The organism is Bradyrhizobium sp. UFLA05-89 (assembly GCF_059803475.1).
Window position 1 is genome coordinate 1 of record NZ_JBANBA010000087.1, and the last position, 41,447, is coordinate 41,447.

Here is a 41,447-nt window from a genome sequence, read left to right on the forward strand (position 1 = left end):
TTGTTCATTTTTGGAGGACTTGGACCCCTATTGGACCACCGGGAAAATCTGGCAGATGCAGCGGCGGCGCGCACTAAATGTGGCAAGGTGCGGCGCAACGCCGATGCTCAATCCTCCTTGAAAGGCGCCGACCAGAGGGGGGCGTCGAAGGATGAGACGGCGGTCTGGCGGATGTGTTCGTGTGGACGTGGGGCGTCGGGCCCGCCGCAGAAGCAGCGTGCAATCCCTTCTGGACGCTGTGTCGGCACCGGAAGCGCGAGTGCACATCTGGTTCTTCCAAGTTGTTGTGCGGCAACTGGAGGTGGCCGGCGGCATTCACCGGGAACAACAACTAGCCCCTGGTAGGATTTGGCGAATTTCACCATCGATGCTGCGGGACCGACTGCACGGCGCTCAAGCAGCACTGTTGCCACCTGGGCGCGCCAATGGCGGTTAGTCCAGCGCGAAGTGCTGGCGCCGACCGCACCGCAAGCGCAACCATTGCAACCATTAATGGATGGCGGCGCATTTCCCGCCGGCTGAGGCGGTGAGGCCTAGGCCCGCTTCGGCACGCAGATAATTTAATAATCTTAATATTTGTTGTTGCCCTGCCAATAAAATGCACATTTAATTTGGTCGTTAAATTCCGCCGTTGTCGTGAGGCCGGGCCTATATCGGTCTTGGGAATCAAGGGTCACAGACAGTTGCCACCCCCCGCGATTCCTCTGCACGCACTGCAATCTGTTTCATAGGTGAGTTCCTTCCTAAAATGAGTGAAGTTGATTGCCGGTGCAGCTTTTGTGGAGGAATTTCAAATGGGTAGCGCTATCGACCATAACCCCGCCGCTGTTCTTCGCCAACTAACGGAAAGCCTACTGGCCCAACTTTGCGAACTGGAGAATCTTCGAGAGAAAGTAGCTATCGCTGAGGGACGATCTCGACCACGGGCGGACCAGAAGCATCGATCGGAATGTGCTGGCGGCAAGCACAATCGGAACCTCCATCGCGATTTAATGCGTATTAATGAGAGCGCCGCCATGGTTCGGGGGAATCATGTTTCAACAACATCTCGAGAACTTGTCCATCGATGAATTATGGATACTCCATCGGCAGATGGAGGTAATTCTGCACGACAAACTGCTGACCAGAAAGCAGCACCTTGAGAGGCAGCTGGAGCAGCTCCGCCAACAAAAAGACGAGCAGAGTCGACACTAGCTGGTGGACATCAGAACGGGCTGCTGCCGCCCCTTTTGGCACCCAGCCGCCTGAAGGCAGGCGCTCACAAAGGTAAGCATGGGCATATTCCATGCCCTTTCGGGGCAGGTCGCCCCCGCTCGCCCCAAGCCTCCGACCGCAGTCCTGTTGTGCGCGATGCTCGGCGCCGTTATGACGTGGGCACAGCCCGCCTGTCGCGCCCGTGGCCGCTGCGATCGAGCCGCTCGATTTCAGCAAGCGCTATCCGCCCGCGTGGTTCTTCGGCGGCCCCTTGCCCGGATCCATGGGGCGGGCGGGATCAAGCCGCCGCCGGGATGGAGCTGCGCTCGCCGCCACTGTCGTTGCTCTCGCGCTAGCCGCGTTCGACTGAGCTCGCCGGCGAACGGGATCGCGGCTTTCAATCTGTGACCGCTGATGCAATCACGCGCTTCGCTGCTCAACACGATGGCAAAACGTCCTTGCTCTTGAATGGCGATTAAATGGATCGTTCACCGACCATTCACCACTACGACGGCGGTCGCAGCCAGAGGCAGTCGAACACAAGAACCAATGCAAGTGAGCCGAGTTAACTACAGAGGATCGCGAGTGGAATTGTGTCAATGAAGCGGCACCGGTTCATACGAAAGGCTTCGCTGAAGGCCCGGCTCGACCTAGAAGCACGGCAGTTGAGCGATGAGGCAAAATCCATTCCACCAGGGCACAAGAGAGACAGTGTGCTTCGGAAGGGTCGACAGAACGAAACTACTAACATTGCCGGGTGGCTGATATCGCTGCACAACGAAAAGGGCACTCCGGCGGATCGAACCTGATCGGCCCCCGCGGTAAGGAGCGTGCGGACCTTTGGAAGAAAGCCCACGACGCCGCCCGGATCGACGGTTGGTTGCGTTCCTCCGAGCTGCGTCCGCCAGAATAAATATTGCGCATTCGTATGAACTGAATTTTGATGCACTACCCGGCGTTGCGGATTATGGACGACAGAGATCTGCAAGCCCACAGCGAACGAGCATTAGTCGTAGTCACCCTCAGTAATCAGCCGGGCGTAGGTCCGCTCTCGTGCATCTCGAGCCAGCCGCTGTCGATCGCGAGCTTGATGCCGGCACCGAACTCCGCACCGCTGGCCTTCAGCGCGTAGAGGAGCGGGGCGTTGATTTTCCATGATCTGGTAAGGCCTGGATCAGCCTAGGAGCGAAGGGCTGTCATGAAGTGTCATCGCAGGTCTTCCGAAGCAAGCAAACCGTAGTCAGCGTTGTGTCCATCCATTTGCCCAGCGAGGGGCATTGCCTCATCGTCCAGGCAGAACCGCGAGCTTCCGAGACGGATCGATGCGCCAGAACGGATATGCAGCCATTTCTTTTGCATGCTGCCCGAACATTTCGATCCGTCTGCTTGTAAATTCCATAATGACGGCGAAAAAATCAGTTGGCGACCTGATTGCTGTAAGTCTCAGGTAGAATTCAAAAGCAAGATGCCCATTGGCCTGGGCTATCTCAAGAAGCTTCGCTTGATAAGCCTGCATGTGGGCCGTCGCTAAAGCGAAGCTTTTCGCTGGATCGCTATCCCTCATCCTCTGACTGAGGTCGCCTGGTAACGCATCCACCCGGGTCTCAATGAGGGGAGCATCGCCTTTTGGATCCTCATGTAGCTTAGGAGCTGGCTCAATCGAGGCTGCCGCAACAGAGCGCAGAAAATCGTCTTTCGGGCTTCTGACAACGGCCTGCTTGTTCCGTTGGGCTCGCGCGGCCTTTTTGGGATGGCGGACGCGCTTTGACGCAGTTGCCAATTTGCGTTTGCTCATCTGACGCTCCAAGAAAATGGGGTGCGATCACAACGGTCATTTCTGAAAAGACAACGGGCTTTGCGATGTGGCGTTCCAAACCCTCGGATTGTCCGCATGAACTGAGCCCAATCGCACGTTCTGGAAGTCGACGATGATTTTAGGTAGCAACTCCAACCGGCGAACGTCTAGCTGGTGATCGGACGGACCCATGTCCAACGGCGGTCAGTCTGAGAACAGTCGGCCATCCGCTCGCTGTGCTCAAAGGTAGCGCTTTAAGTTGCGCCGACTGCGCAGGCGCTCATGCCTTTTCTTTCGGGAAGGACCTCCTCGAAGGGAGCTGGTCACGAGCGGTAAAGGAATCGATCGCAATAGGCGGCGGCGCGAGCGGTCTAGCTTGCTCTTATGTCTCGAGCGCGTCGGCTTGGGCGTGGTGGGCCGCCAGGCTGCGCCCGATTGCCTGACGCCCAATTCCCACAAAACAGCAAATTTGGCTCGGCAGAAAATAGATCAGCGACCACTCGTAAAATTCCCGGGTTCGATACCAACGCCGATCGCGCGGGAGGCGCAACCGCCAGCGGCTCGCGATACATTGGCGACAGTTAAGGCGGTAAACGACAAGGCCCGCCAGCGTGACCCGGCCGGCCTCGGCACTCCCGGCATCCTTAAGAGAAAGCTCAGCCAAATGTAAGGACGGCTTAAGGACTCCCGCCCACGGCCGGTACTAGCATCGCCATGGTGATCTTGTGAACACCGCCACCGCGCCAACATGTCTTTCATCACGTTTCATTTTCTGCGCTGTGGCGGTTCGCCGCGTCCGGCCCGCCTTAAACGCGTATCGGAGCTGACCGAAGATTTCGAGAAATGGAATCGTATCATGTTTTATCGATTATCGGGCGTCGCACTTGCGACTCTCATACTGGGCACCATCGACGTTGTCGCAGCGGACCTGCCGGTTTATGAAGTTGCGGGCCTCCCGATCACACCGCATCAATTGATGGTGCTGGGACCGGCCGGCGCGGAGCAGGACCTCTCGCCTTTCATACAGACGATGGCGGGAATGCCAGCGTCGCCGCATCAGATCGCGGTCCTCACGCCGCGTCCGGCGCAGATCGGGCAGCAAGCTTACAACAAGCGGTGAGCCGCGGTCCGGAATCTGGCGACCGCACTTCAAGGCACGCATGATGCCAATCCGGGCGAGAATCGTCGGGCCGCCTTGCTCGGCCACCAGGATCAGGGCATCCATCGTCGCTTGCGATTCCGGGGCATCATGCACGGCCTTGGGCAGCGCGGCGACGTTCTCGCCGGCGTCACGGCAGCGTTCAGGTTGCGTCAGTGCGACATCTCAGTTCAGAACGCGGCCGACGTCGATCCAGGCGAGCACTGCCATCAGGATGTTCGCGACAAACACCAGTAGCGCGAGGCCCGTTCCGGACGACAGCTTTCGGCGCAGCCAGAGAGTTTTTCGCCGTGTCAGTAGACGGCCCAGTGATAGATGCCGGCCGCTCTCTTATGAAGTACCAGGTAGGTCATAATGGAAGTGTGGCACGCGAACCTTCGTGTAGCGCGATGCGGGCCGCGCGCCGGGGTTGGCTGGCGGTCCGGCACACGCCCCCGCCGAAGATGTGCCGAGCCTAGCCATGCCAGCGCGCTGGTCGATCCGACCGGCTGGAACCAATCGTGGCGACAATGTGGATGCGCCGCTAGAGCTTGGATGCAACACTGTCGACGGAAATAGAAACCCGCCCGGCGGCTGGCTGCCCATGCCCGCCGGTTGGGGCGATGATTGAACGAAGCGCAAGCCGCCATCGTGTGCAGCCTTTGATCACCCCGTTCTTTGATTCGGCGACCAACTGGCGATTTCAACCAGCTTGCGGGCCGCGGCTTCAGGGTTGGCGAAGGGGCGTTCGGCCGTGAGCTTCATAAACCAGCCCTAGCGCGAGTCGCGCTTGGGAAGATGCTCATCATGATCGACCCACTGCTGCCTCAGGATCGCACTATACTTGTTGCAAGCTTTGCAGATGACACCTCGGCACAGTGTTCCGCTCCCGATCCGTGGATGTTCGCCATTTGGAACGCTTGCTACCCCAACGCCTAAATCCAACCGCGCGACCTTTCAGATTTGCGCTCGCGTGGCAGTCGGAGCTGCTCTAGCCCTTGCTCTATTAGTCGCAGGTCCTCTTCAACGTGCTTCAAAGCCGGACGCGGATTGATGCCGGGCGGCGTGGCTTGTAGGCCTCCGAGCAACTGGCGCCGAAGTTCACGCATGTCCTCCAATGCTCGGCGGTTCTTCAAACGTACATAAGCGGAAACGATCAATTCAATGGTGTTCGATGGCATGGGTGCTCCGAAAATACGTTCCTGAAAAAGGCGCTGTCGGGCGGGAAATACAGATCCCGGCAGCGCGGTATTTTCTAACTGGGCAAATCCCAGTTGATTTTGACTATGCAATGGTCATGCCACAGGTTTGTGACAAGCCCGTCCTCGCGGGCAAAGAAGAGGCCCCAGCTCAGGGGGACAAGCTGGGGCCATTCGTCACGCGGGTACCTGACGGGGACCAGGTACTGCGCCTACAACCTGCTTCCGAAGTTCTTCGTTCCTTGTAAGCTTCAAGAATCGCCATCCGCGCTGCGCTTTTAGTCTATCCAGAAGTGGACGGAGCAAGGTCTCCGACCGTCTATGCGTGATCCGCGGTCCACCCTATTCAAGCTACCTCCAACGGCCCCGGCAAAACTGCAGGCAATATCCGTCAGGACCTTTCCGACTTCGCGCGGGCGTTCAGCCTAGTCTCGGCCATTCAAGAGCTGCACATATGTCCCGCTTTCGGGCGGACAGGTCTACGCATGCCGCGATCAAAGAGGCGCCGACGCCGGTTTGCAAAATATCGCGGCCCGCCGGTTTCACGCTGGGCACAACTGGCGGCCTCAGTCTCCGCGCTGGACCAGCCAGTCAGAGCAGTCTGCATATCAATGGAAGCAGGACCGCTGTCAGCACCCCATTCAGACCCATGCCAAGTCCAGAAAACGCACCAGCGACCTCATTGATCTGGAGAGCGCGCGCGGTTCCGATTCCGTGTGAGGCAATGCCCATCGTCAAACCCACCACGCGCGGGTCATCGATCCGTGCAAGGCGCGCAATGATCGGCCCAAGGACGGCACCTGTGATGCCCGTCATGATGACCAACACGACCGTAAGCGTCTGAAGGCCGCCGATCTGCTCGGAAATGCCGACAGCGATCCCCGCCGTCACCGACTTAGGTGCGATCGAGAGGATCGTCTGCGAGCTCGCTCCGAGCATCCACGCGAGTCCGACAGCGCTCATCACGCCAACGGGCAATCCGACCACGAGGCCTACCGCAATTAGACGCGCGGACGCACGAATAACAGCCCTCTGCCGAAATAGAGGTACTGCGAGTAGAACGACTGCAGGCGCCAGCATAAATTGTATCACGTCAGCGCCGTGCAAATACGTTTCGTAAGGAATATGTGTTGCTTCAAGGCCGAGTGAAATAAGAATAATCGCGAGTAGTGTCGGATTTAGCAAAGGATGATTGCCACCGAGGCGCGATATGCGACTGGCCGCGAGAAAGGCAAAGACCGTCGCGGCGGTTTCCAGGATGGGTCTGTCCGCCAGGCCAGTCCAGGTCATACTGGTGAGATGGCTAAGGCTGGACATCACGAGTTGCTCCCTCAAGCCGGTCGGATTCGTGCTTTTGAGCTTTCGTTGCTGTGACGCCAAGCCGGCTCACAACGACCATGGTGATGGAAAGAGTTATCGCTGTGCCACCAATCACGGCCGCCAAGATCGGAAGCACCTCGGTCTTGAGGACACCAAGATAGGCGATTACGCCGACGCCAGCCGGTACAAAAAGCATGCCCAGAAATTGAAGCAGCCGATCCGCAAGGACACCCAGATCGTCTCGGCATAGAGCAAGATCAGGCCCGTGACGGGCGCGGGAAGGGGCAGCAAACCCGACCTTGCGGCTATTTCACCGATGCAAAGCCAACCGAGGACTCGCGCAATCTGCTCAAGCATAGCGACAGCCTCCAAAGGGCACGCGGCATAAGCGTTGCCTGGTTTCGCCGGGGCGTCCTGTATCTAGCTGAACGCCGCGACAGCGTTCGGTGGCAATCGCCACCTATCATGGCAATGCGTTGGCCTTTGCCAACTCTGTTTCGGAGAATCCGGGCCCCGCGGATGCGAGGTAGATCACAGCGAGCGCGACGAGCGCGAAAGCCGCATACGAATATGTGATCCAGTGATTTTGAATAGCGAGGTGCGGTCGAATGATCGCGTGTTCTGCAATGTTCATGGCAACACTCCCCATGCTGCGTTTGAAAATGCGAGACGATCTTGCGACAGAAACTCCAACGATGGTGTGAAGCCGCTCACACCGATCGTAGAAAAGAATTTTGACGTCTGATTCTTAGCCAGAGCGGGCCTTCACCCAATCTGGACGTCTTGGACTATTCCGACTTGCTGCCCGACGTTCGGGTCGATTACTTTTACGGAGACTGCGCGCCAGCCAGATCGCATAAATCGAATCCGTCTGTCGAGGTAGCTCGGCGCAAGGCGCTTGCTAGACAGATCGGTGAAGGCTTGTGACCATTGTTGGCGATTTCGCTCGGTCTCTTTGTCGGCGGGCCTCGCGACGATCTTCTAGATATTGCTGTAGCCACCGACCAAGATCGGAGGAGCGCCGAAGTTGAGCGTTGTACAAGATCTCGTCGAGATCACGGAATTGAATGATTTTATTTTCCTGCATTGCCTTACTCCGAAGAGTTAAAATCGTTTCAGGATTGCTTTAAGACGTGGGCCACTTGCTTTTTTGGATGCGACGGCTCAGGTGGGTTGCCCCGACGGCAATTGCTGTCGCGATGGCGGTGAAGAAGGTGGAGGCGACCAGAGATCGTTGGATGCGAGCCATGGCCTAATGCGAAAGCTCGTACTTCCGGATCTCCTGCAACCGCGTCAGGCAATAATCTCGATATAGATCTTCAATGAGTGCCCACATGACCGAAATCCCCGTTGGTCAGTGTCATGAGGTTAGCTCGGGTGTTTCCGGATTGCTTCGCCGGTTCTGGAAAATGGTTGCTGTTCGGTGTTGGCGTCTGGGATACCAGTCAGCCGGAGAGGCTTAGCGTGGGGCAATGCAGCTCTGGCAAGAGGCTCGACGCCTGATCTGCGGAGATCATTAGGAAGCTGCGCCCGGAAGCTGAATTAAGGTCGAGACGGACGCGGGCTGCGGTCTCGCTTCAGAGCTCACGCCCCATCGCGCCATGGCTGGGCTGGGCCGATACTTTCTGCTCAAGCTAAGTCGCGGGCGCAACGTCAGCCAGATCTTAAACTGTCCACCGGACAGATCGTGGTGTGATTAGACATTACAAATGCGAAATCGGAAAAAGTGGCAGTTGGTTGAACCTTCGCCTAGTACAATCAGACTAATTGGTACCGGGAGTTTTGCATCATCCCCACCCCGGGGCTGGAACGCCGCCGTCCGCGGTACATTTAAGCGGGCGGCGTTTTTGCTTCGGTCTGTAAAGGAGGACCGGCCCCGGCGCTTGGAGGCTGGCAGAAGCGCCCGGGCCGTCCACATGCACGGCCGCCGCCACTCGCGCCGAAATCACTATGTAGGCAGGAACGAGAAGCCTTAATCTGCTTCTGCGGATCTAAGCAACACCGCATGCAGGCGAGCAAGACACGCTTTGTTCTTTTACAACCGGCAAAGCACATTCAGGGTGTGTCCGCTGAGAACCAAAGAAGATCGATCGGCGCTTGTTAGTTTGTCTTCAAAAGCTTGACGTAGGTTCCGCTCTCGTGCAGCCGAGCTCGACTGCCATCTGCCCGCACGGAATTCCCCGCCGGTGGCCTTGAGCGCGTAGAGGAACGGCGCGTTGATCTTCTCGATATGGATGCGGCCATGCACTAAGCGTCGCCGCGGTCTCGGAGACCATGGTTGCCTGTGGCCGTCCCTCTTTTAGGGGAACCACCAAAAGTTCCGCCCGCGCTTCGGGCGCTCCCGGGCTGGTAGTTTGTCATCGCAGTCGGGAATGAGTGGAGGCGCGTTGCCTTCCAGTTCGGCAATCCGGTTGACCAATTTTCGCAGACGCGTCGGTAACGGTGAGGTGTTGCGAGCGAGGCTATGCTGAAGCCGCTCACCAATCTCCTCGCAGATCGCCCGACAATGGTCGAGTTCTAAAGCTTCGGTCAGGTGAGGGTCTTGGAGCGGAAGGGGCTTCGCCATGGCTGCCACCGTTGGCTTTATGAGCAAGCTTCATTGTTTTTCCTGCCGTCGCCGTCGTAACGCGGAAGGTACTTGCCGCGATCCGGCGGAACCCGAAACTTTTTTATCATAGGCGAATTTATCGAAGGGGCTGCCCGAGGCGGAGGCATGCCATGGCTACCATATCGGTGCGTGACGCGTTTCTTACGGTCGCCATCATGTCCGTCACTTTCCTAATCGAAATCGGCTTCTTCGCCTTGATCGGGGTGTTCTGAACGCGCGCTCTGGGCACCCCACAAATGGAGGGACCATCGCTATGAGGACCGATATCTCGCTGCGATTGTGATAGCTGTTCTCGCCGCTGGTAGGGGGCTGACAGTCAATTCTGTCGGCTCGCCGCCTTCCGAAAAGCAGTCCATGCCGAGTGCCGTGCAAGCAGCGGACCGGTTAGCTGAGGCCGTGGATCTGCTTCGGTCCGGTGGCTAACAGCCCCGGGCGTAACTCAAACTCATCGCTCCTAAGCGCTTTCGCAAAATCCCTGGCGCCGCCGACCGCACATGAAGCGACCGTGCGCCCGTAACCGCGAGGCTCATCGGCGTGCATGAAACGGGCCGACTACCGATGAATGCCGCCATTTCGTTGGCCGCCTTCGCTCCGCATCGATATTCCAGGCTATCGCCCTCGACAAATCTGACTGCTCTCGGAGCATCGATGCACCAGAGCCGGATGCGCCTGCCGTGGAGTTCGAGGGTGTCGCCGTCAATGATGCCGGCGCGGCCGATTAGATCAGCGGGGACTGCCGCTTCGATCGACGCCGCAAGAAAAAGCGATGCGATTTTGAACACGCGCGTGGGAGCATCGGCAGTAGTGCTCGGATGACCTATTGTGGTGGGGTGAGCGGTATCGGTCCGCGCCGCAACGGAGGTCCCCTATGCTGCCAACGTAGAGCAAGCTCCGGATTGGTCATCCAACGGTAGTGAAGTTGGCGAAAGCTCCGGAAGTAAGGTCCGCGTTGTGCTGAATTCGGATATGGTCGATCAGTTTGGCCGTGTCTCGCATCGCGTCTAGGACGAAGCCTTTCCAGTAGACGTAACAGATACGTTCTCAAAGGTGCTGTTCTCGATACCTACCGCCATCAGTTCAAGCACATTCAAATAGCTCCGTACGTGGTGATAGTCATCGGTTTTGCAGAATGCGCAAATGGTTGACATTTCGCAGCACGCCTACTGCACTCCTGTACCTGTCGTAAGCGATCAACAGTTTTTCATTTATCTCTGTTTTGAGAAAGAAGTCGATCGCTGCGCGCCGACGGGCGATTGCTTTCTGGGTCAACAACGACCACATCGCAACCCCCAGCGCGCTGAGCGCGATGACCACGGTACCAAGTGGCGCGATCCTTGCGAGTTCTTCCAGTGTCAAGTCTGCCCCAATTATGCGGCCGCGCGATCTTCTTTATCCGCCCCGCGCATTACAATTTTCAGCGCGTCATCCTGCAACGACCGCTGCAACGCCTTCGCCTCATCCCATGGCGCGCGCATCCAAACGTCGCGCTCCTCGTCGGTCGTCAGGATCACCGTCATGGCCTTGGGGTGGACGCGTTTGACCTCGGCGTTGGGATCGCTGGTCAGGAAGGCGAACACATCTGCGGTCGCTTCGCCTTCCCATCAGATGTTTTGCGAGGGACTGGCGTCTCTTTCTGACGGACGTCTGCTCACGATTGGTGGGCAGCAACGATGGGGCGACGATTTATAATCTGGTTACCCACTCCCCTCACACCGGACTCCTACTGAGGCCGGTGCCACGCCGAACGCAGCTACCCGCAGCCTATCAGCCCATGAACAGCTTGACAAACATCGACCACACTGCAGGCTCGGAGGATCGGCGGGTATAACAGACGTTCGATGATTATTGGCCACCGGGGATAGATTCTGGTCTCAATATAGACCCATTTCTTACCTGTCTCTGAGGGGTCGCAAGTGCCAGATTTGGACGACTCTTCGCTTCCGGTCGAATCAGATCGACCCTTTGCTCGGTTAGCCCCAGAACTCGCCGAAACACTTTGGCTTGCTCGACTACCTCGCAACACAACCTGAGGGTCTCGTATGGCCCGTAGTCCCTTCAAAGGCCGTTGCTCAATCGCAGGCCGTCACCGAAAAGGCGGAGGCGACCGGCATTGAGCGAGATTTGGCGTCCCCCACTACAGCGGTGCGGCGCATTTATCAAATCAGATCTCAGTTGCCATATTACGACAAGAACTGGGACATAGCGTCGGATGCCGCTTTCCTGTCGCGGGCAAAATCCACGCTGAGTGAGTTGGCCGCTCCCGCAACGTCGCTAACGATAGGTTTCACTTCGATGGTCATGGATGCGAACGTCGGGGCCGAAGGTGAAACCCCTTCGGCCTACGCATCCCGAGCGCGCTCAGCGACGTCCGAGTTCTCCGGACCGGTTTCCGGGATCGCTTCCAAACCTGAAGGACGAAGCGCGCCGGCTGTCCCGGTCTATCGGCAATCTAGTCCCTTACACTACGTGCCTTTGTCACGATACTTGCCATCGTGATTCTCGCACTTTGAATTTTAAAACGGTCTTTATGAAGCCCGCCGACGTGTGGGACCACACGCGCTATCCCGCACCAAAATCATGCGCCTCTGCGGCACGAGCCGGACAGCCACGCGATGCGGTCCCGGTACTCGGCTGGCGCCTTCGCTTTCTGCCTGATGCCGTCTGACTACTGACAGGTGCTCGGCGGGACCCTTCGCGGAGACGATGTTCGACAAAAGGTCTATCGCGTACCGAACAGCGCCGACCGCGGGATCGGTATTTTTGCGCGCATCTCGGACGCGCCGGCCGACCGTAATCTGATCGACCGCTACGCCGACGCCGGTATTGAATTCATTGGTCTCAACGACAGCCGTCCCGACGATAAGTTCGGAATCGCGGCAAGCTACGCGCATGTCGAAACGCGCACAGGCGCTCGATACCGAGCATCGTACTTTTCTAGATTCCGCGTGGCCGATGCGCAGTTTCGAGCGCCTTCTGACAGCCGTCTATCAATACCAGATCAGGGACGGGTGGACGTTGCAGCCCAACCTGCAATACATCATCCACCCGAGTGGAGGTGCCACGAGCCCCTCCAGTGCAGTGCCCGGAAACATTCTTCATAACGCAACCGTGCGCGGCTTGCGTACGACCCTGAAGTTCTAGTTCGCGGCTCGGCGGGCCAGCCGCTTGATGGTCTTGGTCGCGCGGTTCGGCCCATGCCAACCGAGGAATTGCAGCTCTTTGTTCTCCAACGCATTCGTCGCCCGAAAGAACTGTTCGAGATCGTCGCGTGCATGGGTGGGAAGATTACGGATATCCTTGAGATCCGCTTCGAGCGGTGACCGGTCGGGCACCGCAAACACGCGATCATTGCGCTCGCTCTTGCCCTTTTTCTTCTGCTCGACTTCGAGAATGCCGATTGGTCGACAGCGCAGCACGACGCCTGGATAGGTCTGCGCATCATGCAGGATCAGCACATCCAGCGGATCGCCATCCTCGGCCTTGGTCGAGGGAATGAACCCCCAATCATAAGGATAGGTCAGGCCTGCCATCAGTGGCTTCGCCAAAGCGAAAACGCCAAGCTTGGGATCAAAATCGAGCTTGCACGAGCTACCGCGCGGCGTCTCGACCACGGCGAAGATATTGTTGTCGTCGGCCCAGCTCGGCAGTTTTGTTAGTTTGGTCATGGCGGATGACTTGGCCTCGTAAGGAGTAGCGGGCCCGGCGGAATCGACCCGCCGGGCTCTACCAATCAGGCGGCGGTGGAGGCCTTCTTGTTGACGCCCTTGCGCAACGCAACCGTGTTGAGCTTGGCGTTCGCCGCTTTCTCTTCGTTGAGGTTCGTGGTCAGGAAACGCACGATATCGTCGTGGCCGAGTTCTCCCGCCCAAGCGATCAGCGTACCATACCGGCATATCTCGTAATGCTCGACGGCTTGCGCGTTGGCGACGATCGCCGCATCGAGCACCGTCTTGTCTTCGATCTCGGCGGCCGTCTCGTCCGCTTCCTTGATGATGCCGTCGATGGCCGGACATTGCGTGCCACTCGGCGATTGGCCGAGTTTCTCGAACACCTTTTCGAGACGCTCGATTTGCTTGTTGGTCTCCTCGAGATGGTTCTTGAGACCTGTGGCCAGATCCCGGTTGGTGGCCTTGTCGATCATTTTCGGCAAGGCCTTGGTGATCTGCTGCTCCGCATAATAGATGTCCTGCAAGCCATGCAGGAGCAGGTCATCCATCGTCTTGATGTCTTTCGTGAATAGTCCCATGACGTCGCTCCTCGAATTCAAAGCGATGGAACGGCGGCGACAGGGCTTTGTTCCTCGCTCTTGCCGCTGCCGCGGTGAGCGAGTGCGGTCCCGGAGCGTGAGCTGCTCAACGGGCTGTCGCGCACCGATCATCCCTGAAGCCTGGGGGAGGTGGCCGCCCACGCGCCCGTAGGAACCTGCGCAAACAGCCCGCGTTTTGCCTCTTTAGCTGGAGTTCAGCATGGTCAGCACCTCGCTCTGGATGGAGACCGAAATCCTGCCCGAGGCGGGTGCGCTAAAAGGCGATGTGCACTGCGATGTCGCCGTCGTTGGCTCCGGGATTGCCGGGCTCTCAACGGCCTACGAGTTCATGAAGCGCGGCCGGTCGGTCATCGTCATCGACCGCAAAGGTATCGCCAGCGGCATGACGGCGCGGACTTCGGCGCATCTCGCGCCTCTTTGCGATGATCTGATGAGCGAATTCAAAAAGTTGCGCGGCGTCGAGGCGGCCAAGCTGTTCTACGAAAGTCAGGCCGCCGCCGTCGACAGGATCGAGGACATCCAGGCCAGCGAGAAAATCGCCTGTGACTTCCTTCGTCTTGACGGCTATCTGTTTCAGGGCAACGGCATGCCGGCCGACATGTTCGACGAGGAGCTGGAAGCGGTGCGCGAGGTTGGAGCACCGGTTCACCGGCTGGTCGGCGTGCCTCTCAAAAATTGCGACGACCGGCACGTCCTTCGATATCCACGCCAGGCGAAATTCCATCCCCTCAAATATCTCGCCGGACTTGCCGCCGTTTGCAAGAGCGGCGGCGTCCGCTTCTTTGCCAACAGCCCGGTGGAAGAAGTTGCCGAACTAGACGGCGCCGTCACGCTGCGAACCTCGCAAGGGCAGATCACCGCCGCGCATGCCGTGATCGCGACCAACGCCTCCATCGCCGACCGCTTTCAACTGCACACGAAAGTGGCTCCTTACCGTACCTACGTGCTCGCGTTCGCCATAGCGCGGGGCGAGCTTCCCGATGCGCTCTATTGGGACACCGAAGATCCCTACCACTATGTGCGGCTGCAAACGGGCCCAGACGAGCATGATTTCGTTCTTGTCGGCGGCGAAGACCATAAGAGCGGCGAGGCCAATGATGCCGATCGGCGGTTTGCCCGCCTGGAAAGTTGGGCGCGCGACTTGATCCCGGCCCTTGGCCCCGTCACCCATCGCTGGTCGGGCCAGGTTCTCGATACGATCGACTATGCCGGCTTCATCGGCCGCGAGCCCGGCAGCGAGCGCATCTACCTCGCAATGGGCGATTCAGGCCAGGGTTTGACCCATGGCGTCATGGGCGCCATGTTGAATACGTCTCTCATTCTGGGCGAAGACCATCCGTGGAAGTCCGTCTACGCGCCGGATCGCAAACCGCTCGCAGCGGCGCGCAATTTCCTGCGCGAGAACATCACGATCTTGCAAAATCTAGCGGAATACGTCGCGCCGGGTGAAATCGCTTCGCTCGAAGAGCTTCAGCCGGGTGAGGGCGCCATCCTGCGGCGGGGGCTCCAAAAGATCGCCGCCTACAAGGACAAGGCTGGCGAACTGCATCTTCATGCGGCCAGTTGCACCCATATCGGCTGTCATCTGCACTGGAACAGCTTTGAGAGCTGCTGGGACTGCCCGTGCCACGGTTCGATCTTTGCGCCCAACGGCCAGCCGATCAATGCTCCGGCCGTGTCGGCCTTACGCCCCGCGAAGGTCTAACGAAATCTGATTAAGGCGGGGAGCGTTCCATCTTCAAGGACGATGACATCGAGCAGGACGATCTGCGCAGCCCGCGTATACCCTGGGCCGTTCTGCCGCCGCCGCCAATCGAGCCGATCTCTGACAGCTTTCGTTGTGAGGTTCTGATCATCGGCGCCGGCATTACCGGTGTGCTGGTGGCCGAGCGCCTGACACGGCAAGGCCACCAGGTGGTCATCATCGATCGCGAGCTTCCCAGTCTCGGTAGCACGTTGGCCAGCACCGCCATGCTGCTCTGGGAAATCGATCGTCCGCTGTTTGAACTCACGCAGCTCTATGGTTTCGAGAAGGCGGTGCGCTGTTATCGGGCCAGCCATCAGGCGGCGCAAGGCCTGCGATCCCTGGTTGCGCATCTTGGAATTGCCTGCCAGATGCGGCCGCGTCTTTCGCTCTATCTCGCCGTCGATGACAATCCGAAGCTTGTTCAGGATGAATATGCGCTGAGAGGCCGCGCCGATCTGCCGTCCTTCCAACTCGATCATGCCGCGCTGCTCAAGCGCTTCGCCATCGCCCGGGCGGGCGCTCTGTTGTCGAGGGACGCGGCCGACGCCGATCCGGTGCTGCTCACGCATGGCCTGCTTGATGTTTCCCTAAGGCGCGGCGCCCGCCTCCTAACGGCTAATGCAGTTGCCTACGATACTACGGCCCAGAACGTAACCGTCGGCCTTGAAAGTGGGCTTTCGATCGACGCGCGCCACGTGGTGCTCGCGACTGGCTATGTGATGCCTGATATTGTGCGGCCCAGGAGGCAGCAGCCCGCTTCCAGCTGGGCTATCGCGACCCGGCGGCAGCCGAGCCATCTATGGCCCGAACAGGCCCTGATCTGGGAGGCAAGCCGGAACTATCATTATGCGCGGACCACCGCTGATGGCCGCATCATCCTTGGTGGCGAGGATGATCATGCGCTCATCGAGCCTGACGCTCGTAATGACGCCACGCCGGCAAAGGTGGCCGCGCTTAAGAATTATCTGAAGGCTCTTTGGCCGCATGCATCGGACCAGGTCGACTTCCGTTGGTCGGGCGCCTTCGATACCACCCGTGACGGCTTGCCGTTGATCGGCAGGGTACCGGGCTGCAACAATACTTTTGCCGCCTTTGGCTATGGTGGCAACGGCATTACCTTCAGCTTCCTCGCAGCGGAACTTCAGGCCGCGTTGTTTGCCGGAGGCTCTTCGTCCCTGCTCGATGATCTTGCGATTGACCGGGATATTCCCGGCTAACGACGCGCGATCAGGCAGCCCAGCATGAAGGCGACGACCAGCGAGGGCAACGGCGCCCCTCGCACCACATCCCGCAGAAAAGCGAGCGCCTGGCCCGGCGGCTGCCCTTCCAGGCTTTGACGAACCGTGCGGGCGGTCTCTCGCACGCCTTCCGAAACCTCCTTCACTTTTGCCAAGGCGTCTTCGCTGTCCATCTCATCCTCCTCCGGAGTATCCAGCAAGCCAAGCTTATGGGCGACCAATCGTTCCACGAGCGTGGACACGGCCAACTAGTCTCTGAGCGTCCAACGCTGCGAACGGCATCGACGCCGCGACATTTCAGGCACGAGAGGAACAACCGTAGCGCGTGACTGTTCGAATGAGATCTCCTCTTCTAGCCCGAGGCTTTTCCATGTATCACCACGTCAAGAAGCTGATGTTCACTGTCCGCGTCGATGAGCCGGACCCTCGTTTTGGCAATATGCTTCTTGAACAGTTCGGCGGTGCCAACGGCGAACTTGCGGCCGCGATGCAATATTCGATCCAAGGACTCAATTGCGAAGACCCTGATCGTAAGGACCTTCTGATGGATATCGGCACCGAAGAGCTGAGCCATCTGGAAGTCGTCGGCACGCTGGCCCGCATGCATCTCAAGCCGGCCAAGTTCGATCGCCAGGCGGCTGAGGCCGATCCGCTGATCGCGATCGCAGGTGGCGGCGGGGTGAACCTCTTCAACTCCCAAGGCAATCCCTGGACCGCCGACTACCTGAAGATCACCGGCGAACTCGACGTCGACCTGCGCAGCAATATTGCTGCCGAAGCGCGGGCCAAGATCGTCTACGAACGCCTGATCAACTTCACCGACGACGCCGGCACCAAGGACGCCTTGCAGTTTCTCATGACCCGCGAAATCACCCATATGAAGGCATTCTCGCTCGCCCTGGAGAGCATGAGCAAGCCGGCGTTCAGTATCGGCCGCATTGCGCCGACGCCGGGCCTCGTTGATCAGTTCTTTAACGACTCCACCGGCACCGGCGATCATGGTGAGATCGACACCCGCGGGCCCTGGAACGAGGGCGGCGAATGGGTCTTCACGGAATCGCCAGCCATCCAGGCCGGGGAGCCCGGTCCCGCGTCGGCTATCGTCACCGAAAGCTCATCGCCGGTCGACGAGGCCGGGCTTGGCGATCTGCTGATCGACGAGCTCCGCGATATCCTTCACGCCGAGAAGCAGTTGACGAAGGCGCTTCCGAAGATGGCGGAAGCGGCGCGGTTCGATCAGTTGCGCGAGCTGTTCGAACAGCATCTCGGCGAGACGGAAACCCAGATAGAGCGCATCAATGAATGCTTTGAGCTGCTTGGCAAGGCCGCACGCGCCAAGCCCTGCAAGGGAATGATGGGCCTTGTCGAAGAAGGTCAGGAAATCATGACTGAGGGCGAGGAAAAGGAAGACGCGGCGGCCGACCTCGCTCTGATCGGTGCGGCGCAACGCGTCGAGCATTATGAGATTGCCGGCTACACAACAGCGCGCAATCTCGCCCAGCAGCTTCGTCATAGCGCTATCGTCAGCCTCCTGTCGAAGTCGCTGGCGGAGGAGGAAAACGCCGATCAATTGCTCAATCAGGTCGCACGGTCCCTTATGTCGGTCGCGAAAATGCCAGCTGTCGTCGAGCAGACCGAACAATAAGCGGTGACGGCGATCCCGGGCAGTATCACGGTGATTGCCGCAGCTGTCCTTTTGGGGCGATCGCCGTGCCACTGCTGTTAGTCGGAAGCGCTGTGTGCCGTCGATCGTTCCTCACCCTGATGGACAGAGCTATCTCGTTGAAGAGGAACGTGGCGCCGCGGACCAGGGAGGTGAGACAAACCCGATGACACATCCGGTTACTCCCGCCACCCTTCTAGGCCTTCCCGCGGCGACCACCGACACGCTCTCAGGCGCGGATGTTGTGATCTTTGGTGTGCCGGATGCGACGCCGCATGTGCCCGGCACCACCAGTCAGGCCGCCCGGGCTCCTTCGGCGCTTCGTGAAAGCACTGAGCAAATTGCGCGGGATCCATTGCGTTGGGATTTCGATCAGGATGGCCCCTTGATACCGGGAGGACTGCGGGCGATTGATCTTGGCGACCTTCCGACCAATCCGGCGACACCGCAGGAGAACCGCTCGCTGATCACGTCCACAACTGCGAGCATTCTGAAGGCGGACGCCGTGCACATGCTAATTGGCGGCGATGACTCGGTGCCCATTCCTTTCTTCGCGGGGTTCGAGCCGTTTGGCCCGCTCACCATTCTGCAGATCGATGCGCATCTCGACTGGCGGGACGAGCGCGCCGGTCTCAAGCATACGTTTTCGAGCACCATGCGCCGGGCCAGCGAAATGCCGTGGGTGGAGCGGATCATCCAGGTAGGACAGCGCGGCATCGGGGGCTCGCGCGCGGAGGACCTAGCCGCCGCACGGGCCTGGGGCGTGAAGCTGTTCAGTGCAGCTTCGGTACGGGGACATGGCGTGCAAGCCATTCTCGATCATATCCCGCCGGGCAGCCGTTGCATCGTTACCCTCGATTGCGACGGTCTCGACCCGGCTGTCATTCCCGCGGTGCTGGTCCCACAGCCGGGTGGTCTCGGCTACTTTGATATCGTCGAGCTTCTGCATGGCGTTACGCAGCGGGCGCGGATCGTTGGTTTTGATCTCGTGGAGCTGGTGCCGGACGCGGACGTGCGAGGTCTGGGCGTGCTTGCAGCCGCACGCATCCTCTGCGTTACTCTCGGATGCATTGCACGTCAGCGGTCTACCGCAAAAAGTGAATGAATGGTGATGCCCCTAGGACTTCGCGGTTCCGGGCTCGGCTTGTTTGCGATGCTGCTTGGCTAGCGTTTCAGCTGGCGTCACATTGGCGATGGCGGACTGGATCTTGTTCTTGAGGCCGGTGACGACATCGCCCTCGCCATTTATCATCGCCTCGAAACCCTTACGGGCAACCATCGCTGCATCATCCTTGTCCTCGGAGCCGACTTTGGTGTCGAGCATCTCCGCGCGGGCGAAGAATTGCGTTTCAGTCGCGCCTGGCATGAGGCAGGTGACAGTGACCTTCGTGTCGCGCAGTTCCTCGCGTAGCGCAAAGGAGAGGGAGTTCAGGTACGACTTCGATGCGTTGTAGACGGCCTGAAAGCTGCCCGGGGTGAAGCCGGCGATCGATCCGGTGATAAGGATCTGTCCCTCATTGCGCCGGCGCATATCCTGGCCCATGCGATGGAGCAGATACGTCGTACCCATGACGTTGGTGTCGATTACCTGACGGATACGCGCCCAGTCCTGGTCCAAAAAGGCATGGCCCAGACCGCGACCGGCATTGGCCATCAACACGTCGACCTTGCGGCCTTGAGCAAGCTCATAGAGCTTGTCGACGCCTTCAACGGTAGCGAGATCGGCTTGCAGCGCTACCACAGCGATGCTGTTAACGTCTTTGCGCAGCGCTTCCGCCGCCGTCTCGATCCCGGGCTCGTCCGCGGCGACGAGAAGGTCGTACCCTTTTGCGGCGCAAAGCCGGGCAAGCTCAAAACCAATGCCCGTTGAGGCACCGGTCACGATCGCAAACTGTCCGGCCATCGGCGCATTCCCTCTCGTCTTTTACGTGGCTTTGAGCCTAATGGGGGACAGAGGAGACCGTTCCTAAGCGGCGGAGGAACCAGCCGCATTATTGAGGCTTGGTTGGTCGCGCAACCTTTGGAGGCGGTCCATGAAAGCCCTCACTTGGCACGGCAGGAGCGACGTTCGCTGTGAATCCGTTCCCGATCCCAAGATCCAGGACGGACGTGACGCTATTATCAAGGTGACGGCCTGCGCGATCTGTGGCTCGGACCTGCATTTATTCGATGGCATCATGCCGACTATGGAAAAGGGCGACGTGCTCGGCCACGAGACCATGGGCGAGGTTGTCGAGGTCGGCAAGGATAACAAAAAGCTCAAGATTGGCGACCGCGTCGTGGTTCCATTCACCATCGCTTGCGGGGAATGCTTCTTCTGCAAAAACGGTTTCTTCTCAGGCTGCGAGCGTTCCAATCCCAATGCGAAAGAAGCCGAGAAAACGTGGGGGCATTCGCCGGCGGGTCTGTTTGGCTATTCGCACATGCTGGGCGGATTTGCCGGTGGTCAGGCCGAATATTTGCGCGTGCCGTACGCCGATGTCGGACCTTATAAGATTCCCGACGGCCTGAGCGATGAACAGGTCCTGTTCCTGTCGGATATCTTCCCGACCGGCTACATGGCGGCAGAATTCTGCAGCCTCAAAGGCGGAGAGACGGTTGCCGTATGGGGATGCGGCCCGGTCGGGCAGTTTGCGATCAAGAGCGCAATTCTGCTCGGGGCCGAACGGGTGATCGCCATCGACACGGTGCCCGAGCGGCTCACGCTCGCCATGCAGTCGGGCGCAATCACGCTGGATTTTATGAAAGAGGATGTCTATGAGCGCATCCAGCAGCTCACGCAAGGCCGCGGCGCGGACGCCTGCATCGATGCGGTCGGTACAGAGCCCGAGACCATGGCAAGCAAGGACTCGATGGTTGACCGCATCAAGGTCGCAACCTTCATGGGGACTGACCGCCCGCATGTCTTGCGGCAGGCCATCCAGTGCTGCCGCAACTTTGGTACCGTCTCCATCGTCGGCGTCTATGGGGGCATGCTCGACAACATCCCGATGGGCAGCGCCATCAATCGCGGTCTTACCTTCCGCATGGCCCAGACGCCTGTTCAGCATTACTTACCCAAGCTTTTGCAACGCATCGAGAAGGGCGAGATCGATCCAAGCTTCGTCATCACCCATCGTGCGACCCTCGAGGAGGGTCCCGAACTCTACAAGACATTCCGAGCCAAGCGGGAGGGCTGCATCAAGGTTGTGATGAAGCCGTTCGGGTGATGGAAGAGCGCGCCGCGAAGCCACTGAAGTCGCACTGGCTGGCGGCCGCTCAGCTCGGGCTTGTCAGCAGTACATTCTCGACCCTCATCAGTCAGCTTGCGGCATCACAGTTGGGGCGGGACGCGACGGTTGACTGGATGACGGTCGCTGCTATTCCCGGACGCGACGCCATGCTCAGTTCTGTGCCCACAGCACAAGCCATCGCACTCGGCATCGCCTTTCATCAATGGGCGGACTTCTCCTGGGCGCTGGTATTTTTTGGCGTTTTTGGACGCTGGACGAGCCGTCTCGCGCCAGGCACTATTGGCTGGCTGGCCATTCCGTGGGCTGCCTTGACCTCGGCAACGGAGTGGTTCGGGCTGGTGCCACTGTTCCCGTTCTTTCAGCCGATCTTCACCTTGCAACAGCCCTACTGGATCGGCTTTCTCGTCCATCTCTCGTCGGCTTTGATCTATCCCCTCTTCGCCTGGTTGCGTTGGCCCTTCGGTCGCGCGCCGGTCACATCTGCAGTGCGCTTCGCCAAGCGCTGGGCAGCGGGGGCGCTCCTGGTGCTTGCAACGATAGCCCTCGTTGCCGTGGCTGATCGCTTGGGTTGGCCGCTACCGATCTCCAGCCGCGATGTGGCCAACGATCAGCGCTACATGCGCCATATGCTGACGCATCACGAACAAGGTATTGAACTCGCCGAACTCGGCCAGCGGCGTGCGAGGGATCCACATCTGCGCGCACTCGCGGCCCTGATGGTTGCCAGCCAGGCGGGCGAGAATCGTATCTTCGAGCATTGGTGGCGCGGTTGGTTCAGCGAGCCAATGGAGGTCTGCTCTGGCGAGGAGCGGGCGGCTATGCCCGGCTATCTGATGCCGGCACAGATGGCGGATGTGCGGAAGGCGGCGGATGAGGACTTCGATACCATCTTTATTCGGCTGATGAGCCTGCATCATGCAGGCGCCGTCCATATGGCGGATAACCAATGGCATTCTTCTGGCGATCCCCGCTTGCGGCTAATGGCGCATGCCATACGGCATGAGCAACAAGGCGAGATTGCTCTGATGAACGACGTCAAGGGCCTCGAAGCCGTGCGACAGGCGACGCGCAACTTGCTGGCCAACAATCTCTGACCAACCTTAATCTTTCTCTCAGGAACGAGCGTCAGATCGCGCGATTAGCGCTATGGGCCGGGCAACAAAGAAGGAGAATATGGATGGCAGACGAACAACGCGATGGGTCCGGAAATTTCGCCAACGATCCGCAGCGCGCATCGGAAGCAGGTAAGAAGGGTGGCGAGCATAGAAGCGGCCAGGGTCAGCAGACGCAGGGCGGAAGCAAGCCCGACCAGCAGGGCGGCAGCTCGACCGACAATCCGGGCAACTTCGCCAATGACCGCGAAAAGGCCAGTGAAGCCGGCCGCAAGGGCGGCCAATCCTGACAACTTCGAGCACTGAAAACCAAGCGACGTCAACAAGACGTCCGGCCTCGTATTTCTTGAAATCAGCGGCATGTGTCTCACCGCGCGCACTTCTCAAGCCGTTCTATCCGACAGCTTTCAAAGATTGCTTGGCTGCCTTCTGCCGAAGCTGATCCATGCGGCATTGCAATGGCTTCTTGTCGGGGCGCCAGCGCACGAGCTTCGTGCCGTGACGAAACCGACCACCCGAGACGTGGTCGAATGTCACTTCGACGACATAGGTCGGACGTACGGCTGTCCATTCAGCAGATCGCTTCGTTGACCCCCGGCTTGGAGCGCCGGGTGTATTGCCGGTGAAGCTCTGCGAGATAACGATTTTCTCCAGCCGGTCGGTGAGAGCCAGTCGATCGGACGATCGGATGCCGGACGTAAATCCGACATGATGCAGCAGTCCGTCCTTGTTGTAGAGACCAAGCAACAATGAGCCGACCACCTTGCGATTGCCCAGCTTCTTCTTTTCGGCGTAACGAAATCCGCCGACGACGCAATCGGCCGACCGAAGAAGCTTGATCTTCTGCATGCCGTCTCGGGTACCGCCTCGATAGGGCAGATCGAGGCGCTTTGCGACGACGCCGTTATGATCCTCGTTCACGGAATTGAGCCAAGCCTCGGCGTCTGCGATGTTGCGGCTTGCCGGCGACAGCCGAAAGACGCCGCCGACCTCGAAAGCTTGCCGCGACAGTCTTTCAAGGGCGGCACGGCGTTTCATAAGTGGCAGCTCGAAAAGGTCTCTCTTGCCAGATCGCAACAAGTCAAAGACGATAAAGATCGCGGGCATCTCCGCGGCGAGGCGCTTGATCCGGCTCGCCGCCGGATGGATGCGCTGAAGCAAGGCGTCGAATGAATAGCCGCCGTCCCGTTCAACGATCAGTTCACCGTCCAGAGTAAGCGCGTTCGGCGACAATGTGGTCGCTGCTGAAGCAATTTCTGGGAAATAACGAACAAGGTCGCGGCCGCTCTTCGATTGCATGCTGATCTGGCTGCCATCGCGGATCAAAAGACAGCGGAAGCCATCCCACTTCGGCTCATATTGCCATTGCGCCCCGCGCGGCAATTGGGCGGCGGATTCGGCTTCCATGAGTTGCATGCGAGGTTCAAGCCTCCGGGGTGTTGTAGGACGAGGGACGGCACTCAACTGGCCTCGTGTCTCGTGTCCTGCGGCGCCGCCGAGCCTAAGGGACCATGAGTTCTCGAACCGTCATCCGGACGGCGATCGAGAGACTTCTCGAGCTTTTGTGCTGCCCGAAAGTCTTCGAGGTGCTGGATATTCGGGCCAAGAGCGGCCTCTTTCTTGAGAAGATTATGAATTCGTCCCGCCACAAGCTGCAGATGTCTTATCCTGGCCCTGCGGCATCGATCTCGCCTTGCAAAGAGCTCGGACGGTGTAGGCCCGGAAATAGTCAAAAGCGTCTGACATGTCGGTAGAACGCCGACGACAGTCTTTTGTTCTTTCGGTAAGCGGTTGGTGGCAAAAACAAAGATTGTTGCAAGCGCTGGTCGGTCGCGATCTGGCTTCGAGACAGTACCTTTTAGGCAGCTTCCTTCGCACCGATGGTGTCGGCCATCCGGGCTCCTCTCGTGCCAAGGGGCTTCGGCGCACCCGTCGTGGTGTCCCGCGCCGTCTGGTGCTCCATCTCAGCGTTGAGCTCCGCGCCGAGCAGGATAACGATCGCGGAAATCCAGAGCCAGGTCATGAAGCCGATCACGGCGAGCGATCCATAGGTCTGGTTGAACGTGCCGAAATTGGCCGCATACCAGGAGAACAGGCCGGAGGCCGCGAGCCAGAGCAACGTGGCTGCCGAGCTGCCCCAAGTGATCCAGTGCCAGCGCGGCGCTTCGCGGCTGGGTCCAAAGCGGTAGACGGGCGAAAGGCCACGGTGATCGCGACGAACATCGCAGGCCAACGAGCGATCCGGATCAGAAGGTCGACGAAGCTCGACAGGTAGAGATAGTTGAGCACGACCGGTACTGCGACGACGGCGGCAAGCGCCGACAGCACGAACACGATCCCGGCCACCGTGAAGGAAAGAGAGATGGCGTTCAGCTTGAAGAAGCCGCGCTTTTCCTGTTCGCCGTACACGATGTTCAGTGTGTCAAAAAGGGCCTTCATCGCAGCGTTGGCGCTCCAGAGAGAGATGACCAGTCCTACGGCGAATGTCAGTCCGAGAGTGCGGTCCCCTTTCGAGCTCACGCGGGTGAGCTGCTCGCGCGCCACGTCGATGGCGCCGCCTGGCACGAAGCTCGCGATGTCGTCCAGATGCTTCGCGATGCTGCTGGGATCGGTGAAGATCCCGTAGATGGCGACGAGGGCGGCCAGCGCCGGGAAGATCGCCAGGATGCTGTAGTAGGTCATGCCAGCCGCCAAAGCCAGGATGCGGTGGTCGCCGATGTTGGCATAGACCCGCCATAAGATGTCCTTCCATCCTTTCGCGGGGATTTCGGCGGGCGTTGTGGCCTGACGTCCGCGGTCCTCTCCTTCTACCGCGAGGCCCGCCGGAGAGGTATCCCGCTTCGCGTCGGATAGCGGAGGAAGATCCTCGGACGGCTTCCGTCGATCATCCTTTTGGTTGGTTGGTACCAAGCGCTCGATCAGAAATGCGGTCGCCATCAGCCCGAGCGCCGTAGCGATGCTCAAGCCATAGAGGCCGGTTCGCGAGCGGCGCCCTATCTTCTTGTCGTCCATCTCTCCTCCGCCCGCGAGGGCCGCTCACGTGCTGATCACGGCCTCCTCTATGAGCGCGCTTACGCGGCTTTCTGGTTGACGCTCCGCAGCGCCATTGTGTTGAGCTTCTGGTCGGTCGCCTTTTCCTCATCGAGGTTCTGCTGCAGGACCGAGGCGCAGTCGTCGCGGCCGAGCATTTTCGCCCAGGCGATCAGAGTGCCGTAACGTGTAATCTCGTAGTGTTCAACGGCCTGGGCGGCGGCGATGAGCGCCGCGTCGCGGACCTGCTTGTCGTCGAGGTCACCGGCGACATCGCTCGCTTCCTCCAAGATGCCGTCGATCGCCGGGCAGTCGACTCCTTGGATTTCCACGCCGTGCATCTGGAAGACCTTTTCGAGCCGCGTTATCTGGCCCTTGGTCTCGGAGAGGTGGGTCTGGAAGCCGTTCTTGAGGCCGGGGTCGCTCGCCTTCTCAATCATGTCGGGCAGATTTTTTCGATCTGCTGCTCGGCATAGTAAATGTCCTTGAGTGTGTGCACAAATAGGTCGTTAAGCGTTTTGATGTCCTGTGAAGAAGCCCATGGTGTCCTCCTGCGTTGGGGTCGCCCTGCAAACCGCTGGCGCCGAGGACTGTTCCTAAGCGTCACAGCGTGACGATTTCCTGGGCGCGGACGACGATTTCCTCCTGCCCGAGCTCGGTCTCCAGCCTCTCACGCAGAGCGCGCCGGTAGTCGGTGAGAAGGTGGTCCGCCATAACTTCGACGATCGCAATACTGTCGCGCTCAGTGCCGCCGCCGCGCTGCCACAGGTCTTGCCCCGGCGTGCGGACGAAGCTGGTGGTCTCACCGAGCGTGTCGGTGAGCTCTTTGAGAAGATGCTCAACCCATTCCTGCGGTACCCTTTCGCCGCGGCCCGTCCCCTTGGGCAGTAGGATCTGCACGAGATAGGAGGCGGTCATGCCAGAGGTCTTGTGGCGCTGCCGGGCCAGGCGGCGAGAAGAGTTTCCGTCGTCACGCACTCGACCTGCTGCCCGAACCTGTTCATGTAGATGTTCATCATGGAGTCGTGGGTCTCGTCGGCGGAACTGCAAAGTGCATCGGTCACGAGAATGACCCGGAAGCCCAATCGACCGCGCCCAGTACCGTGGCCAGGACGCAGACGTCCGTCTCGCCGCCGGTGACGATAATGGTATCGACAGACGCGGTTCGCAGAAGGGCGTGTAGATCGCTCCCGGTCCAGGGCGAATAGACGTGCTTGTCGTAGGTGCGGGCTGGCGGAACGAAGCGGGCAAGCTCCGGCACCAGATCGATCATGTCCGGTCATTGATGGTCATCGAGCTCCAGCGCTCGTAGTAGCGTCGCCACATCCCGGAACCCTCACCGGGATTTTTCGCCGGGATGAAACGGGTGAAGGTCGTGCGTTCGGCATGTGCCGCCGTGATCTCGACGATGTTCGGCAAAACGCGCGAGAGCCATGGCATCTTCCATTTCGTCCGCTCAGCGAACATGCGCTGCATGTCGACGCAGATATGGATCGCACTGGCGCTGGGAGGCCCGTAGCTCAGCTCACCGTCTTTCGACATGGCTCCCTCCTCGAGCGACTGCCTCAATCGAGGGACGCGGTTGTCGTTCCTGCGTCGGCGAGAAGTCGCGGACCTTGCAACCGAGAACGATGCCGGCGAGCGTGGCGCGGACGAGGTTCGAGCCTACGACGACCCAATCTCCCTGCATGACGCCGTAGACGATCCAGAGCGAAAGACCAAGCGTCAGCGCGGCCAGCATGCTCAGCGACAGGTCCGCCGTGGATCCGCGAGGCCAGGCCTTCCGGACCTGGGGCACGTAAGACAGCGAGGCCAGGAACGCGGCGACACCGCCGATGTAAGGGGCTAGGCTAGACACGGGGCGAAAACGACAGGCGAACGCCCGCCGTTCCTATTCTAGCCAGCCCGCTTGAGGACCTCGACTTTGGCGCTCTCGATGTCCTCGTCCGGACCCTCCTCGATGCCAGCGATCTGGTTCCGCGCATTCTTGGTGGCGAGGATCAGCTCGTCCAGCTTGACCTGCAGCGCCAGCGTGTCGCGGTTCTGCGTTGCCTGGATGAGGAACACCATCAGGAAGGTCACGATGGTCGTGCCCGTGTTGATCACCAGCTGCCAAGTGTCGCTGAAGCCGAAGAGGGGACCTGTCACGGCCCAAACGACCACGACGGCGACGGCAAGCAGAAAAGTCGCCGGCCGGCCCGAAACGCGCGAGGTCGCGACGGCCAGGCGGGCGAACCAGCCGCCCTTGGATGGCGAAGTCGACGAAGCATTCCCGACTGGCAGGTTGGCGCGCATTTTCTTTGCTCTCCTTGAAGCTATTTTGGCTCGACCTTGAGCTTGGGATCGCTTGGAAGAACCTTCGCACCGGCCTGGGCGGCAGCTTGCTCGGTCGTGACGCCGGAATCGGCGGGGACTGCGCCGGAGTCCTTTCCGCCAATCAGCATGTAGCTGGTGGCGAGACTTGCCGCAATCACGGCCCGCTCGCTATCAGCCAACGCGAGTTTCGCTTCTTTCGCACGATCCCTCCGAACGCATTTCCAATGCCGGTCCGCGGCAGGGGTTCCTGGGGAATGAACTTGGCTTCTGCTGGAACGTTGTGATGGCAACTGCAACTCGAACGAGGCACTGCGGGCACCCAGGAATGCCGCTGCGGACGAGGTGATGGCCCACTGTGAAGCCGACAAAGACAGACGTTAAGATTGCGCGGACAGTGGCGCGCAACACGACCCATCGCGCGGAGACCGTATCACGCGGGCTGACGTGGGAGCGGACGAGAAGATTCTGTTGGCCTTGGCGGTCGCCGGCTGGGTCGCGTCACGGGGCAGATCGGAGGGGCTGGAGCGCGCCGGCAATCATGCACTCCTCGTCACGGTCGTAGCCTCCCTGCTGCCGCACGGCCTTAAGTCGGTGTTCGATCAGACCCGCCCGGACCGCAGGACGGTGCTCGGCCACGTGCATGGCGTCTCGTTCTCTGGCCAACGCGAAGACGCTTTCCCGTCGGGGCATGCCCTGCACATGGGCGCACTCGCGTCCGCGGCGGGCACGCTGCCGCTCCAACCGCGACGAGCGATCCGGACGCTGGCTGTCGGCCTTTCCCTGACGCGGATCGTCGTGCTGGCGCACTGGGCGAGCGATGTCATCGCGGGCTTCGCGCTTGGCGCTTTCATCGAACGACTGCTCAGGTTCTGGACGGGCTATCCGATGCGATCGGAAGGAGGAAGATCATGCCAATCCTTGAGGACGTGAAGGAGTATGTGCAGCGCGCGACAGGCTTGGGGCGTCCGGGCAAGGACGAAGCCGCAAGTCTGGTCCGGCCAAGAAAGCCACATACGGTCCGGTTCAAAGACGATGGACTCGTTCCCAATCATCCGCGCTGGCCGTTGGTTATCTACAAAGGCGCCGTCGATGTCGGTGACGGGCACGATCCCGCGGCCGTCATGGAAGACCTCTTCGAGGCCAACGGCTGGGGCGACACGTGGCGCGACGGCATATACGACTATGTTCATTACCACTCGCGGATCCATGAGGTGCTCGGCATCAGCCGCGGCAGGGGCCGCGTGCGCTTCGGTGGCAGCAAGGGCCGGGTATTCACGCTCAAGGCCGGCGATGTCGCGGTCCTGCCGGCCGGGACCGGTCATCAGTGTCTCTCGGCGGACGAAGACTTTCTGGTCATCGGCGCCTATCCCCCGACCGGCACCTACGACGAGTGCACGACGATCGAGGACCGCCCGCGAGCGCTGAAGACGATCCCAAAGGTGCCGGCGCCGCGTAAGGACCCGGTGTACGGTGCGAGCGGCCCGCTTTTGAAGCTTTGGAAGAAACCGAAATGACCGAGTACATGATCCGCTTCCTGGTCGGCGGGGCCGTGGTGTCGGCGTTCGCTATGCTGGGAGACGTGCTGAGACCCAAGAGCTTCGCCGGCCTGTTCGGGGCAGCCCCATCGGTCGCGCTCGCCACGCTCGGCATCGCGATCTACCAGCATGGCGAATCTTATGCAGCATCGCAGAACCTTTCGATGATGGGCGGTACCGTCGCGCTCGCAATCTACAGCATCGTCGTTTGCCAACTGCTGATGCGAGCGCGTATGCGGGCGCTGCCGGCGACGCTGTTATCGATCATAGTCTGGTTGGCGGCCGCTTTCGGACTATGGTGGCTCGCGGGAGGACAGGCATGACGACCCCAATTCGAATTTCGCTGTCATCTCTGCGTGAGAGCCGCTGGTACGAGTACGTGATCCGCTTCGCGCTCGGCGGAGCGGCGACTCTCTTCACCGGTCTCATCAGCAGCCGCTATGGAGCCTCGGTCGGCGGCCTTTTCCTGGCGCTCCCTGCGATCTTTTGCGCCAGTGCGACGCTGATCGAGAAACACGAGATCCGCCGCAAGCGGGCGGCTGAACTTTCCGGCGAGCGGCGAGGACAAGAGGCGGCCGCCCTCGACGCCGCCGGCGCCGCTTTAGGTGCTGTCGGAATGCTGGCATTGCTTTCGTGTTCTGGCTGCTGGTGGAGCGCAGCGTCGGCGGCGCGTTCGTCGGGGCGTCGCTGGCCTGGCTATGCGTCTCGGTGGCGGCCTGGTTTGCACGGCGCAAGTTGCGCTCAGTAGCCACAGACTTGCTTGGCAAGCCATCCGCGCATCGCAGGATCGCGCGGCATCGCTCAGATAGCGACCGGGCAACACGATGACGACGAACTTGCCTCTCTAGGTACGTGCGCTCCTGCGGACTGAGCACTAACGGCGCGATCGGCCGGCCTCTTACACCTGGATTCCCCACAAGCGCTCTCCTCTACAAAGATTCGAGCTATCAACTAATGTGACGAACTTGCGTTCCAGATGACTAGCCCATGCGCCCTATGCGCGGCAATAACCAGCACTATCCTCACGCGTCAGCGCGACGATGTCACAGCGCGGCCTTTGCCCGCGGCATTTAACGCTCGCCATTGGCTCGGCGCGGGCGTAGGGTCGCCGGCATCACCGCACGTTTTCAACGGCTTCGACCGGTGACTGAGGGTCACGTATGCTCAGGCCGAAGGCTTCGCAGGTGCGTTCGATGTCTCGTTTTCGCATTTCGGAATGGATCGTGCCGCCGGTGATAGTTGCACTATCGCATCTGCATCTTGTGCGCGGAGCCGTGGTCCTTAATGGCTGGGGCAAAGACGCGTGCCCTATCTGGTCAGCGGGACCAACGAATACGCAGCTCCAATATCGGCCGCGGCACCGCGATGGTCGCGCTGCGCCTCGCACGAAAACTGCTGCGCGAAGGCTGCATGGACGTCAGGGTCTGTACCCCACGTGGACGGGTGCTGCAGCCGGATGAATTCGACGAACTTGAGAGCGACATGGCGAAGGGCCAGCAACGCAGCAATCGCGAAGCCAAGAAGCCGAAGAAGGAAAAAGCCAAGGTGATCGCCGCGGCGCCGAGCCGCAAGGAAGCCGCCTGGCAGCCGGATTTCGGACCTGCAAAGAAGAAGTAGCAAGGAGACGAGGCTAGCAGGCAGAGCGAGGCTCTGTGGACGTCTGAATCGACCTCTCACCAGGCGTTATCCGATTGGCGGCTGGGCCGCTCAGTCGATCCATCAAGCAGTCCTGGTCGAAGCAGCTCTGGACCTGGTGCGCGGGGTTGGTCGCGACAGCTTTCGCGTTTGAAACCAACCGGCCTTAGACGCATTTAGCCCGTGAGGGAGGCGTCTCGCCACGGGAGAGCGATTGGAATGGCGCGATCTTTCAAGAGAGGCGCCTATCTCATCCGTCTTGACAGACGACCGGACCAATAGGCTTTGGGTTGCCGCGGGATCCTCTCCCGAGGATACGGTGGGCCTGGTTCTAAACGCCATTCCGGAGGGCTGGTCCGCCTCGCCGGCACTGGAACAGTTGGCCTCCGCCGAGATCGACGGACTCAATCTCAAACAGGGCGAAGTGCACGAGATCACCCACACGATCCGCGTGTGTTGACGGCTAATTTTGAGCCAGTTGATACTGTTGGGTCGGTTGTACCGCCCCATCAAATAAAAGGCTGGCGCGCCGGGAAATAAGAGCGCAGGCTCACCACATCACCGGCCGTGGCACTGTCCCGTAGGCGTCGGTGGCTGAGAGACCGATTGTGCTCCCGCCTGCAAGGCAGAGGAGCACGCCGTGTCGATCTATTCGTATGATCACCAAATCCTTGCACGTTCCAGGGAAGTCATTCGCGAATCGCTCGAGCTGCTCAGATGGAGCGAGGCGTGCGTTCGGCAGCATAGAAACAATCACATAGGTGAAAGCGTGGAGCTGGAAAATGGCACACACTTCGCTGATGCAGCGGACCACGAACGATCTTCTGACGAGAGCGGAAGAAGCCATCGCGGAGGCGAAGGCTCTTCGCCATGAGCGCGAACGCATCTTGGCTACGGCAAGAATATGGACGCGCGCTCCTCAGATCGCCTTGCGGCAGCTCCAAACTGAAGCTTATGGAGAAGGTGGCTTCACGATCGGTCCCACAATCAGGCGGTAGCTTGGGACCCAAGCACTGTTCCAGCTTTCCAATGTGTCGCCGCAATAAACGCACTCGAAGCTATTCACTTCCCGTGTTGGCGCCATTGACTCGGTGCGACGGTAGACGGCGCCGCATTTGCAATTCCGATGCTGTTCTTTCATTCAGCGGACGTACGCCGATTTGTGCCTAGCGCCTATCTCGACAATGGTAGATAATGCAAGCTCCAAGACGGATTGCAGCATGGACCATAGGATGGTCACGGCGCACTTGGAAATGGCCCGTTCGCCCGGCAACGTGAAATCGTCGCCAAGATCAAGAAGCGCGGCGGCGACTCATCCTATGCAGAGATGCTGCTTCGACGACAGATTGTGCGTGAATGAGCGTCACCGGACTGCGGGGTGCCATCACGACTAAAGGCTGGATTGGCTCATGAGCGAGGTCCCGATCACAGGGTCGGGGCCGCGGCCCAATAGGCGTGGTGCCTGCACGGCATGCGGCGACCGGCCACGCGTCCCGACCTGCGGGAAGGCAGCGAGAACAGCTCAAATTGCGTGCACGGCTCGCGCCGAAATCCTGGCCGAGTATGACAGGAACCCTGGTTGACCCTACTGCCGAGTCGGATAGGATTGTGGCCCCAGAGAATGGAAAGAAGGCGACGGTCGCGCTTCGCATGCGCTGGTTCCGGGATCATGTCAGACAAGGCTCATGGCTCGCGCTCCTTGCGATTGCCATTAACTTTGCGCTGGCCTTTGGTCACGTTCACGCCATTGGCGGCCCGGGCTCAGGTCCAATCCAAGTTGCCCTCGCCGCGTCAAGCACGCCGGACAATAGCGATCAGACGCCAAACCATCCTGCTGACGGTGTAGACTATCTCTGTCCGATCTGCATCGCCACCGCGGCGATGGGGAACGCCCTGGCTGCGACACCACCTGCGCTACCCGTTAGCTTTGCCGACGTGTCGATCGACCGCCCGATCGAGCATGAGTACGCAATCCCTCAGCCGCCACGCGCGGCCTTTCAGTCCCGCGGACCACCGATTTCCTGACGCCGCTGCCTCGCTCGCGTAGCGCAGTACCAAAAGTGCTGTCGCCATCGGCCGAGGTTCCGTCGCTCGCCACACGGCTTGTGTCGCCCTTTTGGCCCCTAGCGTGTGAATCATCTCAGTCAGGAATCTTCATGTATTCCGCCTGTTTGCGCATCCCGCAGCTCCTATCCGCGTCCACACTTGTGCTGGTTGCAGTGTCATATGCGCCTGCGCTCGCGCAAGCCGGCGCCGCCTCGCCGACGCCGCAGCCATCCACTTCCCCTTCCGTGCCCGAAACGCCGGCTCCGACCCAGCCCTCACCGCAGCAAAGCCCCCCGGCTGCGGAACAGCCCCCGCCGCCTCCGCCTCAAGCGCAGGGCGGCAACGTCCTGCCCGAGACGCGCGTCGTGGCGCCGGCAGAGCGGCCGCGGCCGCGCACGAAGCCTCCGCGCGACGTGGCGACCAATCGGCCTCCCGCATCGACTCCGCCCACACAGCAGCAGGTCGTCGCGCAGCAGAACCAGAAGTTCGACGCGGCCCGGCAAAACATTTTCCCGCCGATCGGGGCCGGCTCCTACCAACTGAACCAGCAGGCCATCGAATCCCTGCCGCAGGGTAACAACACCACACTGGACAAGGCGCTCTTGCAGTTCCCGGGCGTGCACCAGGATTCGGCGGCGAGCGGCGAACTGCATGTACGCAACGAGCATGCCAATCTGCAGTATCGCATCAACGGCATCATGCTGCCTGACGGCGTCGGCGGCTTCGGACAAATCCTCGACACAGGTATTGTCGGCAATATGGCGCTGCTGACGGGCGCGCTGCCGGCGCAATATGGCCTGCGCACGGCCGGCGTGCTGGATATTACGACCAAGGCGGACGCGTTCGACAATTCCGGCAAGGTCAGCGTCTATGGCGGCAGCCACCAGACCATCACGCCGTTCGCCGAATACGGTGTCACGGTGGGACAAACGCAGTATTACGTGTCGGGTCGCTATCTCTACAACAATCTCGGCATCGAGAATCCGACGCCCGCAAATGAGGCCATTCACGACCGCACGCAACAGGAAAAAGGCTTTGCCTACGTCTCGACGGTGCTCGACCCCAACAGCCGCATCACCTACATCGGCGGCATCTCAAACGCGCTGTATCAGATTCCCAACAATCCCGGTCAGCCGTCCAACTTCCAGTTGGGGAACATAACCAGCTTCAATTCAGCACTTCTCAACGAGCGGCAGTCCGAACTCAATCAGTTCAACGTCGTGGCCTACCAGCACTCGGCCGAAGGAATTGACTACCAGCTTTCCTACTTCAACCGCTACAGCCAGCTCCACTTCTGGCCCGACCCGATCGGTGACCTGCTCATCAACGGCATTTCATCGGGCGTGTATCGTCAGAGCTACGTCAATGGCATCCAGGAAGACACAGCCTGGCGCATCGCCGACGCGCATACGCTGCGGTTCGGGTTCACCACCAGCGCCGAGCGGTCCCTGGTCACCGGCATCAACACCACATTCCCGGCCGATCCGGTGAACGGTGGTCAGGCGTTCGACCCGACCACGGGCGCACCGCTTCCACCCGTCACGATCTACGATTCCTCAAGCAAGCTCGGTTGGCTGTTCGGCGCCTATGTGCAGGACGAATGGAAGATCACCAACAATCTGACCCTGAACGCCGGCTTGCGCTTCGACCAGATGTGGCAATATGTCGACGCCAATCAGTTCAGCCCACGCATCAGCCTGACCTGGGTGCCTCAGGACGGCACCATCGTCCATGCCGGCTACGCGCGAACCTTCACGCCGCCGCAGCAGGTGATCGCGGCGCCGACCAACATTGCGCTGTTCCAGGGCACGGTGGCTGCGCCCGCGGTCACCCTGAGCGATCCGGTGCTGCCGGAACGGGCCAATATTTTCGATGCCGGCGTGGTTCAGAAGATCTGGCCGATTCCCGGCCTCGAAGTCGGCCTCGACGGCTACGTCAAGCTGGCGCGTGATCTGCTCGATGACGGGCAGTTCGGCCAAGCCTATGTGCTCAGCGGCTTCAACTATGCGAAGGCGAACAATATCGGCCTCGAATTCAAGGCGAGCTATACCAATGGCAATCTCAAGCTCTACGGCAATGTGGCCTGGGCGCGCCAGCTCGGCACCAATGTCGTCTCGAACCAGTTCCTGTTCGATCCGGACGAACTGGCCTACATCGCGACCCACTACATCTTCACCGACCATAGCCAGTGGGTGACGGCTTCGGCCGGTGCCTCCTATCAATGGTACGACACGAAGTTTACCGCATCGATGATCTATGGCAGCGGACTTCGTTCCGCCTTCGCCAATACCGATCACGTGCCGTCCTACACCCAGGTCAATGTCGGCATGTCGCACGATTTCTATCTCGTCGCGCCGAACAAACCGACCACGGTGCGGTTCGACGTCGTGAACCTTTTCGACAAGATCTACGAAATCAGGGACGGGTCCGGCATCGGCGTGTTCGCGCCGCAATTCGGACCGCGGCGCGGTTTCTTCCTCGGCATCTCACAGAAGATATGAGCGGGAGCAGGGGTGATTCAAAAGGACAACAGAAAAGAGAACCATATGCCTGATCGCAAATCACGGGTGAAGTCTGGAAATTTCGCCCGCATCGTCACGCTGACCATCGCGAGCCTTGCACCGTTCGCGATGTCGACGGCTGCACTGGCGCAGGCGGACACCTCAAATCCGCTGCTGCCCCGGAATCTCTCGCCCTGGGGCATGTTCCTCAATGCCGACATCATCGTGAAGGCGGTGATGATCGGGCTCGCGTTTGCGTCGCTCGTGACCTGGACCGTCTGGCTTGCCAAAACGATTGAGCTGGCGGGCGCGCGGCGGCGGGCCCGCCGCCGCACCAGGCTGTTGGAAAGCGGCGGCAGCCTCGTGGAGGCGGTCCGCGCCTGCCGTAACGACAGGGACGCCGTCGCCCAGCTCATCCTCACCACCGCGCGCGAGGCCGAACTGTCCGACGGCATCGTCGACGACGCGTTCAAGGAGCGCGTCGCCTTGCGGCTGGAGCGCGTGCAGGCGGCGATGACACGGCAGATCTCGCGCGGCACGGGCCTGCTCGCCACGATCGGCGCGACGGCGCCGTTCGTCGGCCTGTTCGGCACGGTGTGGGGCATTATGAACTCCTTCATCGGCATTTCAGAATCCCACACCACGAATCTCGCGGTGGTGGCGCCGGGTATCGCCGAAGCACTACTCGCAACCGCCATGGGACTGGTCGCCGCGATCCCCGCCGTCGTGATCTACAACCACCTGGTGCGGGTCATCGGCGGCTACCGCACCCTATTGGATGACGCCTCGGCGCAGCTCCTGTTGATGATCAGCCGCGGACAGCACGGCCGCGCCGCGATGCTGTCACGGGCCGCGGAGTGACAGCATGGCCATACGTCTTGGACAACGTTCGGGCAGCGACGATCTCGAAATCCAGCACGAAATCAACGTCACGCCGTTCATCGACGTCATCCTCGTGCTCTTGATCATCTTCATGGTGGCGGCACCGCTTGCTACTGTCGACATCGGAGTCAACCTGCCCGCCAGTACCGCGCCGGAGCAGCCGCGGCCGGACAAGCCCGTTTTCGTGACCATCAAGCCGGACGAGACCATTGCGGTTGGCGAGACCTTGGTGCCGCGCGCGGAGCTTTCGGCCGCGCTCGATTCCGCCACCAACAATCATAAGGACGAATCGATTTTCGTCCGCGGAGACAAGACCCTCAGCTATGGCGCGCTCATGGAGGTGATGAACAGCCTGCGCGACGCCGGATATCTCAAGCTCGCTTTGGTCGGTCTGGAAACGCCGGCAGCTAAGCCATGAACGCGTTTGCACTGCATCTGCCAGAACGGCGCGGACTTTCCCGCTGGACATTTGCCGGCGTGACGATCCTGATGGCGCACGCGGCGATCGTGGCCACGGTTGCGTTTTGGTATGCCCGCAGGCCGGTCGAACCGAACATCCTGCCCGCCATCGCAGTGACACTGGCGCCGGTCGAAAGCAGTTCGCCCGAGATCCAAAACCAGGACATCGCCGTCGGGCCAACCATGCAGCAGGCCGAGGCCGCGCCACCGGAACCGCCCAAGGTCGAGGAGAAGCAGGAAGAGCCGGTGGTGCAGCCACCGCCGCCAGCACAAGACGCGGAAGTCACGCTGCCAAAGGTCGAGAAGGAGGTGGACGAACCGAAGCCGCTGCCTCAACCGCCCGCGCTGGAAACCCGCGCGCCGCCAAAGAGCGAGCATATCGGACAGTTCACCGAAGCAGGCTCAAACGCCTATAACGCGCTGGTGTTCGGCCATCTGCAAAAGTTCAAGCGCTACCCGTCGGCCGCGCGCGGCAAGTCAGGCACGGTCATCGTAAGATTTATGTTGAACCGCGCAGGCGATGTGATCGCCAGCACTGTTACGAAGTCGTCCGGCAACGATGTACTCGATCGCGAGGCGATCGAGATTCTTCGACGCGCGAGTCCCTTCCCGGCATTCCCTGCGGCCAAGCCGGGCGCGCAGGATACTTACATCGCGCCGGTGAATTTCGCCCGGTCCAGTTGAAGGCGCCGGCGCCTTGTCGCACTTGACGGAAGTGTCGAATGACAGTCCGGACCTTGTTGCTGGCTCTTTGCCTTCTGATTTGCAGTGAACTGCCCGCTGTTTCCAAAGGCAGTGCCGCAAATAAAGAGGATCCTTGGGATGCTCGTCATATAGGCAATTTGCCCGCTGAGGTCAGACAATACATCACTGGAATCTGCAAAGGACCGGCCCGCGCCCAGCATGACTTCGCAACCTACTCACCGCACGAAAAGCGCTGGCGAATAAACCTTGAGTACCTTCAATGCAACGGCCTTGGCGAATACCGTCGAGGAAACCAATGTCTGGACGTGGATTTCGTTGAAATGGGCTCGCACTTTCGTGTTGCCTCGAAACAGTACAGAGATTGCGGCTACTAAAAGCCCGCGAAGACAAATGTTCTCGGCGGCGTTCCGTTCCGACCAGAGCGGCAACAATGCTTTTAAGGGTAAGGTTAGCATGCCGACTGTGGAGGCGATCCGTTGCGGTCAGGATTGAGCTTTCTCAAGATGGTTGGTCTCAGCGTCACAATGGCCGCGGGGCTGGCAGGATCCTTTGCAGCGGAGCAAACGTCAGAAGTTCCGGCCTGGCTGCGAGGCCATATTGGCGAAGGCGACGGGCAGATCGCGCAAGTGGTCCTACAGAGGGCGCGCGCCCCCTATCTGAGAAGGGTGAACGAAGGCGTCGTTAAAATCCCTGCTATTTTGCCATGGACGCGACGCGCCCCAACGATTTAGGCAATGGCAGATTGGGCACCCGGTTTTACGTTATTTGCGAAGCCGACCGGTCTTTTCGTGCGATTTCCGCAGGGCACGGCAGCGGTCGCAATTTGAAGGGTGTTGCTGATTTCGCAAATGGCAGAGAGTGCGCGAAGAATTTTGGCAATGCCATGGATTCGTACCTGACGACCGGCGGCGCCTACGTGACAGGTGAGACAAAAACGTCGTTCAAAGGCTACTATCGTGTGTCGACGAAACAAGATGCGGCCTTGACGCGCTCGTTTGTTCAGTTCGATGGCGAAGACGAGACCGCCAACGCCAGACCGCGCGCCATCGGTGGACATGCGGCCGTCACACTGAAGGACATATGTCTTCGAAAGGATCCACGTAGTCCATATGCGAACCACAACGGTTACGTTCCATTTGGGACTCTGGTGGACTACGCCGGGGGTCGCAGGGATGGCTGCACCAGTTGGTCGCCGTCTGACGCCCAGCAAATCGTTCCGCTGTTGAAGGACGATCCAACGACGGTCTACATTTATCCGGGATCCCACGACATCGAGGCGGTCGCGCAAGCCGCTGCAACTCGCCAGTCGCTGTCGCGAGCGGGGCTGTATTGGAACGCCTTCTGCTTGAAGCAGATCGGCACTCCGAAATTCTGGCCGAAAGAGGTTCTCGAACCGATCCTCGCTCGATACCACAAGGATCCCGAGCTGCCCGCACGGTCGCCTCCGGTTTGCAAGCCGTGAACTTGTTTCCTCGTTTCTCCAGTGGCTTATCGAATTCCGCAACGGGTCACGAGCGTCGTCCTCAGCAATGGACGGCTGCCCGTCAACTTCCGCTATGCTTTGTTAGCGACCGAGATCGTGCGACGGTGCAATATGTTGCGAAGGGCCAAAGGACTTGTATGGGGCGACTGGTGTCAAGGCTGTTCGTTATTGGCCATCTCCTTGTTCGGCCGGGCTGCGACATCTCCTCGTCCCGACCAGCTTTTTGCTAGGCTGCTGCGCGGAGCGGCGGTCAAGGATGACCGAAGGCCATAGCGGAGCGACTTGCCCTTGACGGCCGCGAACTTAGCGGCAGACTTGCGCGGTCGGGTTGGCAGCTGAGACGATACCGGGGGGAGCTCGCCATCGTGCGCGCAGATCGCGCGCCACGAGCTTGTATTCGGCCGACCCGAGAGGGTCGCAACCATGATGCAGTCATGCGCATCGGCGGCGAAGCTCCGAGACGGCGGGCCCATTCTAAACCGCGGTACAAGGACCATAGTCCAACATCGGGTTGCCGCCACCTCGGTTCATCAGCTGCAACTTGGCGTCGATAAGACGCTAGGGCCGCAGCAACCAATTTCCCTATGCGGCGGGGCGCAGCAGCAGACCTGCCGGCGTCTCGCCGGTTGTCACGAGCCGCCAGAGCGCAATGAGGAGCTTGCGCGCGAGCGCCACGATCATCGTCTTGCGCGTGCCGCCGCGGGCATCGGAAGTTCGCTTCCGATACCACGCGGTCAGCGCGCTGGCCTTCTGGTGCACCAGATGACCCCAGGCGAGCTCGATCATTCCGCGGCGCACGCGGGCATTGCCCGCTTTGGCAAGTCCTCGCTCGCGTCGTCTTTTGCCGCTTTCGTCAGGGGCACCGGTGAGGCCGGCATAGCGCGCGAGGGCTTTACGATCCCGGATGTTGCGCGAGAACACCTCCTGCACGAGCATGTCCGCGGTCTCAATGCCGACGCCAACGACGCGTGCGAGCAGCCGTACCATCGCATGGCGTTGCTCGTTGGGCGCTCCCGCCAAGCACTTGGCACGGGTTGTCTCGATTTCCTTGATCTGTTGCTTGACGAAGCGAAGGCGGTCCATGTCGCGCCGCAGTTCGGCCAGTGTGTTCGCCGGAACGGCCGCACCCTCCGGCGTGCGTAAGGCCTCCAGCCGGCTCGATGCCTGGGCGAGATTGGGCCGGAAGTCGCGAATGCCGAGGCGGGCGAGATTAGCCCTCACGCGATTGATGATGCGTGTGCGCTCCCCGACCAAGCTCTGGCGCTCGCGGCCCGGCCGTTTCGTATCCTCGTCTGCGAGAGTGCGGATCGCCGCCATGCTGCAATGCTTCGGTTCGCCGCGCAGCCAACCGAGAAAGGCGCGTTTGAGCAGCTCAGTGTCGAGCCGATCTGTCTTCGCCCGCCGGTGCTCACGCGACACCGGGACGCTCGACGGGTGGATCACGTAGGCCTCGATCTGTCGCGCTCGCAGCCAGCGTGCTAACCAGAAGCCATCGCGGTCGGCCTCATAGGCGACGACGATCCGTTTGATCGCGCGTTCAGCCTGCACCGCTTCCTTCCGCCAGCGATGCAGAATCTGCAGGAGCGCATCAGGGTCCGGGCTGAGCTTCTTCAACGGATTGCGTTCAAGTCCCGGCACAATACCGGCCACCAGCCAACTCGACTGGCCCATCTCGATCACGGCGATCACTGTTGCGTCTTGCTCAAGGGTGATAAGGCATCTGCTCAGGTCGTTCTGCTTCGCCATGGGACGCTCCATCGCTTTGTTGCCGCGACGATGGTGCCATTGTCTCGCCGCGCAGCCCATAGCATCTAAACCGCTCGCGCGGTAGGGCGGCCGGGCTGGCGACACAGCCAAGAGGATAGCGCCACGGGGCGTCCTGTCTTGAGATGAGGGGTTCGCAACCTTCACTCAAAACAGGAGCATCCCCGTGACCGACGAGGCAATGAGCCCGTTGCGTCGGCGCATGATCGAAGACATGACGATCCGCAAGCTCGCGCCCAAGACCCAACACGACTACGTGCAAAGGGTCAAGAACTTCGCCGCGTTTCTCGGGCGATCGCCGGATACGGCGAGCTTCGAGGACGTGCGCCGCTACAAGCTGCATCTGGCGGCGAGCGGGGTCGGCGTGCCGACCATCAACCAGACTGTCTCCACGTTGCGGTTCTTCTTCCGGATCACGCTGAAGCGCCACGAGATCGTGGAGCATACCCATGTCATTCACGAGTCGCGCAAGCTGCCGGTGGTGCTCAGCATCGAGGAAGTGAACCTCCTCCGAATTGATGGACACCTGTAGTAGGCTCGAAGAGCCAGGAGGTGTCGGATGGAAGGACGTCAACGT

General features: G+C 60.3%; 36 protein-coding genes and 8 pseudogenes. 22 read left to right on the forward strand and 22 right to left on the reverse strand.

Annotation, left to right across the window (positions count from 1 at the left end):
- Positions 1-1,071: 1,071 nt before the first annotated feature.
- Both SO139_RS32930 and SO139_RS32935 read right to left on the reverse strand, forming a co-directional pair.
- On the reverse strand, positions 1,072-1,287 hold the full coding sequence (locus SO139_RS32930) for a hypothetical protein (protein ID WP_498541263.1): 216 nt from the start codon (positions 1,285-1,287) through the stop codon (positions 1,072-1,074).
- A 1,189-nt stretch (positions 1,288-2,476) separates the two neighbouring features.
- Positions 2,477-2,989: a phasin family protein gene (locus SO139_RS32935; RefSeq protein WP_474804942.1), complete on the reverse strand. Its 513-nt coding sequence runs from the start codon at positions 2,987-2,989 to the stop codon at positions 2,477-2,479.
- A gap of 748 nt (positions 2,990-3,737) precedes the next feature.
- On the opposite strand from SO139_RS32935, the gene SO139_RS32940 reads away from it, so the two are divergent.
- A complete protein-coding gene (locus SO139_RS32940) occupies positions 3,738-4,109 on the forward strand; it encodes a hypothetical protein (protein ID WP_474804944.1) in 372 nt (123 codons plus the stop codon).
- Positions 4,110-5,062: 953 nt separating this feature from the next.
- On the opposite strand, the gene SO139_RS32945 is transcribed toward SO139_RS32940, so the two are convergent.
- The 6 genes and pseudogenes from SO139_RS32945 to SO139_RS32970 all read right to left on the reverse strand — a co-directional run.
- Entirely contained in the window at positions 5,063-5,308 is a 246-nt protein-coding gene (locus SO139_RS32945) for a hypothetical protein (RefSeq protein ID WP_498541264.1), read from the reverse strand.
- A 609-nt stretch (positions 5,309-5,917) separates the two neighbouring features.
- The gene (locus tag SO139_RS32950; protein ID WP_498541265.1) at positions 5,918-6,643 is read right to left on the reverse strand and encodes an LrgB family protein; all 726 of its coding nucleotides are present in this window, start codon (positions 6,641-6,643) and stop codon (positions 5,918-5,920) included.
- Complete coding sequence (locus SO139_RS32955) at positions 6,630-6,842, reverse strand: CidA/LrgA family protein (protein WP_498541266.1); 213 nt, start codon at positions 6,840-6,842, stop codon at positions 6,630-6,632. The genes SO139_RS32950 and SO139_RS32955 overlap by 14 nt, the downstream gene beginning before the upstream one ends.
- Positions 6,812-7,003 (reverse strand): hypothetical protein, encoded by a 192-nt coding sequence (locus SO139_RS32960; RefSeq protein ID WP_498541267.1) that lies wholly within the window; start codon positions 7,001-7,003, stop codon positions 6,812-6,814. The genes SO139_RS32955 and SO139_RS32960 overlap by 31 nt, the downstream gene beginning before the upstream one ends.
- Positions 7,004-10,367: 3,364 nt before the next feature.
- On the reverse strand, positions 10,368-10,610 hold the full coding sequence (locus tag SO139_RS32965; RefSeq protein WP_498541268.1) for a hypothetical protein: 243 nt from the start codon (positions 10,608-10,610) through the stop codon (positions 10,368-10,370).
- Between the two features lie 11 nt (positions 10,611-10,621).
- A pseudogene (locus tag SO139_RS32970) lies at positions 10,622-10,831 on the reverse strand (SOS response-associated peptidase); the annotation flags it as partial.
- Between the two features lie 1,098 nt (positions 10,832-11,929).
- On the opposite strand from SO139_RS32970, the pseudogene SO139_RS32975 reads away from it, so the two are divergent.
- Positions 11,930-12,395: pseudogene (locus SO139_RS32975) on the forward strand (carbohydrate porin).
- On the opposite strand, the gene SO139_RS32980 reads toward SO139_RS32975, so the two are convergent.
- Positions 12,392-12,919, reverse strand: coding sequence for an inorganic diphosphatase (locus SO139_RS32980; protein ID WP_498541269.1), 528 nt, complete (start codon positions 12,917-12,919; stop codon positions 12,392-12,394). The pseudogene SO139_RS32975 and the gene SO139_RS32980 overlap by 4 nt on opposite strands.
- A 65-nt stretch (positions 12,920-12,984) precedes the next feature.
- Positions 12,985-13,500 carry a YciE/YciF ferroxidase family protein gene (locus SO139_RS32985; RefSeq protein WP_498541270.1) on the reverse strand — a complete coding sequence of 172 codons (516 nt, stop codon included), beginning with the start codon at positions 13,498-13,500 and terminating at the stop codon, positions 12,985-12,987.
- Between the two features lie 220 nt (positions 13,501-13,720).
- On the opposite strand from SO139_RS32985, the gene SO139_RS32990 reads away from it, so the two are divergent.
- Together SO139_RS32990 and SO139_RS32995 are read left to right on the forward strand one after the other, a co-directional pair.
- Positions 13,721-15,226 carry an FAD-dependent oxidoreductase gene (locus SO139_RS32990; RefSeq protein ID WP_498541271.1) on the forward strand — a complete coding sequence of 502 codons (1,506 nt, stop codon included), beginning with the start codon at positions 13,721-13,723 and terminating at the stop codon, positions 15,224-15,226.
- Between the two features lie 116 nt (positions 15,227-15,342).
- Positions 15,343-16,485, forward strand: a complete 1,143-nt coding sequence (locus SO139_RS32995) for an NAD(P)/FAD-dependent oxidoreductase (protein WP_498541294.1) — start codon at positions 15,343-15,345, stop codon at positions 16,483-16,485.
- On the opposite strand, the gene SO139_RS33000 is transcribed toward SO139_RS32995, so the two are convergent.
- Entirely contained in the window at positions 16,482-16,679 is a 198-nt protein-coding gene (locus tag SO139_RS33000) for a hypothetical protein (RefSeq protein ID WP_498541272.1), read from the reverse strand. The two genes, SO139_RS32995 and SO139_RS33000, sit on opposite strands and share 4 nt — an antisense overlap.
- A 197-nt stretch (positions 16,680-16,876) precedes the next feature.
- Between SO139_RS33000 and SO139_RS33005 the strand changes: the two genes are divergently transcribed.
- Positions 16,877-18,151 carry a DUF892 family protein gene (locus SO139_RS33005; RefSeq protein ID WP_498541273.1) on the forward strand — a complete coding sequence of 425 codons (1,275 nt, stop codon included), beginning with the start codon at positions 16,877-16,879 and terminating at the stop codon, positions 18,149-18,151.
- A gap of 184 nt (positions 18,152-18,335) precedes the next feature.
- Positions 18,336-19,274 carry an arginase family protein gene (locus SO139_RS33010; RefSeq protein WP_498541274.1) on the forward strand — a complete coding sequence of 313 codons (939 nt, stop codon included), beginning with the start codon at positions 18,336-18,338 and terminating at the stop codon, positions 19,272-19,274.
- Between the two features lie 12 nt (positions 19,275-19,286).
- On the opposite strand, the gene SO139_RS33015 is transcribed toward SO139_RS33010, so the two are convergent.
- Positions 19,287-20,072 (reverse strand): SDR family NAD(P)-dependent oxidoreductase, encoded by a 786-nt coding sequence (locus SO139_RS33015; RefSeq protein ID WP_498541275.1) that lies wholly within the window; start codon positions 20,070-20,072, stop codon positions 19,287-19,289.
- A 130-nt stretch (positions 20,073-20,202) separates the two neighbouring features.
- Here SO139_RS33015 and SO139_RS33020 point away from each other — a divergent pair, with 130 nt between their 5' ends.
- The 3 genes from SO139_RS33020 (at position 20,203) to SO139_RS33030 (ending at position 22,804) form a co-directional block, all read left to right on the forward strand.
- Positions 20,203-21,378 carry a zinc-dependent alcohol dehydrogenase gene (locus SO139_RS33020; protein WP_498541276.1) on the forward strand — a complete coding sequence of 392 codons (1,176 nt, stop codon included), beginning with the start codon at positions 20,203-20,205 and terminating at the stop codon, positions 21,376-21,378.
- Entirely contained in the window at positions 21,378-22,496 is a 1,119-nt protein-coding gene (locus SO139_RS33025; RefSeq protein WP_498541277.1) for a DUF305 domain-containing protein, read from the forward strand. Before SO139_RS33020 ends, SO139_RS33025 begins: the two co-directional genes overlap by 1 nt.
- A gap of 83 nt (positions 22,497-22,579) precedes the next feature.
- Positions 22,580-22,804 carry a con-10 family general stress protein gene (locus SO139_RS33030; RefSeq protein ID WP_498541278.1) on the forward strand — a complete coding sequence of 75 codons (225 nt, stop codon included), beginning with the start codon at positions 22,580-22,582 and terminating at the stop codon, positions 22,802-22,804.
- 103 nt (positions 22,805-22,907) lie between these two features.
- Here the strand turns inward: SO139_RS33030 and SO139_RS33035 are convergent, their stop codons facing one another.
- The 8 genes and pseudogenes from SO139_RS33035 to SO139_RS33070 all read right to left on the reverse strand — a co-directional run bounded on the left by SO139_RS33035 (position 22,908) and on the right by SO139_RS33070 (position 28,039).
- A complete protein-coding gene (locus tag SO139_RS33035) occupies positions 22,908-23,930 on the reverse strand; it encodes an ATP-dependent DNA ligase (protein WP_498541279.1) in 1,023 nt (340 codons plus the stop codon).
- 442 nt (positions 23,931-24,372) lie between these two features.
- Positions 24,373-25,526, reverse strand: a pseudogene (locus SO139_RS33040) (YihY/virulence factor BrkB family protein).
- Between the two features lie 59 nt (positions 25,527-25,585).
- Positions 25,586-26,086: pseudogene (locus tag SO139_RS33045) on the reverse strand (YciE/YciF ferroxidase family protein).
- A 61-nt stretch (positions 26,087-26,147) separates the two neighbouring features.
- Positions 26,148-26,462: a hypothetical protein gene (locus SO139_RS33050; protein WP_498541280.1), complete on the reverse strand. Its 315-nt coding sequence runs from the start codon at positions 26,460-26,462 to the stop codon at positions 26,148-26,150.
- Positions 26,459-27,086, reverse strand: a pseudogene (locus tag SO139_RS33055) (cysteine hydrolase family protein). The gene SO139_RS33050 and the pseudogene SO139_RS33055 overlap by 4 nt, the downstream one beginning before the upstream one ends.
- Positions 27,070-27,402, reverse strand: a complete 333-nt coding sequence (locus SO139_RS33060) for a SemiSWEET family sugar transporter (RefSeq protein ID WP_498541281.1) — start codon at positions 27,400-27,402, stop codon at positions 27,070-27,072. The pseudogene SO139_RS33055 and the gene SO139_RS33060 overlap by 17 nt, the downstream one beginning before the upstream one ends.
- Before the next feature lie 38 nt (positions 27,403-27,440).
- Complete coding sequence (locus SO139_RS33065) at positions 27,441-27,839, reverse strand: low affinity iron permease family protein (protein WP_498541282.1); 399 nt, start codon at positions 27,837-27,839, stop codon at positions 27,441-27,443.
- Between the two features lie 20 nt (positions 27,840-27,859).
- Positions 27,860-28,039, reverse strand: a complete 180-nt coding sequence (locus tag SO139_RS33070) for a hypothetical protein (protein ID WP_498541283.1) — start codon at positions 28,037-28,039, stop codon at positions 27,860-27,862.
- A 289-nt stretch (positions 28,040-28,328) separates the two neighbouring features.
- Between SO139_RS33070 and SO139_RS33075 the strand changes: the two genes are divergently transcribed.
- The 4 genes and pseudogenes from SO139_RS33075 to SO139_RS33090 form a co-directional block, all read left to right on the forward strand.
- Positions 28,329-28,790, forward strand: coding sequence for a phosphatase PAP2 family protein (locus SO139_RS33075; RefSeq protein WP_498541284.1), 462 nt, complete (start codon positions 28,329-28,331; stop codon positions 28,788-28,790).
- Positions 28,769-29,374, forward strand: coding sequence for a cupin domain-containing protein (locus SO139_RS33080; RefSeq protein ID WP_498541285.1), 606 nt, complete (start codon positions 28,769-28,771; stop codon positions 29,372-29,374). Before SO139_RS33075 ends, SO139_RS33080 begins: the two co-directional genes overlap by 22 nt.
- Positions 29,371-29,718: a DUF3147 family protein gene (locus SO139_RS33085; protein ID WP_498541286.1), complete on the forward strand. Its 348-nt coding sequence runs from the start codon at positions 29,371-29,373 to the stop codon at positions 29,716-29,718. The genes SO139_RS33080 and SO139_RS33085 overlap by 4 nt, the downstream gene beginning before the upstream one ends.
- Positions 29,715-30,139, forward strand: a pseudogene (locus SO139_RS33090) (DUF3147 family protein); the annotation flags it as partial. The gene SO139_RS33085 and the pseudogene SO139_RS33090, both read left to right, overlap by 4 nt.
- On the opposite strand, the pseudogene SO139_RS33095 reads toward SO139_RS33090, so the two are convergent.
- A pseudogene (locus tag SO139_RS33095) lies at positions 30,136-30,312 on the reverse strand (IS630 family transposase); the annotation flags it as partial. The pseudogenes SO139_RS33090 and SO139_RS33095 sit on opposite strands and share 4 nt — an antisense overlap.
- A gap of 367 nt (positions 30,313-30,679) precedes the next feature.
- Here SO139_RS33095 and SO139_RS33100 point away from each other — a divergent pair.
- The 8 genes and pseudogenes from SO139_RS33100 to SO139_RS33135 all read left to right on the forward strand — a co-directional run bounded on the left by SO139_RS33100 (position 30,680) and on the right by SO139_RS33135 (position 39,085).
- Entirely contained in the window at positions 30,680-31,012 is a 333-nt protein-coding gene (locus SO139_RS33100) for a hypothetical protein (RefSeq protein ID WP_498541287.1), read from the forward strand.
- A 337-nt stretch (positions 31,013-31,349) separates the two neighbouring features.
- Positions 31,350-31,490, forward strand: coding sequence for a hypothetical protein (locus SO139_RS33105; RefSeq protein WP_474804451.1), 141 nt, complete (start codon positions 31,350-31,352; stop codon positions 31,488-31,490).
- A 1,696-nt stretch (positions 31,491-33,186) separates the two neighbouring features.
- A complete protein-coding gene (locus SO139_RS33110; protein WP_498541288.1) occupies positions 33,187-35,577 on the forward strand; it encodes a TonB-dependent receptor in 2,391 nt (796 codons plus the stop codon).
- Positions 35,578-35,622: 45 nt separating this feature from the next.
- Positions 35,623-36,438, forward strand: a complete 816-nt coding sequence (exbB, locus tag SO139_RS33115) for a tonB-system energizer ExbB (RefSeq protein ID WP_498541289.1) — start codon at positions 35,623-35,625, stop codon at positions 36,436-36,438.
- 4 nt (positions 36,439-36,442) lie between these two features.
- Positions 36,443-36,877 carry a TonB system transport protein ExbD gene (gene exbD / locus SO139_RS33120; RefSeq protein WP_498541290.1) on the forward strand — a complete coding sequence of 145 codons (435 nt, stop codon included), beginning with the start codon at positions 36,443-36,445 and terminating at the stop codon, positions 36,875-36,877.
- 59 nt (positions 36,878-36,936) lie between these two features.
- On the forward strand, positions 36,937-37,602 hold the full coding sequence (locus SO139_RS33125) for a TonB family protein (RefSeq protein ID WP_498541291.1): 666 nt from the start codon (positions 36,937-36,939) through the stop codon (positions 37,600-37,602).
- 38 nt (positions 37,603-37,640) lie between these two features.
- Positions 37,641-37,997: a hypothetical protein gene (locus SO139_RS33130; protein WP_474804469.1), complete on the forward strand. Its 357-nt coding sequence runs from the start codon at positions 37,641-37,643 to the stop codon at positions 37,995-37,997.
- 129 nt (positions 37,998-38,126) lie between these two features.
- Positions 38,127-39,085 (forward strand): annotated as a pseudogene (locus SO139_RS33135) (hypothetical protein).
- A gap of 603 nt (positions 39,086-39,688) precedes the next feature.
- Here the strand turns inward: SO139_RS33135 and SO139_RS33140 are convergent.
- A complete protein-coding gene (locus tag SO139_RS33140; protein ID WP_498541292.1) occupies positions 39,689-40,852 on the reverse strand; it encodes an IS110 family RNA-guided transposase in 1,164 nt (387 codons plus the stop codon).
- Positions 40,853-41,036: 184 nt separating this feature from the next.
- Here SO139_RS33140 and SO139_RS33145 point away from each other — a divergent pair, with 184 nt between their 5' ends.
- Entirely contained in the window at positions 41,037-41,402 is a 366-nt protein-coding gene (locus SO139_RS33145; RefSeq protein ID WP_498541293.1) for a phage integrase N-terminal SAM-like domain-containing protein, read from the forward strand.
- Positions 41,403-41,447 lie beyond the last annotated feature (45 nt).

Bases quoted from the DNA above. Each gene is read 5' to 3' on its own strand.
- SO139_RS32960 (WP_498541267.1), bottom strand. From the start codon at position 7,003: ATGCTTGAGCAGATTGCGCGAGTCCTCGGTTGGCTTTGCATCGGTGAA.
- SO139_RS32945 (WP_498541264.1), bottom strand. From the start codon at position 5,308: ATGCCATCGAACACCATTGAATTGATCGTTTCCGCTTATGTACGTTTG.
- SO139_RS33015 (WP_498541275.1), bottom strand. From the start codon at position 20,072: ATGGCCGGACAGTTTGCGATCGTGACCGGTGCCTCAACGGGCATTGGT.
- SO139_RS33035 (WP_498541279.1), bottom strand. From the start codon at position 23,930: ATGCAACTCATGGAAGCCGAATCCGCCGCCCAATTGCCGCGCGGGGCG.
- SO139_RS33100 (WP_498541287.1), top strand. From the start codon at position 30,680: ATGGCTGGGGCAAAGACGCGTGCCCTATCTGGTCAGCGGGACCAACGA.
- SO139_RS33080 (WP_498541285.1), top strand. From the start codon at position 28,769: ATGCCAATCCTTGAGGACGTGAAGGAGTATGTGCAGCGCGCGACAGGC.
- SO139_RS33065 (WP_498541282.1), bottom strand. From the start codon at position 27,839: ATGCGCGCCAACCTGCCAGTCGGGAATGCTTCGTCGACTTCGCCATCC.
- SO139_RS32980 (WP_498541269.1), bottom strand. From the start codon at position 12,919: ATGACCAAACTAACAAAACTGCCGAGCTGGGCCGACGACAACAATATC.
- exbD (WP_498541290.1), top strand. From the start codon at position 36,443: ATGGCCATACGTCTTGGACAACGTTCGGGCAGCGACGATCTCGAAATC.
- SO139_RS33140 (WP_498541292.1), bottom strand. From the start codon at position 40,852: ATGGCGAAGCAGAACGACCTGAGCAGATGCCTTATCACCCTTGAGCAA.
- SO139_RS33010 (WP_498541274.1), top strand. From the start codon at position 18,336: ATGACACATCCGGTTACTCCCGCCACCCTTCTAGGCCTTCCCGCGGCG.
- SO139_RS33085 (WP_498541286.1), top strand. From the start codon at position 29,371: ATGACCGAGTACATGATCCGCTTCCTGGTCGGCGGGGCCGTGGTGTCG.
- SO139_RS32950 (WP_498541265.1), bottom strand. From the start codon at position 6,643: ATGTCCAGCCTTAGCCATCTCACCAGTATGACCTGGACTGGCCTGGCG.
- SO139_RS33000 (WP_498541272.1), bottom strand. From the start codon at position 16,679: ATGGACAGCGAAGACGCCTTGGCAAAAGTGAAGGAGGTTTCGGAAGGC.
- SO139_RS33110 (WP_498541288.1), top strand. From the start codon at position 33,187: ATGTATTCCGCCTGTTTGCGCATCCCGCAGCTCCTATCCGCGTCCACA.
- SO139_RS33050 (WP_498541280.1), bottom strand. From the start codon at position 26,462: ATGACCGCCTCCTATCTCGTGCAGATCCTACTGCCCAAGGGGACGGGC.
- SO139_RS32990 (WP_498541271.1), top strand. From the start codon at position 13,721: ATGGTCAGCACCTCGCTCTGGATGGAGACCGAAATCCTGCCCGAGGCG.
- SO139_RS32930 (WP_498541263.1), bottom strand. From the start codon at position 1,287: ATGGAATATGCCCATGCTTACCTTTGTGAGCGCCTGCCTTCAGGCGGC.
- SO139_RS33005 (WP_498541273.1), top strand. From the start codon at position 16,877: ATGTATCACCACGTCAAGAAGCTGATGTTCACTGTCCGCGTCGATGAG.
- SO139_RS32935 (WP_474804942.1), bottom strand. From the start codon at position 2,989: ATGAGCAAACGCAAATTGGCAACTGCGTCAAAGCGCGTCCGCCATCCC.
- SO139_RS33030 (WP_498541278.1), top strand. From the start codon at position 22,580: ATGGCAGACGAACAACGCGATGGGTCCGGAAATTTCGCCAACGATCCG.
- SO139_RS33020 (WP_498541276.1), top strand. From the start codon at position 20,203: ATGAAAGCCCTCACTTGGCACGGCAGGAGCGACGTTCGCTGTGAATCC.
- SO139_RS32940 (WP_474804944.1), top strand. From the start codon at position 3,738: ATGTCTTTCATCACGTTTCATTTTCTGCGCTGTGGCGGTTCGCCGCGT.
- SO139_RS32955 (WP_498541266.1), bottom strand. From the start codon at position 6,842: ATGCTTTTTGTACCGGCTGGCGTCGGCGTAATCGCCTATCTTGGTGTC.
- SO139_RS32985 (WP_498541270.1), bottom strand. From the start codon at position 13,500: ATGGGACTATTCACGAAAGACATCAAGACGATGGATGACCTGCTCCTG.
- SO139_RS33130 (WP_474804469.1), top strand. From the start codon at position 37,641: ATGACAGTCCGGACCTTGTTGCTGGCTCTTTGCCTTCTGATTTGCAGT.
- SO139_RS33025 (WP_498541277.1), top strand. From the start codon at position 21,378: ATGGAAGAGCGCGCCGCGAAGCCACTGAAGTCGCACTGGCTGGCGGCC.
- exbB (WP_498541289.1), top strand. From the start codon at position 35,623: ATGCCTGATCGCAAATCACGGGTGAAGTCTGGAAATTTCGCCCGCATC.